Origin of the sequence: Staphylococcus sp. CWZ226 (genome assembly GCF_018986355.1) — a bacterium.
In the GTDB taxonomy this organism is placed as follows: domain Bacteria; phylum Bacillota; class Bacilli; order Staphylococcales; family Staphylococcaceae; genus Staphylococcus; species Staphylococcus simulans.
The window spans coordinates 115,344-173,014 of sequence record NZ_JAHMSB010000002.1; the positions used below are offsets into that span (position 1 = coordinate 115,344).

Annotated in this window: 53 protein-coding genes, 1 pseudogene and 1 riboswitch (1 of these 55 only partly in view); of the genes and pseudogenes, 36 read left to right on the forward strand and 18 right to left on the reverse strand. The window is 35.8% G+C overall.

Translation table 11 applies throughout. The features are described 5' to 3' along the window. A protein-coding gene (locus tag KRR19_RS02210; RefSeq protein ID WP_207021207.1) for an acrylyl-CoA reductase family protein crosses the window boundary here: on the reverse strand, positions 1-141 show its 5' end (the start). The gene continues 852 nt to the left of window position 1, outside the view; the window shows 141 of its 993 coding nt (coding positions 1-141); the start codon lies at positions 139-141; the stop codon falls past the left edge of the window. A 218-nt stretch (positions 142-359) separates the two neighbouring features. Between KRR19_RS02210 and KRR19_RS02215 the strand changes: the two genes are divergently transcribed. After that, complete coding sequence (locus KRR19_RS02215; protein WP_023015057.1) at positions 360-1,118, forward strand: hypothetical protein; 759 nt, start codon at positions 360-362, stop codon at positions 1,116-1,118. A gap of 94 nt (positions 1,119-1,212) precedes the next feature. Here the strand turns inward: KRR19_RS02215 and KRR19_RS02220 are convergent, their stop codons facing one another. After that, positions 1,213-2,931, reverse strand: coding sequence for a CDP-glycerol glycerophosphotransferase family protein (locus tag KRR19_RS02220; RefSeq protein ID WP_156666777.1), 1,719 nt, complete (start codon positions 2,929-2,931; stop codon positions 1,213-1,215). 327 nt (positions 2,932-3,258) lie between these two features. Here KRR19_RS02220 and KRR19_RS02225 point away from each other — a divergent pair, with 327 nt between their 5' ends. Next, a complete protein-coding gene (locus KRR19_RS02225) occupies positions 3,259-4,860 on the forward strand; it encodes an L-lactate permease (protein ID WP_156666778.1) in 1,602 nt (533 codons plus the stop codon). A gap of 75 nt (positions 4,861-4,935) precedes the next feature. Here the strand turns inward: KRR19_RS02225 and KRR19_RS02230 are convergent, their stop codons facing one another. Beyond that, a complete protein-coding gene (locus KRR19_RS02230) occupies positions 4,936-6,093 on the reverse strand; it encodes a glycosyltransferase (protein WP_002479703.1) in 1,158 nt (385 codons plus the stop codon). A gap of 337 nt (positions 6,094-6,430) precedes the next feature. Here KRR19_RS02230 and mqo point away from each other — a divergent pair. Next, a pseudogene (gene mqo, locus KRR19_RS02235) lies at positions 6,431-7,917 on the forward strand (malate dehydrogenase (quinone)). Between the two features lie 58 nt (positions 7,918-7,975). On the opposite strand, the gene KRR19_RS02240 reads toward mqo, so the two are convergent. Next, on the reverse strand, positions 7,976-9,385 hold the full coding sequence (locus KRR19_RS02240; RefSeq protein WP_060803618.1) for a sensor histidine kinase: 1,410 nt from the start codon (positions 9,383-9,385) through the stop codon (positions 7,976-7,978). Continuing rightward, positions 9,378-10,052, reverse strand: a complete 675-nt coding sequence (locus tag KRR19_RS02245; RefSeq protein ID WP_002479700.1) for a response regulator transcription factor — start codon at positions 10,050-10,052, stop codon at positions 9,378-9,380. Before KRR19_RS02245 ends, KRR19_RS02240 begins: the two co-directional genes overlap by 8 nt. A 155-nt stretch (positions 10,053-10,207) precedes the next feature. Here KRR19_RS02245 and KRR19_RS02250 point away from each other — a divergent pair, with 155 nt between their 5' ends. Next, entirely contained in the window at positions 10,208-11,266 is a 1,059-nt protein-coding gene (locus tag KRR19_RS02250; RefSeq protein ID WP_023015052.1) for an ABC transporter permease, read from the forward strand. Further along, positions 11,266-11,955, forward strand: a complete 690-nt coding sequence (locus KRR19_RS02255; protein ID WP_002479698.1) for an ABC transporter ATP-binding protein — start codon at positions 11,266-11,268, stop codon at positions 11,953-11,955. Before KRR19_RS02250 ends, KRR19_RS02255 begins: the two co-directional genes overlap by 1 nt. 159 nt (positions 11,956-12,114) lie before the next feature. On the opposite strand, the gene KRR19_RS02260 is transcribed toward KRR19_RS02255, so the two are convergent. Continuing rightward, complete coding sequence (locus KRR19_RS02260; RefSeq protein WP_107540146.1) at positions 12,115-13,104, reverse strand: YdcF family protein; 990 nt, start codon at positions 13,102-13,104, stop codon at positions 12,115-12,117. A 164-nt stretch (positions 13,105-13,268) separates the two neighbouring features. On the opposite strand from KRR19_RS02260, the gene tcaR reads away from it, so the two are divergent. From tcaR to tcaB, 3 genes are all read left to right on the forward strand, one after another. Continuing rightward, entirely contained in the window at positions 13,269-13,730 is a 462-nt protein-coding gene (tcaR, locus tag KRR19_RS02265) for a MarR family transcriptional regulator TcaR (RefSeq protein ID WP_031262454.1), read from the forward strand. Positions 13,731-14,046: 316 nt separating this feature from the next. Next, positions 14,047-15,390 (forward strand): TcaA second domain-containing protein, encoded by a 1,344-nt coding sequence (locus tag KRR19_RS02270; RefSeq protein WP_156666780.1) that lies wholly within the window; start codon positions 14,047-14,049, stop codon positions 15,388-15,390. A 166-nt stretch (positions 15,391-15,556) separates the two neighbouring features. Then, entirely contained in the window at positions 15,557-16,777 is a 1,221-nt protein-coding gene (gene tcaB / locus KRR19_RS02275) for a putative multidrug effflux MFS transporter TcaB (protein ID WP_023015048.1), read from the forward strand. Between the two features lie 90 nt (positions 16,778-16,867). Here tcaB and KRR19_RS02280 read toward each other — a convergent pair whose 3' ends face one another. Further along, the gene (locus KRR19_RS02280) at positions 16,868-17,422 is read right to left on the reverse strand and encodes a TetR/AcrR family transcriptional regulator C-terminal domain-containing protein (RefSeq protein ID WP_156666781.1); all 555 of its coding nucleotides are present in this window, start codon (positions 17,420-17,422) and stop codon (positions 16,868-16,870) included. A gap of 127 nt (positions 17,423-17,549) precedes the next feature. Here KRR19_RS02280 and KRR19_RS02285 point away from each other — a divergent pair, with 127 nt between their 5' ends. Continuing rightward, positions 17,550-18,194 carry an HlyD family secretion protein gene (locus KRR19_RS02285; RefSeq protein WP_002479692.1) on the forward strand — a complete coding sequence of 215 codons (645 nt, stop codon included), beginning with the start codon at positions 17,550-17,552 and terminating at the stop codon, positions 18,192-18,194. 12 nt (positions 18,195-18,206) lie between these two features. After that, the gene (locus tag KRR19_RS02290) at positions 18,207-20,039 is read left to right on the forward strand and encodes a DHA2 family efflux MFS transporter permease subunit (RefSeq protein WP_057509949.1); all 1,833 of its coding nucleotides are present in this window, start codon (positions 18,207-18,209) and stop codon (positions 20,037-20,039) included. Between the two features lie 111 nt (positions 20,040-20,150). Here the strand turns inward: KRR19_RS02290 and KRR19_RS02295 are convergent, their stop codons facing one another. The 4 genes from KRR19_RS02295 to KRR19_RS02310 form a co-directional block, all read right to left on the reverse strand. Beyond that, a complete protein-coding gene (locus KRR19_RS02295) occupies positions 20,151-22,676 on the reverse strand; it encodes an MMPL family transporter (protein ID WP_156666782.1) in 2,526 nt (841 codons plus the stop codon). Between the two features lie 165 nt (positions 22,677-22,841). Then, the gene (locus KRR19_RS02300) at positions 22,842-23,480 is read right to left on the reverse strand and encodes a hypothetical protein (protein WP_002479689.1); all 639 of its coding nucleotides are present in this window, start codon (positions 23,478-23,480) and stop codon (positions 22,842-22,844) included. 54 nt (positions 23,481-23,534) lie between these two features. Next, positions 23,535-23,966: a hypothetical protein gene (locus tag KRR19_RS02305; RefSeq protein ID WP_156666783.1), complete on the reverse strand. Its 432-nt coding sequence runs from the start codon at positions 23,964-23,966 to the stop codon at positions 23,535-23,537. Continuing rightward, positions 23,963-24,445 carry a thioesterase family protein gene (locus tag KRR19_RS02310; RefSeq protein ID WP_057509944.1) on the reverse strand — a complete coding sequence of 161 codons (483 nt, stop codon included), beginning with the start codon at positions 24,443-24,445 and terminating at the stop codon, positions 23,963-23,965. The genes KRR19_RS02305 and KRR19_RS02310 overlap by 4 nt, the downstream gene beginning before the upstream one ends. A gap of 155 nt (positions 24,446-24,600) precedes the next feature. Here KRR19_RS02310 and corA point away from each other — a divergent pair, with 155 nt between their 5' ends. The 5 genes from corA (at position 24,601) to nrdG (ending at position 30,392) form a co-directional block, all read left to right on the forward strand. Next, positions 24,601-25,548 (forward strand): magnesium/cobalt transporter CorA, encoded by a 948-nt coding sequence (gene corA, locus KRR19_RS02315; protein ID WP_002479686.1) that lies wholly within the window; start codon positions 24,601-24,603, stop codon positions 25,546-25,548. Between the two features lie 95 nt (positions 25,549-25,643). Further along, the gene (gene fni, locus KRR19_RS02320; RefSeq protein WP_107587357.1) at positions 25,644-26,681 is read left to right on the forward strand and encodes a type 2 isopentenyl-diphosphate Delta-isomerase; all 1,038 of its coding nucleotides are present in this window, start codon (positions 25,644-25,646) and stop codon (positions 26,679-26,681) included. Positions 26,682-27,073: 392 nt separating this feature from the next. Beyond that, positions 27,074-27,553 carry a hypothetical protein gene (locus tag KRR19_RS02325; RefSeq protein WP_002479684.1) on the forward strand — a complete coding sequence of 160 codons (480 nt, stop codon included), beginning with the start codon at positions 27,074-27,076 and terminating at the stop codon, positions 27,551-27,553. 461 nt (positions 27,554-28,014) lie between these two features. After that, positions 28,015-29,862, forward strand: a complete 1,848-nt coding sequence (gene nrdD, locus KRR19_RS02330; RefSeq protein WP_207021124.1) for an anaerobic ribonucleoside-triphosphate reductase — start codon at positions 28,015-28,017, stop codon at positions 29,860-29,862. A gap of 2 nt (positions 29,863-29,864) precedes the next feature. Further along, positions 29,865-30,392: an anaerobic ribonucleoside-triphosphate reductase activating protein gene (gene nrdG, locus KRR19_RS02335; RefSeq protein WP_002479682.1), complete on the forward strand. Its 528-nt coding sequence runs from the start codon at positions 29,865-29,867 to the stop codon at positions 30,390-30,392. A 75-nt stretch (positions 30,393-30,467) separates the two neighbouring features. Here the strand turns inward: nrdG and KRR19_RS02340 are convergent, their stop codons facing one another. Then, positions 30,468-31,082 carry a DNA-3-methyladenine glycosylase gene (locus KRR19_RS02340; protein ID WP_057509939.1) on the reverse strand — a complete coding sequence of 205 codons (615 nt, stop codon included), beginning with the start codon at positions 31,080-31,082 and terminating at the stop codon, positions 30,468-30,470. 251 nt (positions 31,083-31,333) lie between these two features. Here KRR19_RS02340 and KRR19_RS02345 point away from each other — a divergent pair, with 251 nt between their 5' ends. From KRR19_RS02345 to KRR19_RS02385, 9 genes are all read left to right on the forward strand, one after another. Beyond that, on the forward strand, positions 31,334-31,972 hold the full coding sequence (locus tag KRR19_RS02345; RefSeq protein ID WP_070468814.1) for a DUF805 domain-containing protein: 639 nt from the start codon (positions 31,334-31,336) through the stop codon (positions 31,970-31,972). Between the two features lie 77 nt (positions 31,973-32,049). After that, complete coding sequence (locus KRR19_RS02350; protein ID WP_060803629.1) at positions 32,050-32,553, forward strand: DUF805 domain-containing protein; 504 nt, start codon at positions 32,050-32,052, stop codon at positions 32,551-32,553. Positions 32,554-32,696: 143 nt separating this feature from the next. Then, positions 32,697-32,903 carry a helix-turn-helix transcriptional regulator gene (locus KRR19_RS02355; RefSeq protein WP_002479678.1) on the forward strand — a complete coding sequence of 69 codons (207 nt, stop codon included), beginning with the start codon at positions 32,697-32,699 and terminating at the stop codon, positions 32,901-32,903. After that, positions 32,896-33,618 carry a DUF3169 family protein gene (locus KRR19_RS02360; protein WP_156666510.1) on the forward strand — a complete coding sequence of 241 codons (723 nt, stop codon included), beginning with the start codon at positions 32,896-32,898 and terminating at the stop codon, positions 33,616-33,618. Before KRR19_RS02355 ends, KRR19_RS02360 begins: the two co-directional genes overlap by 8 nt. Before the next feature lie 120 nt (positions 33,619-33,738). Beyond that, a complete protein-coding gene (locus KRR19_RS02365; protein ID WP_023015039.1) occupies positions 33,739-34,638 on the forward strand; it encodes an ABC transporter ATP-binding protein in 900 nt (299 codons plus the stop codon). After that, positions 34,631-35,860, forward strand: a complete 1,230-nt coding sequence (locus KRR19_RS02370) for an ABC transporter permease (protein ID WP_156666511.1) — start codon at positions 34,631-34,633, stop codon at positions 35,858-35,860. The genes KRR19_RS02365 and KRR19_RS02370 overlap by 8 nt, the downstream gene beginning before the upstream one ends. A gap of 129 nt (positions 35,861-35,989) precedes the next feature. Further along, positions 35,990-36,316 carry a YnfA family protein gene (locus KRR19_RS02375; RefSeq protein WP_002479674.1) on the forward strand — a complete coding sequence of 109 codons (327 nt, stop codon included), beginning with the start codon at positions 35,990-35,992 and terminating at the stop codon, positions 36,314-36,316. Positions 36,317-36,353: 37 nt separating this feature from the next. Continuing rightward, positions 36,354-37,370 carry an aldose epimerase family protein gene (locus KRR19_RS02380; RefSeq protein WP_060803685.1) on the forward strand — a complete coding sequence of 339 codons (1,017 nt, stop codon included), beginning with the start codon at positions 36,354-36,356 and terminating at the stop codon, positions 37,368-37,370. A 21-nt stretch (positions 37,371-37,391) separates the two neighbouring features. Beyond that, entirely contained in the window at positions 37,392-38,078 is a 687-nt protein-coding gene (locus tag KRR19_RS02385) for a ribose 5-phosphate isomerase A (protein WP_031262441.1), read from the forward strand. Between the two features lie 94 nt (positions 38,079-38,172). Here KRR19_RS02385 and sdpC read toward each other — a convergent pair whose 3' ends face one another. Beyond that, positions 38,173-39,162: a peptidoglycan release complex CPBP-like subunit SdpC gene (gene sdpC, locus KRR19_RS02390; RefSeq protein ID WP_216733416.1), complete on the reverse strand. Its 990-nt coding sequence runs from the start codon at positions 39,160-39,162 to the stop codon at positions 38,173-38,175. 352 nt (positions 39,163-39,514) lie between these two features. Here sdpC and hutG point away from each other — a divergent pair, with 352 nt between their 5' ends. Then, positions 39,515-40,444 carry a formimidoylglutamase gene (gene hutG / locus KRR19_RS02395; protein WP_002479670.1) on the forward strand — a complete coding sequence of 310 codons (930 nt, stop codon included), beginning with the start codon at positions 39,515-39,517 and terminating at the stop codon, positions 40,442-40,444. A gap of 50 nt (positions 40,445-40,494) precedes the next feature. Here hutG and KRR19_RS02400 read toward each other — a convergent pair whose 3' ends face one another. Continuing rightward, complete coding sequence (locus KRR19_RS02400; RefSeq protein WP_002479669.1) at positions 40,495-41,376, reverse strand: LysR family transcriptional regulator; 882 nt, start codon at positions 41,374-41,376, stop codon at positions 40,495-40,497. 498 nt (positions 41,377-41,874) lie between these two features. Between KRR19_RS02400 and KRR19_RS02405 the strand changes: the two genes are divergently transcribed. The 9 genes from KRR19_RS02405 (at position 41,875) to KRR19_RS02445 (ending at position 52,554) form a co-directional block, all read left to right on the forward strand. After that, entirely contained in the window at positions 41,875-43,200 is a 1,326-nt protein-coding gene (locus KRR19_RS02405; RefSeq protein WP_216733437.1) for a YjiH family protein, read from the forward strand. 56 nt (positions 43,201-43,256) lie between these two features. Then, positions 43,257-44,945 carry a urocanate hydratase gene (gene hutU, locus KRR19_RS02410; RefSeq protein ID WP_057509931.1) on the forward strand — a complete coding sequence of 563 codons (1,689 nt, stop codon included), beginning with the start codon at positions 43,257-43,259 and terminating at the stop codon, positions 44,943-44,945. Next, a complete protein-coding gene (hutI, locus tag KRR19_RS02415) occupies positions 44,938-46,179 on the forward strand; it encodes an imidazolonepropionase (RefSeq protein ID WP_156666512.1) in 1,242 nt (413 codons plus the stop codon). Before hutU ends, hutI begins: the two co-directional genes overlap by 8 nt. 127 nt (positions 46,180-46,306) lie before the next feature. Further along, a complete protein-coding gene (locus KRR19_RS02420) occupies positions 46,307-47,491 on the forward strand; it encodes a SulP family inorganic anion transporter (RefSeq protein ID WP_308886668.1) in 1,185 nt (394 codons plus the stop codon). Beyond that, a complete protein-coding gene (locus tag KRR19_RS02425; RefSeq protein WP_156666513.1) occupies positions 47,488-48,603 on the forward strand; it encodes an amidohydrolase in 1,116 nt (371 codons plus the stop codon). Before KRR19_RS02420 ends, KRR19_RS02425 begins: the two co-directional genes overlap by 4 nt. Before the next feature lie 71 nt (positions 48,604-48,674). Continuing rightward, a complete protein-coding gene (locus tag KRR19_RS02430) occupies positions 48,675-49,556 on the forward strand; it encodes an SDR family oxidoreductase (RefSeq protein WP_023015032.1) in 882 nt (293 codons plus the stop codon). A gap of 132 nt (positions 49,557-49,688) precedes the next feature. Next, positions 49,689-50,300: a flavin reductase family protein gene (locus tag KRR19_RS02435; RefSeq protein WP_023015031.1), complete on the forward strand. Its 612-nt coding sequence runs from the start codon at positions 49,689-49,691 to the stop codon at positions 50,298-50,300. Between the two features lie 89 nt (positions 50,301-50,389). Then, positions 50,390-50,500, forward strand: a riboswitch (SAM riboswitch). Positions 50,501-50,568: 68 nt separating this feature from the next. After that, the gene (locus tag KRR19_RS02440) at positions 50,569-51,876 is read left to right on the forward strand and encodes a Na+/H+ antiporter NhaC family protein (RefSeq protein WP_002479661.1); all 1,308 of its coding nucleotides are present in this window, start codon (positions 50,569-50,571) and stop codon (positions 51,874-51,876) included. Between the two features lie 156 nt (positions 51,877-52,032). After that, entirely contained in the window at positions 52,033-52,554 is a 522-nt protein-coding gene (locus KRR19_RS02445; RefSeq protein WP_002479660.1) for an SRPBCC family protein, read from the forward strand. A 75-nt stretch (positions 52,555-52,629) separates the two neighbouring features. Here KRR19_RS02445 and glpT read toward each other — a convergent pair whose 3' ends face one another. Together glpT and KRR19_RS02455 are read right to left on the reverse strand one after the other, a co-directional pair. Further along, positions 52,630-53,985, reverse strand: a complete 1,356-nt coding sequence (gene glpT / locus KRR19_RS02450) for a glycerol-3-phosphate transporter (protein WP_060803637.1) — start codon at positions 53,983-53,985, stop codon at positions 52,630-52,632. A gap of 133 nt (positions 53,986-54,118) precedes the next feature. Continuing rightward, positions 54,119-54,655 carry a hypothetical protein gene (locus tag KRR19_RS02455; protein WP_002479658.1) on the reverse strand — a complete coding sequence of 179 codons (537 nt, stop codon included), beginning with the start codon at positions 54,653-54,655 and terminating at the stop codon, positions 54,119-54,121. A gap of 203 nt (positions 54,656-54,858) precedes the next feature. Here KRR19_RS02455 and KRR19_RS02460 point away from each other — a divergent pair, with 203 nt between their 5' ends. After that, entirely contained in the window at positions 54,859-55,491 is a 633-nt protein-coding gene (locus KRR19_RS02460) for an HAD-IA family hydrolase (protein ID WP_156666514.1), read from the forward strand. Positions 55,492-55,507: 16 nt separating this feature from the next. Further along, positions 55,508-55,690: a hypothetical protein gene (locus KRR19_RS12170; protein WP_070468812.1), complete on the forward strand. Its 183-nt coding sequence runs from the start codon at positions 55,508-55,510 to the stop codon at positions 55,688-55,690. A 288-nt stretch (positions 55,691-55,978) separates the two neighbouring features. Here KRR19_RS12170 and KRR19_RS02470 read toward each other — a convergent pair whose 3' ends face one another. Beyond that, positions 55,979-56,332, reverse strand: coding sequence for a hypothetical protein (locus KRR19_RS02470; RefSeq protein WP_023015028.1), 354 nt, complete (start codon positions 56,330-56,332; stop codon positions 55,979-55,981). A 68-nt stretch (positions 56,333-56,400) separates the two neighbouring features. Then, on the reverse strand, positions 56,401-57,243 hold the full coding sequence (locus KRR19_RS02475; protein ID WP_002479653.1) for a formate/nitrite transporter family protein: 843 nt from the start codon (positions 57,241-57,243) through the stop codon (positions 56,401-56,403). Positions 57,244-57,671 lie beyond the last annotated feature (428 nt).

The following is a 57,671-nucleotide window of genomic DNA, read 5'->3' on the forward strand; positions in this document are numbered from 1 at the left end:
ATCTTTATAGTTGATGCTGGAGTAAGCAACTTTGATTAATACATTTCCTTCATCTATTGTATCCATGGGTAAATCTTTAAGTTCAGTATGGATTTCTTTGCCTTCTTTTTCTGCATAATATGCTTTAAATGTCTCAGGCATCTTTATCAACCCTTTCAAATAAATAAACTAAAGCGATAGTATCACGAAGTAGCCAGAACAACAAACAGGTTGCTGTAGCTAAATGATAAATATCTGTCATAATAATATTTTCTTAAAAGAATTTTTACAATTTTGATGTTTATAGAATATAATGGAAGTGTATAAGTTAAGAGATAATACATTTAAAAGATTGAAAGCCACTCAAGGAGGAGAACAGAATGAAAAAGTTATTTGCCAGCGTTTTAACGCTATCTTTAGTGCTAGCAGCTTGTGGAAATGATGACAGCAAGAAAGAGGAAGACAACAAAGACAAAGATCAAACAACACAAGAAAGCAAATCTAATCAAGACAAAGAAAAGAACAAAGACAACGAAAGCAGCAAAGATAAAGACAGCAATAAAGAAAAAGAAAACAATGAACAAGCAAATGATGAACAAAACAATGACAAAGCGCAACAAGACGAGTCACAATCAACAGATGCGCAAAACAATGACAGCAATCAAAATGCGACTTCTGAACAATCAAATAACAATCAACAAGCTTCTCAAACATCAGGTGCCAATGATGATCAAAATAGCAACAATAACCAACAAGCAACACAGCAAACATCAAATCAAACAAATGCTAACCAAGCATCAAACCAAGGTACAAATCAAACAGGTTATGTAGCACCTTATCAAGGTCAAAATACAGCACCTGCAGCACGTACAATTGGTAAAGCACCAGTAGATCAATCTACTTTAAAAGTATTGCCGAACTTCCCGCAATCACTACAAACTGCACAAAATGAAATCAACAACTTAAATGGTCAATCTAACCCTTACAATGACTTTGGCGTACAAGATAATGGTGACGGCAGCTATTCTTATGTGTTCAGTTTCGCAAATCAAGCACAACCTGGCACATATGCATTAGTTAGAGTCGACCAACAAGGTAAAGCAGCAATTTTAGATCCAGCGTATCAAGCAGGTCAATAATATAGTATTTAGTTTTAAGTTCAAATAATTAGAACATAAGATAATCATGCAAAAGGCTCAGCACAAAATATGCTGAGCCTTTTTAATATTATTTTTAGTTTTTACGTCTTTTTTGACGTTTAGGTAAATGTTGCACAATCAAGCTTGCGATAGTTTCAAATGAATGATTATCTCGATTAATGTATGCACTTGCAATATAAGGAATTTCTTGGTTTGTGAGTGCTTTGGTTAATGATTCAGCATCTTGATATGTGACTTTATCAAAGTCTTGCCAAACTTCTAGGTATAAACCGCGTTCTGCTTGATAGTGTTCAAGGTTTGGAGTATAAAGCGCAACGGTTTTATCAATAGTTAATGCATCAAAGACAACTGACGAATAGTCACTGACTAATACATCACAAGCAAGTAATAAATCTTGTGTCTCAATTTGAGCAGCAGGTTGAATGACTGCTTGCGGTAATTGTGTTTCAGCTTCTTTACTTTCGATATGCCCACGATAAATCACATTATAATGATCAAGCAATGACTCAGAAAGTGGTAACATATCGTTTGGTTGTGGATCTGTTTTCCATGTCGGCAAGTAAAGTAACGTCGGTTTGTTAGGGTCTAATTTAAGTTGTTGTTTCATATATTGAACATAAGTTTGTTCTTTATATTTATCTAATAAATATCGGACACGTGGGTAACCGCATGCGACAACTTCTGTATATTGCATAGGGAAGGCTGTTTTAAACAAATCAGCTGCATGAGAACTATCGCATATAAAGTAATTTTGATGTAGCCACTTGTTGTATTTTCGTGCACGATAATTATAAATTTCTTTATTTTGATAAGGTTCTGAGCTGTCTAAGAATAACTGTTTTAAAGGCGTGCCATGCCACAATTGAATGATTGTACCGTTCGGTTTGATGTGATCGGGTATATAACTTTCAGCGACGACAACTTCCGCGTTTTCAATTAGTTCTTGTGCTTCTTCATGTTCTGGTGATACAAAGTGTGGGCCTGTGGCATCATTTGTGATAAAGAAAGCAGGATATTTAGAGTAATGCTTAGCAAAATAATTAAATAAATAGCGAGAGTTGCCTCTAAAGCCATAATCAAATCCTAAGAAAACGACAGCACCGTTTAATTCCACTGCTTGTTTTTCATAAATATTGCTCATGCTTTGATGCTTTTCAATACTGCGACTGAGTACTGAACGTGTTATAAAGTGCGGCAACATAAAATGTGTCTTCCAAAGTAGTGAATCGACAAATCGTTCAGGCTCAGGTAAAGCTAAATTGCGGAACTTAAACGGTGGTTTTTGATGATGTAAGTAAGCTAATTTATTTAAATTAAATTGTGTAATTGCGTTATATTCATGTTGTTTAATACTTTGATAGAATGTTTGGGAAGTACGGATTGTATGTTTAAAATCAAAGATTACGTGACCATTTGTTTCTACGTTTTGATTTAATAACAGGCCAATTGCTAAATCAAAAGCCGTTTCACAGTGTACTTCATCTATAACGTCTAATACTTGCTGAATACTGAAAATAAGATTAGGAAAGTGATTAATATTATTCATCCAAGTATTAAAGTTGATTGTCTGATCTCCAAAATAGCGACAATCATTTTGATAGTACTGATCGATGGTGTAGTCAACAACGATTGAGTTTTGTGTTTCATGGTGTTTCAATGCTTCTAATTGATCAGGATAAATATCTATATTTAAATCAGAAGGAATAAAATGCGTGTAACCTTTAGCTAAGGCTTCTTGAAGGTTAATGCGCATTTTTTCATTTGATTGATATTCTGTTGTTAATATTTTCATATTATGACCTCAGTTTGATTATATTAAACTATATTTTAACATTTTGACTGCAAACTGTGAATGACAAGACGTATACGTTATTAATTAAACTGTACTATTATAATTTAAATTTTGACTAATACAGATGATTCATAACATTTTGTGATGTAAGCGAATACATTGGTATGTAAGGGTTTCCAAGTAGAAAACAGTTTGAAAAAATTATGAAAAACTAATTGAACAGCTCCATAAATCGTGTTATATTATATGTGAAATAAATCACAAGACTAAATTTGATTTTGCAAATAAATATAAACACAAAATAAACTACAGAAAGAAGCGACAGAAATGTTAGTATCTTCATTTGATCCATTCCACAATTTACTTATTTCAAGTCTCGTAGCAGGTGTGCCAATTATCTTATTCTTGCTATGTTTGACAATCTTCAAAATGAAAGGAATTTATGCTGCATTAACAACATTAATCATCACAATGGTTGTTGCAGTATTTATCTTTAAACTTCCTGGAACGATGGCCACTGGGGCGGTTATCGAGGGATTCTTCCAAGGTTGGTTCCCAATTGGTTATATCGTTATTATGGCAGTTTGGCTTTATAAACTCTCAACAAAAACTGGTCAGTTCAGTATGATTCAAGATAGTATCGCTACAATCTCTCAAGACCAACGTGTGCAATTATTGTTAATCGGTTTTTGTTTTAACGCGTTCTTAGAAGGGGTTGCAGGTTTCGGTGTACCGATTGCAATCTGTGCGATTTTATTAATTTATCTTGGTTTTAAACCATTACAAGCAGCGATGTTATGTTTGGTCGCTAACTCAGCAGCAGGAGCATTCGGGGCTATTGGTTTACCTGTTGCCGTTATTGATACTTTGAATTTACATGGCGGTATTACTGCACATGAAGTTTCAACTTATTCAACATTAACTTTAGTATTCATCAACTTCTTTGTTCCGTTTTTAATTGTCTTTATCATTGATGGTTTCAAAGGTATTAAAGAAACACTACCATTTATCTTAACGGTTTCAGTGGTATATGCTGGTTTCCAAGGTGTGTTAACATTCTTCCAAGGTCCAGAGTTAGCAGACGTGTTACCACCTTTAGCAGCAATGGGTGCTTTAGCTATTATGAGTCGTAAAATGCAGCCGAAACATATCTTCCGTATTGATGAAAATGTGAAACCACCGGTTACACAAAAATTAAACTTTAAACAAATTATGTATGCATGGAGTCCATTCTACATTTTGACAATCTTAATTATGTTTTGGAGTATGCCATTCTTTAAAGGCTTATTCTTACCGGGCAAACCATTAAGTTTTTTAGCAGCTAAATTTACAGTGCCAGGTACTTATAGTGAAGTGACTAAAAAAGCTATTGTGTTGAACTTGAATATCTTAGGTTATACAGGTACAGCAATTTTATTAACAATTATTATTACTGTATTGTTATCTAAAACAACTGGTTTTAAAGATGCATTTAGTTTATTAGGTGAAACATTTAAAGAATTATGGATTTCAGTTGTCACAATCTGTTTTATCTTAGCTGTTTCAAAATTAACAACTTATGGCGGTTTAAGTGCTGCAATGGGACAAGGTATTTCTAAAGCAGGCGGTATCTTCCCATTATTCTCACCAGTATTAGGTTGGATCGGTGTATTCATGACAGGTTCAGTAGTTAACAACAACTCATTGTTCACACCAATTCAAGCTTCAGTTGCTAGTCAAATTGGCGTTAGCGGCGGCTTATTAGTTGCAGCAAATACAGTAGGTGGGGTAGCAGCAAAAATTATTTCTCCACAATCTATTGCGATTGCGACAGCAGCCGTTAAACAAGTAGGTAAAGAGTCTGAACTCTTAAAAATGTCATTACGTTACAGTGTAGGCATGTTAATCTTCATCTGTATCTGGACATTAATCTTATCTTTAATTTTGTAATAGGTAACAAGGAAAATAAAAGAAGCGGAGTCGAAATTATTTCGGCTCCGCTTCTATATTTATCACAATAACTAATTATTCAGATGTTTCTAATGCTTTCGCAAAATCTTGATAGACACTATCTGCTGAATAAGTTTCAACAGTCGCAAAAGCATTTTCGATAATCTTTCCTTGTTCAGAAGGTGGTGCAGACATTACATTTAAAATGTGTTCTGAAAGGGAAGATATATTTTGATATTCAGCCAGGAATCCATTTTGGTTAGATTGAATTAAAGTTTCAGGTCCTGTATTCCCTTTAAAGCTGATTACGATGCTGCCTTGATTCATGGCTTCTAAAATGACTAAACCAAACCCTTCATTACGAGATGGTACTACTGTAATCATACTTTCTGCCAAACGTAATGGCAGATGCAATGTAGCAGGATGCAACTGTACAATATCTTTTAATTGATGTTGTGAAATGAATTCTTCGAGGTCATGTTTTTGTTGACCATCACCATAGATATGTACAGTGAAATTCATTTCACGTAAACTGTCTTGAATCATTTCTACACTGCGTAATAAAAGATCGAAACCTTTTTCATATTCTAATCTCCCAGCCGCAATAATTTGCGGTTTCTTTGGAATTTCAATACGAGGTTCATTCATCATATTTGGAACGACATAGACAGGGGTGTCAATGATTGATTTGAATGCTTTGCGATCAGCATCCGTTAAGACTGTAATACGATTTAAGCGTTCATAAGCAGATTTAATTTCTTGTTGATAACTCTTAGTGTAAGCTTCCCAGTTCATATGTTCCATGCCGACAGTTAGGACGTGGTCAGGTGCATAATCTGCAAGCAGCAAATTATAGCTGGCACGTGTACCGACTAACACATCTGTTTCTACATGTTGAATCGCATGAACGATTTTCTTTTCAACATGACTTGAAAATTGCGATAAGCCAGGTTCATTTTGAGTGATCAGTTGCGGCTTGAGGAATGGTGTCCATTTACGTAGACGATTCATCAAGATATCTACTAAGTTATGAGGTTTTAAATTATAATCGACCAATGCTTTGACTTCTATATCTTGATGCAGTTTGAAATAAGGTGCTTTACTTCCTTTGAAAACTGATATAATTTCCACTTTATGACCTTTCACTGCCAACACATTTGCGAGTTGTGTTACGGCCTTGACAGTACCGCCCATTGAATAAATGTTGTGCATTAAAAAAGTGATAGATTTCACGTGGTGTCACCCCTCCTGTATATTTCTGTTTAATTATAGCATAATTCAAACTATGCAATACAAAGGTACATGCTTTGCAATATATTTTTAACCTGCACTTAAAACAAAATGAATCGTATTTTCGTGTTTAAGCACCTTCCCCCTTTTGTCTTAATCTGTTTATGTATATAATAAAGGAATAGAACGAAATCATTTAGCAACAATATCCAGGCATGACTTAGGTGTGTTATTTTTTTAAGTGTTTAATTAAGCGCTTTCTCAAGAGAGGGTTGAGAGAAGAGAACGACATACTTAAGAAGGTGTCATCTTCATTATGAAAAAGGGGGCTGTATTTGTTATGAGTTCACAACATAGCAAAACAGATGTCATCTTAATTGGTGGCGGAATCATGAGTGCGACATTGGGTACATTACTAAAGAAAGTTGCACCAGAAAAAGAAATTAAAGTATTTGAGAAGTTGGACGCATCTGCACAAGAAAGTTCAAATGCATGGAATAATGCAGGAACAGGGCATTCTGCACTATGCGAAATGAACTATACGAAAGAAATGCCTGACGGTTCTTTGGATATTTCTAAAGCCTTAAAAATTAATGAACAGTTCCAAGTTTCTAAAGAATTCTGGTCTTATTTAGTAAAACACGGTAATTTGACACAGCCAGAAGCATTCATTCATACGGTACCGCATATGAGTTTCTGTATCGGTGTGCGTAATGTAGATTTCTTAAGACGTCGTGTCAAAGCATTGAAAGAAAATGCATTATTTAATGAAATGACAATGACAGAAGATAAAAACCAAATTGAAAAATGGTTGCCTTTAATGATGGAAGGCAGAAATAACAATATTCCAGTTGCAGTCAGCCGTGATGAGACAGGTACAGATGTTAACTTTGGTGCTTTAACACAAAAACTATTTGACTTCTTACAACAAAACCAAGTCGATGTAGAGTATGAGCATCAAGTTACAGACTTAAAACAACGTAAAGATGGTACTTGGAAAGTTAAAGTGAAAGACTTAAAAACAGAAGAAACAACAACTTATATTACTGACTTTGTATTTATCGGAGCTGGAGGCGCTAGCTTGCCACTGCTTCAAAAAACACATCTGCCAGAATCGAAACATATCGGTGGATTCCCAGTCAGCGGTTTATTCTTAGTCTGCCAAGATCCTGAAATTGTAAGTCAACATAATGCGAAAGTGTACGGTAAAGCTAAAGTAGGCGCACCGCCGATGTCAGTACCGCATTTAGATACACGTTATATTGACGGTAAACAATCATTATTATTCGGTCCATTTGCAGGATTCTCACCTAAGTTCTTAAAAACAGGTTCAAACATGGACTTATTCAAGTCAGTTAAACCAAACAACTTATTGACGATGTTATCTGCAGGTGCGAAAGAAATGAAATTAACACAATATCTGATTTCACAATTAATGTTGTCAGATGATGAACGTATTGAAGAGTTACGTGAATTTATCCCGAATGCGAAGAAAGAAGATTGGGATATTGTCGTAGCAGGCCAACGTGTTCAAGTCATCAAAGATACAGATAAAGGTAAAGGTACATTACAATTCGGTACAGAAGTTATTTGTTCTGAAGACGGTTCGCTTGCCGCATTACTTGGCGCATCACAGGTGCTTCTACAGCGGTGGATGTAATGTTAGATATTTTACAACGCAGCTATAAACATGAATTCCCAGAGTGGGAAACAAAAATTAAAGAAATGATTCCATCATTCGGTCAAAAACTTGCGGAAAACCCAGAGTTATATAAAGAAGTTAAAGCGGATGTTGAACATTATTTGAAATTAAATAATCAAAAATAAGCCATAAAAATAGCGCTTCAGTCAGATTTAATTCTGATACTGAAGCGCTTTTTGTTTTTTATTGATTTAATGGTTCCAAAGTTGGTGTGTTATCTGCTTGTGATAACGGCATACTTAAAATAAAGGTACTGCCTTCACCTAGAGTACTTTCCACTTTAATATCTCCACCATGTAAACGCATAATCATTTGTGCGATGGCTAGACCTAAGCCATTGCTTGTCGCAGAAGAATTTCCTTTATAGAAACGTTCGAAAAGATGAGCTTGTACATCCTCTGACATACCTGGACCATCATCTGTAATACGACAAATCATAGTTGTATTATTTTCAGAGAATACATCTATATCAATACTGCCTTCTTGTTTAGTATATTTAATTGCGTTGGTCAATATATTATGAAATGCCTGATAAAGCAGACGATAGTTACCTTTGACTGTAATTGGTTCAAGATCAGTCATAATTAATAAGTCTTTGGCGTCAATCGCATACTGTTCGTGACGCACCATTAAACGCAGCATCTGAGTAATTTCAACGTCATCGTCATAATCTAAGTGGTCGTTGTTATCTAACTCTGCAAGCAATAACAATGCTCGCGTTAAATTACTAAGACGACTCGTTGTCGCATGGATTTCATCTATATAATACTGTCTCGTTTCGTCGTCTTTCGCTTGACTGAGACGATCTAATAGCTGATGGATATGCGTTAAAGGTGTTTTGATTTCATGCGAAACATTTTGAACAAAGTGCTGACGCATGTCATCAAGTTGTTTAAGTGACACACGCATTTGTTCGAAACGATATTGGAGCGTACCTAGCTCATCATGACGTGTCGTTTCTATCGGTGTGCTAAAGTCACCCTCCATCAAACGATTAGTTGCATTTTTAAGTTGTGTAATTGGTTTGATTAACGTGTAAGTTGAACTGATAATCAGTACCATCGCAATAATGAGTAATAACACAATTAATACTGCTAAGAACACACGGAACTCACTGAATGATTTACCGATATCAGGACGCATAAACACCGCTACATTACCTTCTGGTGTCTTAAAGCGTGTGCCGACAGTATTGTTGGTTTCATTATCAAAGAAACCTGTCACAAAGAGTTGGTAGGGATGGTTTTTAATTCCGTGATAATTATGTCCTTTCAATACACTATCAATGGTCTCTTGAGTCAGTGTATCGCGTCTGAAACTTGCGCCATAAAAAGTTTTATGACCTTTTTGATCGACAGTGACAAGCTGGAAGTTCAGTTCGCTTAAATGTTTGAAGTAGGCTTTCATATTAGTTGTATGGGATTCTTTTTGGTACTTTTTAGCTTCTTGTAAGGTGGTCATAATCTTATGGTCATTTGAGGGTTTCAAAGCAACGTGATACAAAACATTGGTCAAAATAAAACTTGCGACAGCGCTGAGTAATAAAATGACAATCGTGTAGACTGCAATCCGTGTATAAAGTGATTTAAACATGAACTTCCACCTTATAACCTAAGCCTCTGACCGTTTCAATCGTGACATTACTGCCGATTTTCTTTAAACGGTTACGTAAGCGTCTGATATGCACATCAACCGTACGGTCATCCCCTTCATAATCAAATCCCCATACACGTTCAATACATTCTTCTCGTGAAAAAACTTGTTTCTCATGACTTGCTAATAAGAAGAGTAAGTTAAATTCCTTATTCGGTAAGGTCATTGTTTTTGTATCGCAAGCAATTTCTAAATAAGATTGGTTCAGTTTTAAGTTACCGATGGTTAATTCATTTTCCGCATTAATTTGATAGCGTCTTAAAACAGCTTTGATCCGGAAGATGAGTTCTTGTACTTCAAAAGGTTTGGTTACATAGTCATCAGTACCCGTTAAATAAGCTTCTTCTTTATCACTTAAAGCATCACGTGCGGTCAACATAATGACCGGCATTTCATAAGAAGCTTTTATTTCATTACATAATTCAAAGCCATCCATGCCATCCATCATAATGTCGACAATCGCAATATCAGCTTGATGTGTTTCTAAATAGTTTAAGGCATCACGCGCATTGGAATGCGTGGATGTTTTAAAACCTTCACGTTCTAAATAGGAAGATACATAATGAAGGATTTGATAATCATCATCGACAATGAGACATGTTGTCATCCTTATCACTCCTAGTAATCATTTAGATTAATTATACCTTTCAGTAACTGAGTGACACAAATATATCAAATGAACAAAAGTTTCGGTTTGTTCATATTGAGTTCATAAAGTCTGCTTACAATATAAGTATCATAAAAGAAAAAGGAGTCAATAATATGAAGTTAGCATGGAAAGAGATCGTATTCTATAAGTTCAAATATATTTTAATAATGCTGATTATCTTGTTACTGGCTAGCATGGTATTATTCATTAGCGGACTCGCACAAGGGCTTGGACGCGAAAACATTTCTATGTTAGATAATATGAATGCTGAAAAATACGTCGTACAAGATATGAAAGAGCCGGTGATTGAAAAATCAGCGCTTAAACCAGACGAGAAAAAAGACATCGAGAATGTAGTCAACGCAGAGCCATTCCAAATCGGAATGCAATCAATGAAAAGCGAGAATTCAAATGACCTAGACATCATGTTGATTAATCCTGGTAAAGACTTCAAACCAGCTTTATCAGAAGGTCATTATCCAAAAGCTGATAATGAAGTTGTTATTAATAAAAAATTAACAGCTGATGGTGTGAAAAAAGGTGACACTGTAACATTCAAGAATGGTGACAAAGATTATAAAGTTGTAGGTCTATTAGAAGACACAATGTATTCACACACATCTGCAGTGATGACAACAGGCGATACGTTTGAAAAATTAGTGCCAAAAGCAGCAACATTCTATCCATTAAAAGATGTATCTAAAGCAGATGAGAAAAAAATTAATGACATTAACGGTGCAAAAGTAGTAACTGAAAAAGACTTAACTGACAATATTCCAAGTTACAACGCAGAGCAAGCACCATTAACAATGATGATTGTCAGCTTATACGTGATTTCAGCAATTGTCTTAAGTGCATTCTTCTACGTTATGACAATTCAAAAAATCTCTGAAATCGGTATTTTAAAAGCTATCGGTATCAAAACAAGACACTTGTTATCATCATTAGTATTCCAAATCTTACTTGTTACAATGATTAGTGTGGTTGTTTCATTACTGATTATTAGTGGCTTAGGTATGATAATGCCAGTAAGTATGCCGTTCCACTTAACTGCAGGCAACATGTTACTTGTAGTAGGCGTCTTCGTAGTCGTTGCAATTATCGGTGCAGCATTATCATTCATTAAACTCGTTAAAGTAAATCCAATTGAAGCAATCGGAGGTGAAGGATAATGGGTTTAGAAGTTAAAGATATTACAAAATCATTCGGTACTGGCCAAGCTAAAACAGATGTTTTAAAAGGTGTTAACTTTGAAGTTAAAACTGGAGAATTCGTTATCTTGAGCGGTGCTTCAGGTTCAGGTAAATCAACGTTATTAACAATTTTAGGTGGTCTACAAGATCCAGATACAGGTAAAATTATCTACAATGGTGCGCCATTGTTCTCAAAAGAAAAAACAAACTCAGATATGCGTTTAACTGAAATCGGCTTTATCTTCCAAGCTTCGCATTTAGTGCCTTACTTGTCAGTTAGAGACCAATTGACATTAGTAGGACAAGAAGCGGGCATGTCTAAAAAAGATGCGAAAGCACGTGCAGAGCAATTATTAGACCAAATCGGTTTGAAACATCGTTTAGATGCTTATCCGTTTATGTTATCTGGCGGTGAAAAACAACGTGTTGCGATTATGCGTGCATTCATGAATAATCCAAAAATCATCTTAGCTGACGAACCAACAGCAAGCTTAGATGCCCACCGTGCAACAGAAGTAACTGAAATGATCAGAGAACGTATCACAAATGAAGATATGGTCGGAATTCTTATCACACATGACACAAGACTCTTTGATTATGCAGACCGTGTCATTGACTTGTTCGATGGTAAAATTATTAATAAAAAAGATGACAGTGAAGAAGTATAAACACAGTCAAATATAATTAACGCTCATAATAGTAGCCAATGATTAATCGCGTTAATTGGGGAAACATTATTAAGGGAAAATAATGTAAAAAAAGTTGAGGTCAAACCTAAAATAGGTGAGACCTCAACTTTTTTATTTATATACATAGCATTATATGAGTTAGAACATAGATAAAAAGAATTCAAGTAATATAGGGTGCTTAACGAACATACTGCCAATGAACAAAGCACCGAAATAAATGGTTAATAACAGTTTATAACAATACATCAAAGCAAAAAAGTCTCTGATTAATGCTGTATCAAAAAATGGATAAGGTGTGCGACTGCCAGCACCGACTGCGTTCATCTTAAGAACTTGTGCAAAACGCAAGCCGCGTAATATGTGAAATTGACTCGTGACAATAGCGATGTGTTCAAAAGCTTGATTGCTGATAAGTGCTTTTGTATTATTCAGGTTTTCAAAAGTGCTATGTGATTGATCTTCTAAAATAATACGATCTTCTGGAATGTGTTGTTCAATTAAATACGCTTGCATGGCTTCAGCCTCTGACACTTTATCTCCTTCACCAGTCCCGCCGCTGACTACAATGTAAGGGTTGCCATGATGATTTTGATATAAAGCAACTGCACGATCTAAGCGCCAAGCCAGCATTTGTGTCACTTGATTGCGATATAAACCTGCACCTAGTACAATGATTACATCAATCGGTTCTGGCAGTACGACCATACTAAATGCTGAAGACCAACTTAAATAGTGGACTAAGGCAAAGAGTGTACTGATAGTAATCCAACCAATCCATAAGAAAAGTGCATTCAGCACGGGTACTGGAATATGACTTAATAAATTTAAAGCCAATGCTAAGAAAGTAACAGCTAAAGTCAGACCCAAAATTCTTGTGAAGAACATACGTGCACTTTTCCAAACTAAAATAGCCCGATGCTTGAATAATAAAAGTAAGGCACCTATTATAGATACGCTGGCTAAATCATAAGGCAATGTACGCGTGATTAAATGAATAAATAATATGATGAATCCTAAGACCAGAGTAATGAAAAAGGATTGTATATTTAAAAAGCGATAGTGATTAAAGTATAAATAGATATAACTACATAAAATCAATAGGCTTAATATGAGTGAAAGTAATAGCATAATTAACCTCTATATAATAAATTTCCTTCTTCTAATCTTACCCTATTTCGCCTTATGTTACTTTAGATATGATATGATTAGATATACGGATTGTTTAATATGTAGAATAAAAAGGTTCTCATACTGAGATGCAATAAGAAATTTTTATAGTTATGAAGGAGAAAATCATGGAAAACATTGAGCAACACACGCAGTTTATGGCAATGTTTATCGAAGATATTAATACCCTCATGGCAAGTTTGCTAGAAGGTTTACGTAAGGAATATCATATTTCGATTGAACAATCTCAAGCTTTATTTTTACTAGACAATAATAAATCTTTGACACTTTCAGAAATTACTGAAAAACAAGGTGTCAATAAAGCTGCCATCAGTCGTCGAATTAAAAAGTTAATTAATCTTGAATTAGTTGAACTTGTAAAACAAAATGAAAACGTAGACCAACGTTTGAAGTATGTGAGACTTACTGACAATGGTCGCGAATATATAGAACGTACTAAAGTGATTGTAAATGATGTTTCTACATACTTGCTTCAAGATATATCACAATCACAAATAGAAGAAACAGCTAAAAACTTAAGAATTATCGATCAACGTATTAAAGAATATATTTCTAAAATTCGATAAATCAAATAGCATTGATAAAAATCGGTACCTTATCAAAGTGTACCGATTTTTGTCATAATTACTGTTAAAAAAGGACATAAGGCTAAATACTGATATAATTTTATTGTGTAGTCTATTATAATAGAACTATCCAACAGTTTTACAGAAGAAATGTCGGTTTTAGTTTTACTTTTTTGTGCAATACCTGTAAAATTTGTGCGGGTTACATAAAATTTAAGAAAAACAAACATTCTTTACATAGAAAATCGAGTTATTTTCAACATTTCCTGGGAAATGTGAGTAAAATTTGAAAGTATTGAAACGAGGTGAACTGTCAATGGGGCAATCCGAAAAGCCGGATTCTAATGAAAGCCGCAAAACGCGTGAACAACGTATGCGCACAAATCAGAATCTACGTAAAATGGTGCCGTGGGGTATCGGTATTTTTATCGTTATCTTATTGATTATTCTGTTTTTCTTGTTGAGAAATTTCAATACACCAGAAGCACAAGCAAAAATCTTAGCGAATGCAGTGAAGAATAATGATACACAACGTATTGCGACGATTTTAAGTACACGTGAGAATAAAGTAAGTACGTATGAAGCGGAAACGTACATTAAATATATAAAAAGCGAAATCGGTCAGAATAAGTTTGATAAAGAACTGCAAGAGACGATACGCAACATAGACCGTAACGACAAAGATGCCAGCTTTATTAAAACACCTGATGGCAATAAAATACTGCGCATTACTAAAAATGGCCGCCGTTTTATTTTCTTTGATAACATCAGTTTCACTACGATTACTAAGAAACCGATTATTAAACCTAAAACGAAAACAACGTATATTTTCAGAGCGGATGATCGAAAACGTAAAGTTATTGCAGAAGCTAATGAAGCCACTATGTTAGGTAACTTTATTCCAGGTGATTATAAAATTCCAGCAACAAAAGAAACAGCTAATGGTAAATTCAGTGGTTATTTGACTTTCTCATTTAAAAATAGTAACAGCGAAACAGTCGATGTTCATGAAAAATTCCCTGAGGCGAATTTAAACATCAAGTTAGAAGGTGCCAATAAATTAGAAGGTAAGCATATGAAAGTAAAAATTAATGGTAAGTCTTACAATTACGATCACACACGTTTATATGGACCTTACCCTGTAACTGATGAAGTTGAAGTATCAGCAGAAGGTAAAGTCAAAGGCAGAACATTCGAATCTGACAGCATAAAAATTTATCCGAATGAATTAAAAGAGAATACCCCTGTGACGTTACACTTCGAAAAAGAAAAAATTGAGAAGTATGTTGAAGAGAAAGAAAAAGAGGAAAACAGTTTAAAAAATAAATTGTCTCGGTTCTTTGATAAATATACGTCAGCTTTAAATGAAGCGTCGACGAATAATAACTTCGCAAGTGTCTCTCCATTTTTAAAATCAGGAACGGATAATTATAAACAGACACAACATTTGATTCAAACAGGTCAAGGTGCAGCGTCTTTTTACCAATCGTCCCAAGTCGTTGATGTAACGACTGAAGGGGCGCACGTTTACGCTGAAGTCTTAACTTTAAATAACCAAGGTGTATGGGTTAAATCAACCTATAAACTTTTAGATGATAATCATAAATCGGGTCAGATACCAAGTACTGACGACTTGAAAATTATCAGCTATCAATCATAAATAAACTCCTTTTTATCCATTGGATAGAGAGGAGTTTATTTAATATACGTCACTTGTAGTTTTGTTTATTTGAAATACGTGTTTTATTTTCATTGTATTATTTTGACTATCGGTATAACATGAGGATATTAATTGAATTGTACAGAGAGAAAGAAGGGGATTGTTTGTGAGTCAGGGACATACATATCAAAAGCGACCGCCTATATTTTTGATTATTATCTTAGGGGCGCTGACAGCCATCGGTGCGTTATCCATCGATATGTTTTTACCAGGGCTGCCGCAAATCAGATCGGATTTTAATACGACTGCATCTGCGGCACAATTAACACTGACTTTATTTATGGTTGGATTAGCGTTTGGTAATTTGATTATGGGACCTTTATCAGATGCTTATGGAAGAAAGCAACCTTTAATTATAGTGATGGTCATCTATACTATCGCAAGTATAGGTATTGTTTTTTCAGTGAATATCACGATGATGATCAGTTTAAGATTGATTCAAGGTTTATGTGCAGGGGCAGCTGCGGTGATTTCACGAGCGATTGCCAGTGATATGTATCATGGAAAAGCTTTAACAAAATTCCTAGCTGTTTTAATGTTGGTGAATGGTGTCGCACCTGTGATTGCGCCAGCACTGGGCGGCATTATCCTATTATTTTCAACATGGCATATGGTCTTTATTATCTTAACGATTTTCGGGATTTTTATGGTATTCAGTACCTCTATACGTGTGCCAGAATCATTAAGTAAGCAAGCGAGAGAGCCAGCTGATATCAAATCAATTTTAATTCAATTCAAACGTTTGTTGAAGCGCCCGAGATTTGTTTTACCAATGTTGCTTCAAGGTATGACTTTTGTGATTTTATTCAGTTATATCTCAGCCTCTCCTTTTATTACACAACGTATTTATACACTTTCACCACAAGCGTTCAGTATTATGTTCGCAGTGAATGGTATCGGCTTGATTATTTCATCACAATTATCTGGTAAATTAGTTGATTACTTTTCACCTTTAGCAATAATGCGTGGTTATACTTGGGTTCAACTCGTCGGAGTTGTCTTGATTTCAATTGTGCTGATTTTCCACTTGCCCATTTTCTTTTTATTCATAGCTTTCTTTGTGTTAGTCAGCCCAGTAACAGGTATCGCAACACTTGGATTTTCAGTGGCGATGGATGAACGTACAGGAGGCGGGGGCAGTGCTTCTAGTTTACTCGGTTTAGTTCAAACATTAATCGGAGGCATCAGTACACCGTTAGTCGGTTTAATGGGTGAAAGCAGTTATATCCCTTATTTAATTATCATTTTTATCGCATCAATAGTATTAATAATACTTCATTTGATTACTGCCAGAGTCTTTGCGCAGCCTCTATCAGAGAATGAGTAGTGAAAATATATAAAGCAGTGTTTTATTTATTCATATAAAAAGAGGAAGTGTCTTCGTCAGACGCTTCCTCTTTGCTTATTATTGAGTATTTTAAGCTTGTTGTCTCATTTTTATAGTATTGACTAACATCGTTTGTGCCATTGCTTCAGGTGCTTCTGTACAATCACGTCTTAACCAAGTATGAATTACACCTAATTGGCCTCCGATTAAGTAATGTGCAAAGTAAATCTTATCTGAAATACGTGTATAATCATTCAACAATCGTTCGTAAGATTCATGTGTAAAAGTGACGAATTTAATAATCACATCTTTTTGTGGATGTGTGACAAAGATGGCACGAAAAAATCGTTGAAATCGATTAATGTATCTGAAGATAATACGGAAAAACTGAAGCAGCTTTTGATTATCCTTTTTAATGGTTTCAAAATCTTGATATATAATGTGCATTAACTTTTGATAACGCGACATGTGATAGTTTTGAATCTGTTCAAATAAATCGTATTTATCTTGGAAGTAGTCATAAAAAGTAGAACGGTTAATACCACTATATGCGCAAATCATTTTAATTGTGATTTCTTCTGGCGCATAGTTTTCCATCAGACCAATTGTATTTATAAATATTTTGATTCGAGCACGCTTTTTCATCTCTGCACCTCTTCGTTACACTTTAGAATCGCCCGACACATTTTTTAAAAGTGTTGGTGTTTTTTTAAGTTACATGTCTTTATACTATTAAAAGTGACTTTGAAAAGCAAATAGGAGGAAAGTATGTATGAAGAAGTTAATCATTATTAATATTGTGACAATCGTAGTGCTTGTGTTAATCGGCATCGGCGGATTTTACTATTATAACCAAGCAACAAGTTATATAAAAACAGATAACGCGAAAGTAGATGGCCAACAAATTAAAATTGCGAGCCCTGTTTCAGGTAAAGTAGAATCATTTGATGGCAAAGAAAACAAATACTATAAAAAAGATGAACAAATCGCAGAAGTAGCAGGTAAAGGAGAAGACGGTTCTCCACAAAAAATGGATATTAAAATGCCTCAAGCAGGAACTATTGTGAAAACAGATGCGCAAGAAGGTGGCATGGTTCAAGCAGGTTCTCCAATGGCATATGCTTATAATTTAGATGAATTATATATTACCGCAAATGTAGATGAGACAGACATTGGCGATGTTGAAAAGGGTAGAAAAGTAGATGTTAAAATTGACGGTCAAGATTCTAAAATGAAAGGTAAAGTAGAACAAGTCGGTAAAGCGACAGCTTCAAGTTTCTCTTTAATGCCTTCATCTAATAGCGACGGCAACTATACTAAAGTATCACAAGTCGTACCTGTGAAGATTTCACTTGAAAATGCACCGGCAAAATCAGTGGTTCCAGGTATGAATGCTGAAGTAAGTATTCATAAGTAAGGAGGTCAATCTATGACACTTGCTTTAATTATATATATTGTCGTTGCATTACTGATTGTATTGCTGATCAATGTTTTCTTAAGAAAACGTAAAACTTCTCAATCAGTACGTCAACCTAACCCCTCTCACATCAAACAAAATACTGATCCTTCAAGATTTAAAGCGAGCGATTTAGAAACATCAGATGAATCAACAGAGGAGACAGACTTAAAACAGACTCACTCAGATGAAACAGAAACTGAGTCCACATATGAACAAGAAACAACACAAAACTCAGAAACAGAAGAGACAAAACAACCTGCACAAGGCGATTCGGTCATGTATCGTTTTGGTAAAGGTGCAACACGTAATAAAGTCCTTGCGGCGATGTTGTTTGGGATGTTTATTGCGATTTTAAACCAAACATTATTAAATGTGGCATTGCCTAAAATCAACAGTGATTTCAATATTACCGCGTCAACAGGTCAATGGTTGATGACTGGTTTTATGTTGGTAAACGGTATTTTAATTCCGGTCAGTGCCTTTTTATTCGACCGTTTTTCTTACCGTAAATTATACTTGTTCTCACTTGTTATTTTCACACTCGGCTCATTAGTGTGCGGGATTGCGATGAACTTCCCGGTTATGATGACTGGCCGTGTGCTTCAAGCAGCGGGTGCAGGGATATTAATGCCGTTAGGTTCTAATGTGATTATGACGATTTTCCCACCGGCTAAACGTGGTATGGCTATGGGTGTGATGGGCGTTGCGATGATTTTAGCGCCAGCCATCGGCCCGACATTATCAGGTTATATCGTTCAAAACTATCACTGGAATCTTATGTTTTACGGTATGTTCTTTATCGGTATTGTGGCGATTGTTGTCGGCTATTTCGGTTTCAAAATTTATCAACATACGTCTCAACCTAAAGCAGATGTCCCAGGTATTATTTTCAGTACATTAGGTTTCGGCGCATTACTGTATGGCTTTAGTGAAGCAGGTAATGCAGGTTGGGGTTCAAATGAAATTATCGTTTCATTTACTATCGGAGTTATCTTTATTATCTTATTCATCTTAAGAGAGTTACGTATGAAGATGCCGATGTTGAACTTTGAAGTCTTGAAGTTTCCGACTTATGCATTAACAACACTTATTAACGTTATTGTCATGATGAGTTTATATGGCGGTATGTTATTATTACCGATTTATTTACAAGATTTACGTGGTTTTACCGCGATTGATTCAGGTTTATTACTATTACCAGGTGCTTTAGTTATGGGACTATTAGGTCCAATTGCTGGTAAATTGTATGACATGATAGGTATTAAACCACTTGCGATATTTGGTATCGCGGTTATGACATACGGAACATGGGAGTTAACGCATTTAACAATGGATACACCGTATTCGCATATTATGGGGATTTATATTTTACGTTCATTTGGTATGGCATTTATTATGATGCCGATTATGACAGCAGGTATGAATGCATTGCCAGCACGTTTAATTTCACATGGTAATGCCTTAGTGAACACATTGCGTCAATTAGCGGGTTCTATCGGTACAGCTATTCTCGTTACAGTGATGACGACACAAACAACTGAACACATGAATACGTTCGCACAAGATTTAGATAAAACGAATCCGGCGATTCAAGATCAAATGAAAGAAATGGCCATGCAATATGGCGGTCAAGAAGGCGCAATGAAAGTGATTATGACCTTCTTAAATAAACTTGCGACAGTTGAAGGTGTCAATGATGCTTTCTGGATTGCGACATTATTTAGCGCTATCGCATTATTCCTTAGTTTCTTTATTCAAAGTAAGAAAAAAGCAGATGCATTTGCGCAAGAACATGATCATTAAAAAATATTGAAGATATTAAAAAAGCGACAGGTGCTGTATCTGTCGCTTTTTCTAATAAAAACGCCTCTGCGTCCTTTACGCAGGGGCGTTTCTTCAATTATGATTCATTTTTTAATTTGTAGGGTCTGTATTTGACGTGTTAGTTTGAGAATTCTTCGTAGGTGCTTTAAATGGCCACCAGTTTCCTTGATTGAATGATTGTGCAACCGAAGGAATGAAGAGTGGTAATAAGAGTACGTTATAAATGATAAGTCCGATAATAATCACAGTCGCAATTTCCATAAGTGTTAAGGCACCAGAAGTATAAAGTGCTGCGACAGTACCGACTAAAATGACACATGCGGTCATGATAACTGTACCCATCTTACGCATTGAAGTGATGATGGCGTCAGTGACTGAATGACCTTGTTCGACTTCTTCGGTGAAGCGGTTGACTAAGAAGATTGCGTAGTCGATACCTAAAGCTATGAGTACAACAAAGCTGAAGAATGGAACAACTAATGAGAGGCCACCCATATCAAATAAGTTTGTAAAGATTAAGTTTGAAATACCGATAGATGCATAATATGTGATTAAAATAGATGCGATCATATAAATCGGCATAATAATTGAGCGTTCAAAGATTAACAGTACAATAAATAAGAACACTGTAATCAATGCGATGGCTTTACTCATATCACTATTGACTGTTTTTTCTAAGTCATTGTTTTGTGATGATGTGCCACCAAACTCAATATCACTGTTTTCGAATGATGTACCTTTGACTTGATGATCGACAGTTTCGTGTATCGTATCTACAGTCTGCATAGCTGATTTAGAGAAAGGATCTCCTTTTAATTCAACAGTCATTAAGAGTACCTTACCATTGCCTTCGCTATACTGTTTAACCGAATCTTTTAAATCTGTATTTTTCAACATATCATCTGTGATATGCATACCAGACTTGTCGATGTTTTTGTCATCGGCCATTTCTTTTAAGCGTTGTTGAATCTGAGTTTGTCCGTGTTGAACTTGTGAAATACCATTTTGTGATTGTTCTAACCCTTGTGCTAATTGACCAGACTGTCCAGTAACTTGTTGAACAGCTTGTTGTGGTGGAAGTTGAGAACTTTGTTGCAGCATTTGTTGTACACGTTGTTGTTCTGTTAGAGGTTCAACTTGTGACTGCATCTCACCTAAACCATTGTTGACTTGATCGAGTCCTTGATTCGCTTCATTTAACTTGCCTTGAATGACATCTAGTTGATGCGATGCTGAAAGAGATTTAATCGGTTCTCCGGTAGGGCGTGTAATCGTGCTGACACTATCGACACCTTTTATTTTTTCAATTGATTGTGCCAAGACTTCAGCATCATTCACACCTTTAGAAGTTGTCAGTTTATGATCATCTGCGATTGCAATATTTACTGGGAATGCTTGTCCCATAGTGAAGTCATCTTTAATGATATTGATGGCTTTGATGGAATCATATTGATCACTGATTTCATTAGTATTGTCGAATGAAATTTTATTAGGTGCGAAAATAATAATTGGTACCAAAATTACTAACACAATGACAAGGCCAAAGAAAGAACGTTTCGTTGTAAATTGACCCAACGTGCCCCATAATTTACTATCTTTGTGTGTACCAGCATTTCTGCTTGGCCAGAATATTTTTTCACCCGTTACCATTAATAGTGTAGGCAGCAAGGTGAATAAGATAATCATCAGACATAGCACACCGATTGCGATACCCATCGCTGAACGGAAGAGACTAAACTCTACAAAGAATAATGCTGCAAAGCCGACTAATACTGTAATGGCACAGATTAAAATCGTGCGTCCGCCATTTTTGAAAGTGTTAAATACAGCTTGATAATTGGATTGGTTTTTACTCAACTCTTCTTTATAACGGTTAAGTAATAAAATACAGTAATCCGTTCCAATACCAAACAGCAACGCGATTAAGAACGGTTGAATATAGATGGAAATTGGAAAATCGATATATTTAACAAGCAGTGCCAAAATACCTTGTGAGAATAAATAAGAAATACCAACTAAAAGTAATGGTACAAAAGGTGTAACTACAGAACGGAAGACTAAGAATAAAATACCAAGAATTAAAATGACTGTAATAATTTCAGTCTTCTGCAGGCCTTCGTTCACACTCTTATTGATGTCATCATTGATGATTTCATTACCAGTTAAATAAGAAGACTTAAAGTCTTGATGAATATGATTGATATCATCCGCAGCATTTAAAGTCTTAGTTTTATCATCTGTCGTTTCTATAGGAATGAGCACAGTTTTTTTATTATCTGCCACTAATTTGTCTTCAATGTCCTTACTTTCGACAGGATTAATGACATTTTCAACATGTTTCACTTTTTTGATGTCTTTAACATAGTCTTTAAGCTGTTGACGACTTGTTTTATCTAGAGGTCGATCTAACTTGACGACAGCGCTGATACTTTCGGAATCAGCACCGACTGCTTTTAATTTATTTGTATATTGTTGTGAGGTCATATTATCAGGAGGCTTTATATCACCTTTATCTTCAGCTAATTTTGTTAAATTAGGTGCGAAAATTAAAGTACAAGCCACCATTATCACAACAATAATTGAAATTAGCCATCTGAATTTCAATATTGTTTTCATTTTCTATATTGACTCCTTTTTTATAAAATTTTCTCATACTTTTTAGTTGAGAGGTGTTAACTATATCTATGATAAAGAGAATTGAGTTTATTGTAAAGTTAAATGTTTGAGAAAATTGAATATAAAAAAGCAACAACTCGGTGTGAGCTGTTGCGTAGTCATTAACTATTTAATTCGAATACGACGGTTTCTGAAGAATAAGCTGATAAAGAGTAAACCGAAACAACACGCGAGTAATACGGTCGCATTACTTATTGCTTCACCTGTGACTAAGATTTTATCAGGTGAGAGGTTAATAAAGTATTGTTGTAATGTTTCAGATACACGTTTCGCTGTTTCTTCAACGATATAAGCCAGGCCGAAAGGAATCGCAAACATAATGGCGATTAAGACCATATTGACAATTTTTATCGCAGTACGATTAAAAATCAATGTTAAAACCGTCAAAATCAAACTGAGAATACCTGCGAAGAAAAAGGCGTAAAAGGCCAGTTTCAATTTGCTGATATTATCTTGCAGTTGGCTGATTTGTGTTAAATCAACATTTTGACTCGAGATATTTTGCAGTGTCTCTTGGAAATTCAAGATTTGTGAAAAACGAATGGGTTCATTCACGAGTAAAATATTGAAAATAGGTTCTTTCAGCATACTGTAAATCGAGATAATTGTCAGAATCAATACGATGATTTGAATGATTAAGCTGACGTAAGAACGCTTCTTTTTAGGTGCGAAATACTGGCCGCGTTGAAGCGGTACTCGATCTAAAGGAGCTTTATCAGCCCGTCGTAAATTATTTTGAGCCATAATGGACCAAATACCTCCCTTTGAAGAAAGAAGAACAGAATGATTTATATATTCTTATAACTTATCTTCTGACTGTATTGTATATATTTTATCACTGATGACTTGAATCACATAGTACTTTCCTTGTGTTTCGTAGAGTTGTGCTACAGTCAGCCCTTCTTCATAATAAGCTTGATTGATCGTGTTGTTTGATGGGATTTCACTATGAAGTTGTGATAATTGTGTTGTTAAATCTTGTTTTGTATTTTGAATTAAAGTCGTGATGTCTTGATTGGTTTCTGTTCTTTGTAATTGATTTTGTAGCGTATCTATCATTTGACGTTTACCTTGTATAATCGCATGCATAATACCACGTTCAAATAATTTATAGTCAGGCCCCTTAGTTACACTGTCTTTGCGTTGATTGAGCTCGCTAAGTTCGACTTTGACATCGTCCGTTAAATCCAACAAAGTTACTTGAAGTTCTTCTTGAAGGGATAAACTCATTTAGAATCTCCTTTTTGAGGTATTTCAATACGATGCCCCAGTTGTTTTGGCCAATCAACCTTAGGTTGTGTGTGGTAGTAAAGTTCAACATTGCGCATAAATGTTTCTGGGAAAGGAGCTGATTTTTCACTATCACGATCGATACCCATCATCATTTGTTCATTCGTTGCGACAATGTTGCCTTGTTCGTTGCGCATAATTAAAAAGAAATGCAGACGCTTATAGTCATAGTTATAAAGATGAATATCAATTTGATAATTATCATCCAACTTAAGCTGGGATAAGAATGTTGTGTGTTCTTCAATTGTGAAAATCGTGTAGTTTAACTGCTTACGTTCGTCTAATGAAAGACCGTTATTATAGTTGAATTCATTCGTTGCTTGGCTGAACGCTTCGTTATATTGTGAATCATGCATATGCTGATTATGATCAATCATAGATTTTTCTACTGTACCTGTTAATGTAAATAGGTTGCTCATTAAAAAACTCCTTTACCGATTATTATTTTTTTATTTATCATGTATTGTTTTATACTTTATAACCCTCCATAATATACAAATCAATAGGGATAACTTCAAACATAATTAATACTAAAAATGATAAACTAATTTTATGACATAGGGGAGGGAAACGCATGAGTATGTCCATATATTATCAAACTCATTCACATGGCTTCAAAACAGTAGAAGACAAGCGTGATATTCCGTCAGATGCGACGGTGATTTGGTTTGATTTGAATGAACCGACTGAACAAGAAAATAAATTTTTATTAGATAACTTTGATTTTAACCCATTAGAAGTTGATGATACTATACATGCTAATCCAAGGGCGAAGTATAAGAATTATGGAGATTATCAAAATATCGTGTTTCATCGACTTTCAGAACAAAACTATCAAGTTGAAGTCTTGAATATTTTCATTAAAAACAATATCTTAATCACATATCATCATCAGCCGATTGATGAAATTGAAGCAGTGCACAAGCAAGTCACTGCTCATTTCGATAAAGATTTAGATTGTGATGATATCGTTCTATATATCCTTGACCATATTGTGGATGAATATTTCAATCACGTGGAAAAGATATCTGATAAAGTGTTTATGTTTGAAGATGAACATGGAGGAGAACGTACCAACAAGTATATGATGGATGATTTGTTTGATTTACGTTCTGATATTATCAAGATGAACCGAATCATCATGCCGATGAAAGAGTTGATTGATACGTTGCAATATTCGAGTGCTTTAGTGAGAGATGAAAGGCATAGAATGTATATTCAACATATTAAAGATCATATCGTTAAAGAAGAAAATATGTTGAGAACAGCGCAGGATATCACGAAAGAAATCAGAGACAATTTTGAATCATATACTACATATAGAATGAACCACGTCATGCAGATATTAACTATTGTTTCAATGATTTTCATGCCATTAACATTGCTTGCGGGGATATACGGAATGAACTTTGAATATATGCCAGAATTGAAATGGCATTATGGTTACTTTATATGCCTAGGATTGATGGTACTAATTACGTTATGGTGTCTTTGGTTCTTCAAACGTAAAAATATGCTTTAGCATGATTTGAAATGGGAGCATTAAAAACTGGAACGAATGTCAGTTGATTGATACACTATCACTAATACATGAAAGAAAAGAAAGTAGGAAAGACAATGAGCGACTCTAAAAGGGAACAACGAAAAGATGATCACGTAAAAATTGCGATGGCACAAACTGATCCGAAACTAACTGATTTTGATCGTGTCAGATTTGTACATCATTCTATTCCAAGCGTGGATGTAGAACAAGTAGATTTATCAGTCAAATTACCAGACTTTGACTTAAGTTCACCCCTATACATTAATGCCATGACAGGCGGCAGTGAATGGACAAAACAAATCAACGAAAAGCTTGCGGTAGTTGCGAGAGAGACAGGGCTTGCAATTGCGGTAGGTTCAACACATGCTGCATTACGTAATCCAAAAACTGCAGATTCATTCAATATTGTAAGAGAAAAGAATCCAGAAGGTATCTTGTTTAGTAATGTCGGTGCAGATGTGCCAGCAGACTTAGCTAAGAAATCTGTAGAGATGTTGGATGCAAATGCACTGCAAGTACATGTCAATGCACCACAAGAACTTGTAATGCCAGAAGGTAATCGTACATTTTCAAATTGGATGGAAAACTTGAGCTTGATTGTTCAAACAGTTGATGTACCTGTGATTGTGAAAGAGGTCGGTTTCGGTATGAGCAAAGAAACGATAGAAGCTCTATATGAAATCGGTGTACGTTATGTAGATGTCAGCGGCCGCGGCGGTACGAACTTTGTTAATATCGAAAATGAACGCCGTGATTTAAAAGATATGTCTTACCTTCAAAATTGGGGACAATCAACAGTCGAATCTTTATTAGAAAGCCAATCACTACAAAATAAAATGATTGTATTTGCGAGCGGCGGTGTACGTAACCCGCTGGATGCTGTGAAATGTATTGCGCTAGGTGCGGATGCAGTAGGTATGTCTCGACCTTTCTTAGAACAAGTTGAAAATAATGGGATTACACAAACTGTAGAATATGTAGAAGCGTTTCTTGAACAAATGAAACGAATTGCGACGATGTTGGATGCATCCAATATTCAAGATTTACAACAAACGTCAGTCATTTTTGATCAATATCTAAAAAATTGGATAGAACAACGTGGATTAAAATAGAAAATAGCACAAGAATCATTGTATGAAAATATACAAAAATAAGTGGAAATATAAGGAGAGCGGTTCAACTGGTAGAGGGTTGAACCGCTTTTTTAGTAACAAATTGGTTTTGGTATAGGCAATCACGAAGAGCTGGACCTTTGAGTCCATAGGCTCTGGCAACGCTTACACTTATTATAGAACATTAATTTGCACAAAGCAATTAGATTCATAAAAAATGATGGATTGTACAAAATAAAATGATTGGTAAATAACAAAATTACAGATGAGTATTATTTAGTACCTATAAGAAACATTTTGACATAAATGTGTATTGATTTATATCTATCTTTAGAAACTGAGCTGAATTTATAATAGGAGTATATTAATTCTCTGTCGAAGGGGGTCAGGGAGTGAGACCTAGTTATTCACAATTCAAAGAAACCGTGCTGATAGAACCGACATCACCAGTTGTTGAACCGTTTTTATACTATTATGATAAGAACCAACATCACATCTCAGGGCTACACATCAGTATAGAAGTTGAGTTAAATAATTGGAATGTTTCTCTCGAAAACAATATCAACACGAATATTATTACAGCCAGTCATACTTTTAAAGTTGATCGTGCTGAAAATAATGTGAAGTATCATTTGGTTGTCATAACACCCGAGACAAATACCGCTATGATAATAGACATCAATCAGGATTTGCGTATAGAGTTGAGTCGTTCATCGACAAAATATATATACGACATAACCAACTATTTGATTAGTGGCGAGAATTATATATATACTGCTTATTTAAGCTGTCAACTAACTCATCATAATTTACAAAATTTCAAAATTGAACGTATTTTTAATGAATGCTTTATCTTAAAAACTTCTACGTGATTTTGAGTGGTCGGACTGTTAAATAAACTATCATACAGTGCTTCAACTCTAAATTTTAAAATATGGACACTAACTTTTTTCAAAGAATGTTAACATATATACATGAATGATTACATCCAAAATAATAAAGGATGAGTCTTGACAGTTGTTTGTGTGTGACTCCAACATAAGCAATGTGACAGATTAAATAAGCAAAATGATTTAGAAACTTAGGGTAGACTATTTACAGATTGTAATAGTTTTTGTGAATTGATGAGATGTCCTTGTCTATGACATATAGATGAGGGCATTTTTGCGTAGTTAGAAAATGTTGGAAATAGAGTCGTCCTAAATACTCTATTCAAAATAAAGCCACAACATTTTGACATATCTGTTAAAAGTATGGGCATCCTCTTCTAAATTCTATATATTGTGGTAATTTAGTATTTAGAACACAAGATATAGTAGAAAAGGGGAATTCTATGTTGAAACTAGAAGAAAGCTTAAGTCGCTTAATTAATAAAGATCCGACAGTAGTTAATGAAAACGCGAATAAAGACAGTGAAACATTTACGACAATGCGTGACTTAACTGCAGGTGTCGTTTCAAAATCATATGCCTTAGAACACTTATTACCAAAACATGTGGCAGCAGCACATTTAAATGGAGATATTCATTTCCATGATTTAGATTATCACCCATTCCAACCTCTAACAAACTGTTGCTTGATTGATATTAAAGGGATGTTGGAAAAAGGGTTTGAAATTGGTAATGCACAAGTAGAATCACCAAAGTCCATTCAAACTGCGACAGCACAAATCGTTCAAATTATTGCGAACGTATCAAGCAGTCAATATGGTGGTTGTACAGTTGATCGTATTGATGAAGTATTAAGTCAATATGCAGAATGTAACGCCAGAAAACATCGCGAAATCGGAGAAAAGTTTGTATATCCTGAACAATTGGATGATTATGTCCGTACGCAAACTGAAAAAGATATTAAAGATGCGATGCAAAGTTTAGAATATGAAATTAATACACTTTATACGTCTAATGGACAAACACCTTTCGTGACACTAGGTTTCGGCTTAGGCACAGATACATACAGCCGAATGATTCAAAAGGCAATCTTGAAAACTCGTATTCAAGGTTTAGGACATCATCATGTGACTGCCATTTTCCCTAAATTGGTTTACTCCATTAAAAAAGGTGTCAATTTTGCGCCTGAAGATATCAACTATGATGTAAAACAGTTAGCTTTAGAATGTTCTACTAAACGTATGTATCCAGATATTTTGAACTATGATAAAACTGTTGAAATTTTAGGTGACTTCAAAGCGCCGATGGGTTGTCGTTCATTCTTACCAGCATGGCAAAACGAAAAAGGTGAAAATGAAAACAGCGGTCGTTGTAATTTAGGTGTTGTTACTTTGAACTTACCGCGTATTGCGATTGAAACAGAAGGCGATCCAGCTGCATTCTGGAGATTACTTGATGAACGTATGACATTGATTCATGATGCATTAGTTTATCGCATTAAACGTATTCAATCTGTGATTCCAAATAACGCACCAATCCTTTATAAAAGCGGTGCATTCCATAATCGCTTAAAAGAAGATGATAATGTGATGGAATTATTCAAACATAAACGCGCAACTATCTCAATGGGCTATATTGGTCTTTATGAAGCAGCAACTGTTTTTTATGGACCTAACTGGGAAACAAATCCAGAAGCGAAAACATTCACATTAGACATTTTAAGACGCATGAAAGATTTCCAATATCAATGGACAGATGATTACGATATTTTCTTCAGCTTATACAGTACACCAAGCGAATCATTAACAGATCGATTCTGTCGTTTAGATACAGAACGTTTTGGATTAATCCCAAATATTACAGATAAAGGCTATTACCAAAACTCTTTCCATTACGATGTACGTAAAGCAGTGTCACCGTTTGAAAAATTGGATTTTGAAAAAGATTATCCTTTCTTAGCGAGCGGCGGTTATATTCATTATTGTGAGTATCCTAAATTGACACATAATACAAAGGCGCTAGAAGCGGTATGGGACTATTCATATGATAAAGTCAGTTATTTAGGTACGAATGCGCCGATAGACAAATGCTATGAATGCGGATTTGAAGGGGACTTTAAAACAACAGCACATGGCTATGAATGTCCACATTGCGGTAATCATGATCCTGATACAGTAGATGTGGTTAAAAGAACTTGCGGTTATCTTGGTAATCCTGTTCAAAGACCAACGATTGAAGGGCGTCATAAAGAAATTGCTGCACGTGTGAAACATATGAAAGGAAACGAATAACGATGTTATATGCACAAGTTGAAACGGGACAAGGTTATCTCGCAAAGATTGAAGAAGAATCGTTTGTGGATGGAGAAGGGGTCAGATGCAGTGTGTATGTATCAGGTTGTCCTTTTGCATGTGCCGGCTGTTATAATGTCGCAGCACAAAAATTTAAATATGGCACACCTTTTACAGATGAAACGTTGACTCAAATCCTTGATGCTTGTGCACCAGATTATATTGCTGGGTTAAGCCTGTTAGGCGGCGAACCATTTTGTAATATAGACATTATCCAACCCTTGATTGAAGCATTCAGAGCACGTTTTGGTCATACTAAAACGATTTGGGTTTGGTCTGGTTTTATGTTTGAGAATTTAAAACATAATACAAAAGCACGTAAAGAACTTTTAAAACAAATTGATGTCTTAGTAGATGGACCTTTTGTCCAACAACTTTATCAACCAGGCTTAGCATTCAAAGGTTCGCTGAATCAACGTGTCATCAATGTACCTTTATCTCTACAAACAAATACCATTATAGAAATATGAAAAAAGTGGTCTCTCCTGAACATAAGGAGGACCACTTTTTTTCGTTTATCAATAACTATTAAATTTAGTATCCATTTAAGGTTTCCAAGTTTCTTGTGCGGGTTTCATCTCAGATTTCCGCATACGTGAAACGTAAGGGTTACCCTCTACAGTAAAGCGTAATGGTTTATGTGTCCATTCACCTTTATTAGGAATGCCGATACGTGGACTTTCAACAATGTCAACTGGATAACGACGTTGTTTTGTATCGATTTTTAGAGGGCCTTCATTTAATTTAAAACCATCTAAGGCCATTGTCATATTAAAGGCACGTGTCCATTTACCTGGACCGTTTGTTAAGTCTATACCATCTTTACCGTTACGATTTTCTTTCATTTGTTCAGTAATCGTTTCGGGTTCTAGTGCACGGATTAGTACCCCTTGGGCAGTACCTGCTGGTTGTGTCACAAAGTTGATTAATAGATGTGTGTGCATGACATGTGCATAGATTGTACCGCCATCTTTATACATGGATTGTACACGAGGTGTATTTCGTCCATTGTACGTATGAGCAGCTTGATCAACATCGCCTAAATAGGCTTCTGTTTCAACGATATAACCTGCATACGTTTGTTCACCATCGTCGAATTGGACTTTAACTCCTAATAGATCACGTGCGATTTCCTCGGTTGTGCGATGAATAAAATCCATGACTTTCCTCCTCATCTATTTAATACAGTACTTTCTATTTTACGCAAAGATGATAAGGAATAACAATATTTCGTTTGAAGAAGAAGTTTGTAGATATTGTAAAGTTCAGAAAAACTATGCTAATTTTACAATAAGTCTGTTAAAATAAAAAAGAATAGTTTTAAATAACTATTACCTTTTAAAAGACATAAAAGAGTAAGTTGTAATACATAGAAGTATCGTAAAACAAAAAGTTAGAGAGGAGGATGAGTATGATAAGACGTGTTGGGTTTTTAGAAGCGTTTAAACTTTTCTGGAAAAATTATGTTAATTTTACAGGCAGATCGACACGCTCAGAATATTGGTTTGCGGCGTTATGGATGTTGATTTTATATGCGCCATTAACTTTTGTGATGATTTTAGGAACCATATTTTTAGTCGGTGGAGCTGCAGTTGATTCCAGTGGAGTAGCAGTTATGGGTATGATTTTATTCCTCATCTGCATGTTGGTTTATGTATTGTTTGCCTTAGCTACATTTATCCCAACTTGGGCTGTTATGATCAGACGTTTTCATGATACAGGCAGAACTATGGTGACGCCGATTGTTATGTTCGTATTGAGCATTGTGATGAATGTGTTTAATTTTGTACTTAATATGGATGAATCAACTGAACTAACACCAGCGTTAATTATATTTTTAATCATCAGCTTGGTTTATTTAGGTTTGTGGATTTATGTTCTTGTAGTGCTTTGTCTACCGAGTCAAGATAAAGATAATAAGTATGGTCGCAGTCCTTATGTGCATCGTTTTGAACAAGGTAATACGCCAGCCTCTAATACATCTCATGCTAAATCAGTTCAATCGACAAAAGGCAGTACGACCAGTCATGATTCAGGTTCAGATTTTTAATTTTGCTAGCGTTTATTGAGATAAGCATCTATTAGAAAGTAGTTCATATAGAATCTAAAAAATGGAGGAGATATACGATGCATGAACAACACAAAAAGAGTGTCGGATTCGTAGAAGCTTTTGTTTTATTCTGGAAACGTTACATTGATTTCAACGGGAGATCACGACGTTCAGAGTTCTGGTTTATGGTACTATGGACAATGATTATTAACATTGTATTGAATAGTCTGGATGCTTTATTAGGTTTGAATCAAAGTTTTGATAATACTTCTTTTGGTTTAACAACACTTTTTGAAATCGCAAGCTTCATTCCAGGGGTCGCTTTGCTTACAAGACGTTTCCATGATACAGGCAATACAATGGTGGTCCCAATTATCTTTTCTGCGCTATTAGTAATAGAACGTATTCTTTTATTTGTGGATTTAGGAGATGGCATGTTTGCTACAATTGTAGATGCCATTATCTCTATTGCACAGCTAGTATTTGTAATTTGGGTGATTGTCGTAGGTGTACAAAAGTCACAAGAAGGTCACAATGCTTATGGCCCAGAGCCTGTTGGGCAACGTTACAAACACGCCTAAAATCGAATAACAAAATAACAACATGGACGATACTTTTATATAGAAGGTATCGTCTTTTTGTTTATTATATGTGTCAATTTGACTAATATACTTGTCAAATTGACTATTATCATATAGCATGTGTATTAACGGAGGTAAGACGCATGAAAACACGATTAAAAGAATTGCGGGCACGAGATGGCTATAATCAAACACAACTTGCGAAAAAAGCAGGGATTTCACGACAAACCGTCTCATTAATTGAACGAAATGAATTTATGCCTTCCGTACTGACTGCCGCAAAAATTGCGCGGATATTCGGAGAACGCATTGAAGATATTTTCATTTTCGAGGAGGACGACTATGAGTAGCACGAAAAAGAATTGGAAATATGCAGGGAAAATCGCATTAGGTGGACTAGCAGGCGGATGTGTAGGATTATACTTCAGTTTTCTAGGTAACCATTCATCGTTACAACTGTTCGATTTTCAAGCAACCATTATTACCACACTGTTTACTATACTTTTAATTATAGGTATTGGTATTGTAATGAAATTGCAGCTATCCCAAGCTAAAAATTACAAGCATCTTTCAGAAGAAGATGAAGTGTTAGGAGATCATTATGATACTTTGTTCAATCGTAAGTTTTTCAACGCTTCAGTATTGAGCCATCTCAGTACATTTGTTGCGTTAGCGAATATTATTTTAGTCACTACGTTTAAATTTGCCAATAATCATTGGGAGGTTTCAGTCATCCCTTTTTTAATTTCATCAATTTTTAGTGTGATGTATAAAATCTATTTGCCTAAATTAGATTCAAGATTACCAAATCCTAATGATGAACAATATGGAGATAAAATGATGAAAGCGATGGATGAAGGCGAGAGATATGTTACATTTTCAGCGATATTTAAGTTATTTCAATATAACTTACTTGCATTAACTATTTTGATTCTCGTATTGGCATTCTATTCAGCAATTACAGGTCATACACAATCATTAGCTTTAACACTGCTATTTATCTTGTTTGTCTTTAATGTTAGTTTTTATTACATAAAAATTTACAAGTATTATAAAAGCAAATAAGTGTAAATTCTTTGTGAACAGTTTGTAAAGTTAGATATTTAATAATATTATTATCATATACTTATGGTATATGATTAACAGAGTTGCTTTTCCAACACCAACGATAAGGAGTGATGTACGATGGCTTTAGTTTTAGAAGATGTGACAAAGCAATATGGCGATAAGACAGTGGTCAACGATATTTCATTAACACTTGAAAAAGGGAAGATGTTAGGGTTCTTAGGACGAAATGGTGCTGGGAAGACGACAACATTCCGTATGATTTTAGGACTGACACCATTAACAAAAGGAATCGTTACATATAATGGTGAAAAGATGGGTGAACATATGTTTAACCAAGTAGGTTATCTGCCTGAAGAACGTGGTTTGCATCCAAAAATGAAAGTCGCAGATGAGTTGCGTTATCTTGCGACTTTAAAAGGAATGTCAAAAAAAGATTTTAATCAAGCGTTAGACTATTGGTTAAATCGCTTTGAGATTAACGAGAACAGAGATAAGAAAATTGAATCATTATCTAAAGGTAACCAACAAAAAATTCAATTGTTAGCTAGTTTGATTCATAAACCTGAATTATTGATTTTAGATGAACCTTTCAGTGGTTTAGATCCAGTAAATGTAGAATTATTAAAATCAGCAGTTAAAGATCTGAACGAACAAGGGACTACTATTATTTTCAGTTCACATCGTATGGAGCATATAGAAGAACTGTGTGATGATATCTGTATTTTGAATCATGGTGATTTAGTTTTACAAGGCGACATACAATCGATTAAAGATCAATTTGATTTGAAGAAAATTGTGATTGAAACTGAAGATGCTTTAGAAAATTTAGAAGAAGTTGAAGGTGTTACACGTGTAGAACGTTCAAAACGTATGATTACTGTTTCTGTAGAAAATCAAGCAGCCGCAAAACGTGTTTTTGACGTAGTAGCTCAACATGGGTTTGTGAAACGATTCCAAGTGCTTGAACCTTCAATTCAAGATATTTTTATTCAACAGGTAGGTGATATTCATGAATAAATTTTTAGCTACGTTCAATTTGACGTATAAGAATAAAGTGAAATCACGCGCATTTATCATTATGACGGTCATTTTAGCAGTGATTATTATTGCGGCAGCTAACTTCAATAAGATTATCGATTTGTTTGATAACGGGCCGGATAAAATCGGCATTGCTTCTAATGAACCGAAAATTGCGCAAATGGTCAAAGCACAAAGCAAACATATTGAAGAAAAAGGTACAGAATTTAAAATCTTATCTAAAGAACAAGCGTTAAAAGAAATAAAGAAAGATAAAATTGATAAAGCTTATATCATTGATCAACAAGGACAAAAAATTAAAGGCGAAGTTGTTAGTAAAGACGCACCTTCTGATGAGAGTGTTCAAAAATTAGAAAGTATTTTAACACCGATTCAAACCCAAGCAGCAGCGCAACAAATTAATTTAAGTCCAAAAGAACTTTCTGATTTACAACAAAAAAGTGAAGTCACTTCAAAAGCAATCGGTAAAGGCGGCTCAGATACTTCTCAAAGCAATAAATTTTTAAATTGGATTATTTTATATGCGGGCATCATGTTGATGTTCCTTGTGATTATGAACTATGCCAACCAAGTAGCGATGGAAGTTGCGACAGAAAAAACATCACGCGTTATTGAAATGGTCATTACGAGTATTTCACCTGTGAAGCATATCTTAGCTAAAATTCTAGCGATGATTTGTGTCGCTTTTACACAAGTGTTGATTTTAGTTGTGATTGGTGCCGCAGCACTGTATTTTTCAGATGCAGGCGACTTAATGAAAAAGTTTGATATGACTATGACACCTACGACAACACGATTGATTATTGTCGGCGTACTTTCTATCATTATCGGCGTGGTTTCATATACTGTATTAGGAACAATTTTAGGCGCACTTGCGACACGTATTGAAGATTTAAATCAGTCGTTGATGCCGATGACAATTATTAGTTTCATTGCTTTTTATATCGCATTATTCAGTATGAACAATCCAGATATGATGTTAGCTAAAGTAGCAAGCTTTATTCCATTGTTATCACCATTCTTATTATTTGTTAGAGCTTCGACACCGAAATTGGAACTATGGGAAATCATAGTGAGCATGGGTTTATCTGTAATCGTACTTGTTTTACTCGTATGGATAGCAGTGAGAAGTTATCGTGATTCAGTTTTAACGTTCGATAAGAATATCTTTAAAGCGTTGAAACGTGCAATTAAAAAATAAAAATGACAATCCTATAAAAAGATTTCTAAATGGCGCATGGTTTACTGTATTTCATCTAGTAAACCATGCGCCTTATTGTTAAAATATAAAGTGAGGAAAGTATTATAAAAAATAGGTGGCAGTCAGTATATGATGTATCCAATTGCAATTTTTATTTTAGCAGGGCTGTGTGAAATCGGCGGCGGTTATTTAATTTGGTTGTGGTTGAGAGATGCACAATCACCGTTGTTAGGGATGCTTGGAGGTATCCTGTTAATTACATACGGTATCATCGCAACATTCCAAGTATTTCCAACATTCAGCAGAGTATATGCAGCATATGGCGGTGTGTTCATTGTCATGAGTATTATATGGGGATATGTTTTTGATAAACAGATGCCAGATAAATATGATGTCATCGGCGGCATTGTATGTATTATCGGTGTCTTGATTATGTTGCTGCCTGATAGAGGCTGATGATTTTCATCGGGCAAGGAAAGGGTGTATTGAAATGATGTTTACAGAAGTGGAGCACCAAAGAAACGGTTTGGATTTAATCAAGGTTGATAACGACCAAGCGAAAATTATCTTTTCAAATTTTGGGGCGCGTATTGTGTCTTGGAAGTATGAAGATAATAATATTGTGTTAGGAAATGTCGTTGAAGCGGATGAGTATTACCATGAAAATCCGTATTACTTCGGCGCAAGCGTCGGTCGTTTTGGGGGACGTATTGAAGACGGACGTTTTGAATTAGAAGGTAAAACTTACCAACTTGAACAAAATGATCCGCCTCATCATTTACACGGCGGTTTTCACGGAATTAATAAACACTATTTTGATTATGAAATTAAAGATGACAATGGCGGCTATATTCAAATTATCTTTACTACAACTGTTAAATCAGCAGATGATCATTACCCGGGCGATATTAAACTAAAGATTATACATACGTATGATATCGACAATCGATGGACGATTGAATATAGTGCAGAAGCAACAGAAACAACGTTATTTAATCCGACTAACCACGTTTATTTTAACTTGAACAGAGATAATAAAGAGGTGAACAACCATATCTTAACAAGTTCAACATTGAAAATGCATTTATTAAATGACAAGAATTTACCAACGCTTAATGATACTGTAGATTTAATTCAGGTATTAGGTAAACAATCAATGCGATTTGAAGATATCGGCAAAGCTGAAGATGAACGATTACATGCTCAAATTGAACGTTATCATGGCTTAGATCATCCATTTACAATCGGTGATGAACTGACTGTTGAAAATAGCCAATTCTTATTGAAAATGAAAACAGATATGCCACATGTGGTTATCTTTACTTTTAATGAAACCAGCAATTGGGAAAGTGATATGAACATTTATAAACCACACTCAGGTTTTACTTTAGAAGCACAATGCTTACCAAATGATATTAATTTACTAGGAGAAGAAGCACCTTCTATTTTACGTAAAGGTGACACATTCTTTTCTAAAACAACGTATCAAATTATAGAAAAATCTGAGTAATATAATGACAAGGAGTATTCAGTGATGGATGTTAGAGCGTTAAAATTACAAACTGTGAAAGACGCAGTCTCAGAAATTAAAGATGGTATGGTTGTCGGTATTGGTACAGGCAGCACGATTGAACTCTTATTACCGCATATCGCGAAATTATTAGATGATGGCGCTACAATTACAGGCGTTTGTACGTCTAATAAAACCGCATTGCTTGCGAAAGAATTAGGGATTACGATTGTTAACGTCAATGATGTCGATCATATTGATGTGGCGATTGATGGTGCAGATGAATTTGATCCGCAATTAAATTTAATCAAAGGCGGCGGTGGTGCACTGTTTCGTGAAAAAGTTATTGATGAAATGGCTGAACGCTTTGTGGTCATCGCAGATGAAACGAAACAAGTAGACTACTTAGGCCAAACTTTTAAATTGCCAGTAGAAGTTGATCGCTTCAACTGGATGCTAGTAGCGAAAAAAATAGAGAAAGATACTAAAGCAAAAGTATCACGTCGTAACGTGGAAGACATTACCTTTATCACAGATAATGATAATTATATTTTAGATGTTGAATTACCACCAAACACTGATCCATATGACATGCATGAATATTTAATTCATTTAACAGGTGTATTAGAAACTGGATACTTCTTAGATCTTGCTGACCGTGTAATTGTCGGTAAACAAGAAGGTGTCGAAATTATTGATAAGGTCTAAAGAGACTTATTTTATTTAAATGAATCGGTTAAAAAGAAGCGCTGACAGATAACTGAATGATATCTGCCAGCGCTTTTATAATATAGCGATTCACTTATTTAGGTTCGTCTGTGTCTTTAGTTTGTGCGGGTTCATCGTCTTTGATAGATTCAGAATCGTCTGTTGAATGTTCAGGCTCTGTATCTTCAGTGACTGGTGTAGTTTCTTCTGTTTGTGCAGTTTCTGATACTGCAATATCTTCGTCTTCTTCATCTTTTGGATAGTCTAAAGGATTGTTCGGTTCAACTTCCTCTAAAGAATCTTTTGTGAAGAAATAGAAAGCTGCTCTGATAAGCAGACTGAGTAAGATGAAAACAGCGCCTACAAGTGCTGTGCTTAATGCGATTACTTTCATAGAGAAGACGTCTCCTAGTTCTTCACTGAAGAAGAAGACTAATCCAAATGACATTAAAGCATGGAATGCCACAGCAATGTAAATTGTACGTCCTTTAGTACCTCTGATCAATTCGCCGATAATCATTGAGAATGCGAAGTGATACAACAAGTTATATAATGTGAATTCTAATGTATAAGTCGTATTCACATTCCATAAGGCATATAGGATACCGATCAGGATAGATGCGAATAACGTATTCGTTTTTGTTTCTACGACATTCTGCAAGTATGAACGGAAACCGAATTCTACAAAGAATGCCATTAAAAGATGTCCGATTAAAATAGATGTGACAGACACAGATAAGTTTTTAGATTGTAAAATAATAAAACTGTCTGCGTAAGTATTAAAGGCAAACATACAAATAATACAAATCACAAGCGGTAAGATTAAAGCTAAAATAATGCGTTCAATCACTTTAAAACTGATTGTGAATTTTAAACTTGCGAGCTGAGCGCGTTTATTTCGAAATACAATTAAGCAGATAATAGCTGCGATAAATGGCGCAAGTGTACTCAAATCAAAGACAAAGCGTTTGAATGGAACTTGGCCTTGAAAATCTTTCAGTACCAATGGGAGTGCGTATGCAAGTACATAGAAGACAAAGATCGTCATAGCCCATTGGAAACCTGATATGCGTTTCGTGTCCATTATGAAACCTCCAATAATTACGGCGATATCCATACATTTGTATATTAACTTCTATCATATAATACATTACAAACAGAGTGAACCCTTAAGTATGTATTGAGAGTTTTAACCGTATTTTTAAGCGTATGGATATACATAATAACCTAATAGTATTATACATCTCAATAAAACATAAATAAATCACTTCCCCTGAAATGACTTCTAAATGAAATCTCGTTGTAAAGGTTGAATACAATAGTCTTAAGTGTAAGCGTTTTAAATTTTTTCAGAAAAGGGTATGCAAAAAGTAGAATAGACTGTTAAGAAATGTATATAATGATTCACAAGGTATGACTTAAGGAGGATGTGGAACATGTATAAGCAAGCCAACAAAGATTTATGGACAGGTAGAGTGGATAGTGAAACAGATTCATCGCAATTCAGACACTTCCAAACAATTGAACTAAAAGATATCAATGAAACAAATTTTGATCGAAAACAAGGAACTGGCATTTTAGGCTACGCTGTAGATAAAGGGGTAGAACTGAACAATGGCCGCGTAGGTGCACAAGAGGGACCAGATGCGATACGTAAAGCATTTGCGAACTTATCAGTGTTAACACCTTGCTCAGTTTATGATTATGGCAATGTCTATCATGATCATGACGCATTGATTGAAACACAAGAAGAATATGCAGACTTAGCTTCAAAAATGTTTGACAATCATAATTATTCATTATTAATCGGAGGCGGACATGATATTGCTTATGCACAGTATTTAGCCATGCGTAAATCGCATCCAGATGCATCTATTGGCGTTATTAATATTGATGCACATTTTGATACTAGAGAAGCAGAATCATCCACTTCAGGAACAAGTTTCAGACAAATTTTAGAAGAAGATGACAATGCGCATTACTTTGTTTTAGGTATTCAACCTGCGAGCAACACAAAACATTTATTTGATTACGCGGAAAAACGTGGCATTGAATATGTCACAGTAGATGAAATCTTACATGAGATTTCTCCAACGATTAAAGATAAAGTAGACCACTTCATTAATAAGCATGACGTGATTATGCTGACGATATGTATGGACGTGGTAGATAGCGCATTTGCGCCAGGTGTCAGTGCACCGGCAGTGAATGGCTTAACACCGCATATTATTTTAGAGTTAACAAGACGTGTCATCGGACATGAGAAGTTAATTTCTGTAAGTGTTGCGGAAACTAATCCATTGCATGACGTCGATAATCGCACCGCAAAACTTGTCGCATTATTACTGCATAATTTCATTCATTAATAGAGATAAATAAGGCGGATACTTCAATTTGTGGAAGTATCCGTCTTATTTTAGTTCATTTTCCAATAATTGATACAGGCATCAATCAATTGATTGGCAGGTTCTGAAAGCTTACGTTTCTCTAGATAGTTTAAATAAATCGTTCGTTCAATATTTGGTTCTAATTTGACCGCATTTAAATGATTTGCTGAAGAAGATTGGTAGTAGAATCTTGGGATGATTGTATGTCCTAAACCTCTATGAACAAGTGTTGTCGCAGTTTCAAAACGATCGACCTCAAGTACAATATTCGGATGAATATTCATATGTTTAAAATATTCATCAACGTGCTTACGGACTTGGTATTGTCGATTAGGCAAGATTAAAGGCAATTGTTGTAATGCTTCAGCGCTGATGCTCTTTTGATTATTAAACGTATTCTTCGGTGTAATCAATACATAAGGCTCTTGGTATAAAGGAACAGAGACAATCCCTTCACGTTGAATGGCTTCATTGAAAATTGCGAATGATATATCAAAATTCAACAAGCTGGAAATAATATGTTCAAGACTATGTTGTTCGACAATTTGATAGCGCTGTTTATGAAATTGATAATGATGTTGTTGGATGACCATTGCCATCCATGCGCTTGTAGACTCTAATATTGAGAGTTTAATGCGTGGTTCATCACTGATATTTAAATCATACATCTGATCTAGCGTACGATGATACATCTCTACTAAGTCTGTCGCATGTTTATAGAATTGAATGCCTTTCTCTGTAATCTTTAAAGCTTTTGTTGTACGGATAAATAGAAGATACCCCAAATCATCCTCTATTTTCTTTATCGCAGTTGTTAAAGATGGCTGACTGATATGTAGAAACTGTGCTGCTTTTGTAAAAGAATTGTATTTAACAACTGCTAAAAAGTACTCTAATTGTATAATTTTCATGAAATTATCCCCCTGATTAGACATGCCGAAATCTTTGTAACACGTGCGTTTTCCCCTTGTTATAGTTTGAAGCTATAAATGATTAGTTTATTGATATTTGAAGCTTATAATCATCTACGCGTATACTTAAGTTGTATTACAAGTTATACAAAAATATTCTAACGCAACAGTTTTAACGTTAAAATTTCGGAATATTCAATAAACTACCACAGTTAATAATCTAAAAATTATAACTATTCATTCATTATAACATGGAATAGTCAGTGTAACTTGTAAGAATGGTAATGTGAGGTCGGTCCGTAAACAAGGGGACGTACATAAAATGAAGGGGATCATTTTTACGTAAGTTGATCGACCTTTCACTATCATTCACAAATTCATAACATGATGCGAAGCTTAAGTCATCGAGAGCCAGTCAGTTGAAACAGCTTTGTCGTACTTGTAAAACAAAGGGGTGTGTCAAGTATGAAAACAGAAGCAGATTTGGTTTCTGGCGATATGGAAATCCAGCCTGAGAGTAAACCCGCTGATAAGCAGACGGGGGTCGGCATGTGGCGGTTTTACGTATTCAGCATTATCGGAATTTTATGTTTCTTCGTACCAGTGACAATTAACGGAACGAACACGATTATTGTAGATCATGTTCATTTATGGATTCGCGCAGCATTCGGAGTAGCAATGCCTTACGTTGCATTGCTGATGATTTTAGTAGGTGCAGCATTACCGATTATTCGTAAAGACTTTATGAAATCAGCGACAGACTTTGTGGTGACTTTATTTAAAATATTCGGTGCTGTCATTGGTATTATGTATGTCTTTAAAATAGGTCCGGCATTGTTATTTAATCCGAATTACGGACCGTTCTTATTCGATAAGTTGATGTTGCCGCTAAGTATCTTGATTCCAGTCGGTGCCGTGGCACTATCATTACTTGTTGGTTACGGGCTGCTTGAATTTATCGGGGTATTAATGCAGCCGATTATGCGTCCAGTCTTTAAGACGCCAGGTAAATCTGCAGTAGATGCCGTAGCATCTTTCGTCGGAAGTTATTCATTAGGTCTCTTGATTACAAACCGTGTCTATAAAGATGGAATGTATAACAAGAAAGAAGCGGTCATTATCGCGACAGGTTTCTCAACAGTATCCGCAACATTCATGGTAATTGTCGCAAATACATTAGATTTAATGCCGCATTGGAACTTATTCTTCTGGAGTACGTTGATCATTACATTTGTAGTGACAGCTATTTCAGCACATTTACCACCGATTCGTAATGAATCAGAAGAATATTACGAAGGCCAAGAAGGTCAGAAAGAAGTAGAAGTTAACGGCAATCGTGTTGTCGCAGCTTATGATGAAGCAAAACGTCAATCACATGGTTCTTTACCATTACTCAAAAATATTTGGGTGAACGTTAAAGATGGATTTGAAATGACGATGGCGATTTTACCATCTATCTTATCAATCGGATTCTTCGGATTGTTGCTAGCGAATTTCACACCAGTGATTGATTGGTTAAGTTATATTTTCTATCCGTTTATCTACATTTTCCCGATTGCGGATAAACCATTGCTAGCGAAAGCTTCAGCGATTTCACTGATTGAGATGTTCTTACCATCATTATTAGTTGTGAAGTCAACGATGGCAGTTAAGTTAGTGACAGCTATTACAAGTATTTCAGCGATTATCTTCTTCTCAGCGCTGGTACCTTGTATTTTAGCAACGGATATCAAAATTCCAATTTGGAAATTAACTCTGATTTGGTTCATCCGTGTGGCATTAACTTTACTAATCGCAATTCCATTTGCGTTATTAATTTTCTAAATTGAAATCTAAAACTGTGTATTTAATATCATAACTAAACAAAGGAGAGATTGATTATGACTAAAGAAGTAGCAGCGAAAGGCAGACAAATTAAAGCGAAAAAAGGATTGGAAATTGAATGTAAAGGATGGGAACAAGAAGCAGTCCTTCGTATGTTATACAATAACTTAGATCCAGAAGTAGCAGAGCATCCTGAAAAGTTAGTCGTTTACGGGGGTATTGGTAAAGCGGCACGTAACTGGGAAGCTTTTGATGCTATTGTAGATACATTACGTCGCTTAGAAAGTGATGAAACGATGTTAGTTCAATCTGGTAAACCTGTTGCTGTCTTTAAAACACATGAAGAAGCACCACGAGTATTATTATCGAACTCTGTACTTGTACCGAAATGGGCAAACTGGGAACACTTCCATGAATTAGATAAAAAAGGCTTAATGATGTATGGTCAAATGACAGCAGGAAGCTGGATTTATATCGGTTCTCAAGGGATTGTTCAAGGAACATATGAAACGTTTGCTGAACTCGCAAACCAACATTATAACGGTTCATTAAAAGGTACAATCACATTAACAGCTGGTTTAGGCGGCATGGGTGGTGCGCAGCCATTAGCTGTAACGATGAATGAAGGGGTAGTTATCGGTGTAGATGTGGATCCATCTCGTATCGAAAAACGTATTGAGACACGTTATTGTGATATTATCACAGATTCTTTAGATGAGGCGTTAGAAAAAGCACAAGAAGCGAAAGAAGCAGGTAAACCATTATCTGTTGGTTTAGTCGGCAATGCACCTGAAGTTTATAATGAGATTTTAAAACGTGACTTCAAGATTGATATCATTACAGACCAAACGTCTGCACATGATCCGTTAAACGGCTATGTACCTGAAGGTTATTCTTTAGAAGAAGCGTCAGCGTTACGCGATGCAAATCCTGAAGAATATGTAAAATTATCTTCACAATCAATGAAAAATCATGTAGCAGCAATGTTAGAATTCCAAAAACGTGGTGCAGTAGCATTTGACTATGGTAATAATATCCGTCAAGTAGCGTATGACCAAGGTTTAGAAAACGCTTTTGATTTCCCTGGATTCGTACCAGCATATATCAGACCGTTATTCTGTGAAGGTAAAGGACCTTTCCGTTTTGCGGCATTAAGTGGTGATCCAAAAGACATCGAACGTGCGGACCAAGCAATGCGTGAACTTTTCCCTGAAGATGAGAAGTTAATGCGCTGGTTAGATATGGCAACAGAAAAAATTGCATTCCAAGGTTTACCTTCAAGAATTGCATGGTTAGGTTATGGCGAACGTGCCAAAATGGGCTTGAAATTAAACGAATTAGTACGTAATGGTGAAATCTCAGCACCAGTTGTGATTGGACGTGACCACTTAGACTCGGGTTCAGTAGCTTCACCAAACCGTGAAACTGAATCAATGAAAGACGGTTCAGATGCTGTAGGTGACTGGGCAATCTTAAACGCATTAGTCAATACTGCAGCAGGTGGTTCTTGGATTTCAGTCCACCACGGCGGCGGTGTAGGTATGGGTTATTCATTACATGCCGGTATGGTTGTTGTTGCAGACGGTTCAGATCGTGCAGAAGCACGCTTGAAACGAGTATTAACAACAGATCCGGGTATGGGTGTAGTAAGACATGCTGATGCTGGCTATGATATTGCTATTGATACAGCAAATGAAAAAGGTGTCGATATTCCAATGTTAAAGGAGCAAGATTCTAATGAGTAATGATGTTGTTATCCAAAATATTGCACAATTAATTTTACCGAAGAAAACTGATAAACCTTTAAAAGGCAATCAGTTAAATGAGTTGAAAATCATTGAAAATGCAACATTAGTTGCGAAAGACGGTAAAGTAGTTTATGCAGGACCTCATACAGAAGAGTATGATGCACAAGAAGTGGTAGATGCGACTGGCAAAGTCGTATCTCCTGCTTTGGTTGATGCACATACACACTTAGTATTCGGCGGTTCAAGAGAGCATGAAATGGCATTAAAACAACAAGGTGCGTCTTATCTAGAAATTCTAGAACAAGGCGGCGGTATTCTATCTACAGTTAAAGCAACACGTGAGGCAACTGAAGATGAGTTGTTAAAGAAAACAGACAAGTCTTTACGTGAAATGATGTCTTATGGTGTCTTAACAGTAGAAAGTAAGAGTGGATATGGATTAGATAAAGAGAATGAATTGAAACAATTAAAAGTGTCACATGCTTTAGAGAAAAAGTATGGCATTACAATGAAACACACATTCCTAGGGCCACACGCTGTGCCGAAAGAAGCGGAATCTAATCAAGCATTCTTACAAGAGATGATTGACTTATTACCAGAAGTAAAAGAATATGCAGACTTTGCGGATATCTTCTGCGAAACGGGTGTCTTCACAGTTGATGAATCACGTGAATATATGAAAGCAGCTAAAGAACAAGGCTTTGATGTGAAAATTCACGCAGATGAGATTGATCCTTTAGGTGGTTTAGGTGTTGCGATTGAACAAGGTGCGATTTCAGCTGATCACTTAGTCGCTTCAAGTGAAGAAGATAAACAAGCATTAAAAGATAGCGACACAGTTGCGGTTGTTTTACCAGGAACAACATTCTATTTAGGTAAAAATCAATACGCAGATGCACGCGGTATGTTGGATAATAATGGTGCAGTAGCCATTGCCTCTGACTTCAACCCAGGCAGTAACGTAACGAATAATTTACAAATGGTTATGGCAATTGCAGCACTGAAATTAAAATTAACTCCAAATGAAATTTGGAACGCAGTCACAGTCAATGCGGCAAAAGCAATTGATGCAGATGCAGGTACGTTAGAACAAGACGACCGCGCAAACTTCGTGATTTGGAATGTACCGAATTATGAATATGTACCATACCATTATGGTATCAACCATGCGGAATATGTTTATAAAGACGGTAAGTTATTTATTGACAACCGTATTGAAGTACAACAATAAGCTTTAACTATCAGTTAAACAGAACTTTTTACAGCCATGCTTATGATTTCTCATAAGTGTGGCTGTTTTTTTGCTTCTTAATAGTCTGACAATTTATGTTAAGATAAGTGCATAGAGAAGTGGGCGGGTGAAAAAATTGGAACGTCAAATGTATGTGAATCAATGGAAAGGTGATATCAAAGACAATGTGTTGGCAGGTATTTTAATTGCGTTATCTGCATTGCCTGGTGCAATTGCTTATTCATTTATTGTCGGCATGAACCCTTCATTCGGCTTATTGAGTATGGGGATTATGATGATTGTACTCAGTCTGACTGCAGGCAGGACTTTAATGATTACAGGGCCAAGCAGTGGTATAGCCTTAGTCGCAGCACCTCTAGTCATGCATCATGGTGTCGGATACTTAATCTGTGCAACGATTGTTATGGGGTTACTCCAATTAGGCATGGGTGCGTTAAATGTCGGACGATTGATTGAACGCATTCCTCAAGCAGTTGTAATCGGCTTTATGAATGCCTTAGCTTTATTATTAATGTCTTCGCAAATCGATAATATTTTCAACATTTCAATCGCAACGTATGTTTTTGCGATAGTCTCTTTTTTAATTATTTGGTTCGCGCCCCGATTCATTTCGTTTATTCCAGCACCTTTGATCTCAATTATTGTCTTAACCATCATTGCACATCTTATTCACCCGAAACTACATTATGTAAAAGATTTAGCGGATATCTATGTGGTATTACCTAAACTCCAATGGTCTCAGTTTCATCTGTTTACAGAAAGTCATGCCTTAATGGTTATTGTGGGTTACGGTATCACGATGGCAATTGTAGGTACACTGCAATCTTTATTGACTGCACAAGCATTAGATGTGCTAACAAATGAAAAGAGTTGTTTAAATCAAGAATCAGCTGCACAAGGACTTGCGAATTTAGCAACAGGATTATTTGGTGGTTTTGGAGGCAGTGCATTAGTCGGTCAATCAAAATTTAATGTGAAAGTCGGTGCAACTGCACGTTATGCGACCTTAGTGACTGCTTTGTTTTTATTATTGACGATTTACGTTTTAGGGCCTGTTATCGCTCTGATTCCAATGGTCGTACTCGCGACTGTATTAGTTTCGATTGCGTTGAATACCTTTGATAGACGTACTATACAAGCGATTAAAGCGAAGCCTCTATTAAATACCGCAACAATTATCGGTACGATGATTGTTACGTTAATAACGAATAATTTAGCCTTTGGTGTTGCGGCAGGTTCAGCAATATATTTAGTGATCTACGTTGTAAGTAAAGGAAGGGAAAGTTTATGAGTCATTTTGAACAATTAGTCGAATGGAGACGTATGTTTCATCAGCATCCAGAAGTTTCTTATCAAGAATATGACACTACTGCGCATTTAAAAGAAATTTTAGAAGAACATGAGATCAAAATTATAGATTATCCACTAGACACAGGATTGGTGGCAGAAATCGGTGAAGGCGAAACGATTGTTGCGTTACGTACAGACATTGATGCTTTACCGATAGAAGAACAAGTAGATAGTGAAATCACGTCACAAAATAAAGGTGTAATGCATGCTTGCGGACATGATATACATATGGCAAGTATTTTAGGCGCTGCATTGTTGCTGAAAGAGAAAGAAGCAGAATTGCCTGGACGTGTGCGTATTTTATTCCAAGCTGCCGAAGAAGTGGGCAGCGGTGCACAACAAATGGTAGAAGCGGGTGTATTAGAAGGTGTTAAAGCTGTGACAGGTTTTCACAATGATCCGACATTAAAAGTGGGCACGTTAGCGATTAAACCAGGTGCGATGACTTCAGCAGTAGATCGCTTCTTTATTCGAATTAAAGCAAAAGGGGGTCACGCTGCAAAACCTGAAGAAAGCAATGACCCGATGATTATTTTAGGTCAATTATTAACGAGTGTGCAGTCTATCGTCAGTCGTAATGTTTCAGCCTTTGATTCTGCAGTTGTGACAATTGGGGAAGTATCAGCTGGCAACACGTGGAATGTGATTCCAGATTCAGCACGCATTCAAGGAACAGTTCGAACATTTAATAATGAAACACGTGCACTTACAGAACAACGTCTACAAAGTATTTGTGATGGTTTAGCATCTGCCTTTAATGTGGAGATTGAATTAGAATATATTCATTTACCGAATGCAGTCATGAATCATGAAACATTAACACATATTGCACGAGAAGCGGCAGAAGAGACAGGTTATAAAGTTGAACAATTGAGCCAACCTAAAACAATTGGTGAAGATTTCTCAGCTATGAGTGATACTGTCCCTGGTGTTTTCAGTTTCATCGGTTCACAATCTGATTATGATTTACATCATCCGAAATATAACCCGAATGAAGACATTTTGAAAAAAGCGCCTGAGTTTCTTGCGAATTTAGTTCAAAAATTATTTTAATTTGCCGATGAATGAAATATGGATTTTGTGGTATATCAATAGAGAGACAAATAATTGAGGAGTGATAGATAATGGCACCACAAGATCCACGTACAAAATTCTCTGATCAAGATTATCCAAAACAAGAACAAGAATGGCCAGGTTTCCAAACAGATATGGATCCAAAACCAGACTGTGGCGAAACATCATATAAAGGACATGGACGCCTTGAAGGCTTGAAAGCATTAGTTACAGGCGGTGACTCTGCGATTGGTCGTGCAGTCGCAATTGCGTATGCACGTGAAGGTGCGTCAGTTGTGATTAACTATCATCCAAAAGAAGAAGAAGACGCACAAGAAGTTAAGAAAGTTATTGAAGATACAGGCGGAACTGTTTATTTAAAACCAGGTGATTTATCAGATGAACAATTCAACTACGATTTAGTTGAATATGCACACGAAACGCTTGGCGGTTTAGACAATGTGACATTGGTTGCTGGACATCAGCAATACCATGAAGGATTCGAAAACTTCAAAACAGAAGATTTCACACAAACCTTCACAACGAATGTGTATTCATTATTCTGGACAGTTCAAAAAGCACTTGAGTATCTAAAACCAGGTGCGACGATTACAACGACAACATCTATTCAAGGTTATGACCCTAATCCAATCTTGCATGACTATGCGGCTACAAAAGCTGCGATTATTTCACTAACAAAAAGCTTAGCAAAAGAATTAATCGATAAAGGTATCCGCGTGAACTCAGTAGCACCCGGACCATTCTGGTCACCGCTTCAAATCTCAGGTGGTCAACCGCAAAGTAAAATTCCTGAATTCGGTCAAAGTTCAATGATGGGCCGTGCAGGTCAGCCAGTAGAATTAGCAGGCACTTATGTCTTACTTGCTTCAGACGAATCAAGTTATACAACAGGACAAGTGTATGGCGTAACAGGCGGTAAACAAATTAACTAAGCTATGATTAAGACAGCGTTCCAACAATGAATGGAACGCTGTTTTTATACATACAAACACATTATTCGCAAAGTAAGATTTAGTTTATTATGCTATAGGTATAATTAGTATAGTAACTAAGGAGGCAGAATGATGAAACATTTTAACCCTAAAGATTTAACGCAAAGAGAAAATTATAAATTATTAAGCGGCAGCGTCTTACCAAGACCGATTGCTTTTGTGACTTCTCAAGATAAAGAAGGTCATTTAAATGCGGCACCATTCAGTTTCTTTAATGTGGTCAGCAGTCATCCGCCGATGATTATGATTTCAACTGGACGCACAGAAGGTGTCCGTAAAGATACAGCACAAAACATTATTGATACTGGAGAATTTGTGGTACACATTTCTGAATTGTCTATGATTGAAGGTATTAATAATACTGCTGCACCGATTGAACGTGAAGCAAATGAGTTAGAACGTACAGATTTTAAAACAATTCCTTCAGATGTCGTTAATGTACCAGCAGTCGAAGGGGCGCGAATCCGATTTGAGTGTAAACTGGATCGTGTGATTGAACTCGGTGATGACAAAGCGGGCAGCGATTTAATCTTAGGTGAAGTTGTACGTTATCACATCGCTGATGATGTTTATATCGAACCGCATAAAATTGATGTGCAAGCGTTACATCCTGTTGGTCGTTTAGCGGGTAATGACTATGTAAAATTAGGTCAAGAATTTGTATTAGAAAGACCAACAGAATAATTGCTTAATGAAAAGTTCATACTTTGATGATTGACTAACTATTACAATCATGATAGGTTTAAAAAGATTCAAAAAATAAAAATAAATATAGCTTATCAAGAGAGGTGGAGTGATGGGCACTTTGAAACCTCGGCAACATGGTTCGCTGATAGCGACGCGTGTGCCAATTCCCATAGCAACTATTTGCTAAGAGATAAGAAACATAATGTATCCTTTTTTCTTAGCTGAAAAAAGGATTTTTTAATATCATGAGTGAGGTGTTTGAATCATGTCTGAACAGAAACAAAAGGGCAATGCAGTCGCACTGATTCCTTTAATTCTATTTGTCGGTTTATTTTTAGGAGTTGGGATTATTACTGGCGACTTTACGAAGATGCCGTTAAATATTGCGATTACGATTGCGGTTATTGTCGCATTAATAATGAATCGCAAAGAAAAATTCACAGAGAAAGTTGAAGTCTTCACCAAAGGTGCAGGCCATTCTAATATTATTTTGATGGTCTTGATTTTCGTATTAGCCGGCGCATTTTCAAAAGTGACTGAAGATATGGGCGGCGTGAAATCTACCGTTAATTTAGGATTAAGTTTAATTCCAGGAAACTTATTGATTATCGGTTTGTTTATTATTTGTATGTTCGTTTCTATTTCTATGGGGACATCAGTTGGTACAGTCGCAGCCATTGCACCAGTCGGCTTTGGGATTAGTGAGGCGACTGATATTTCAGCAGCACTAGCCATGGCAACAGTTGTCGGCGGTGCGATGTTCGGAGATAACTTATCTATGATTTCAGATACGACAATTTCTGCAGTACGTACACAACATACAAAAATGAGTGATAAGTTCAAAGTAAACTTTAAAATTGTATTGCCAGGTGCCATTTTAACGATGGTTATTTTAGGTATTTTGACACATAGCGCAACAATCAGCAGTACAAAAGATTACAGCTTTGAGTTTATTAAAGTGATTCCATATTTATTAGTTTTAATCTTAGCTTTGATCGGTGTGAATGTAATTATTGTTTTGATAGGTGGAACAGTACTCTCAGGCATTATCGGTTTAATCGACGGATCATTTAACTGGATTGGATTCTTGAAAGCCGCTTCAGAAGGTATGATCGGCATGGAAGATATTGCGATTATCGCATTAATGATCGGTGGTTTAATCGGCATCATTCAACATAATGGCGGTATCACATGGCTACTTAACTTTGTGCGCAGCAAGGTCAAATCAAGACGCGGTGCAGAGTTCGGTATCGCAAGTTTAGTCAGTGCCGCAGATATTTCAACTGCGAATAATACGATTTCTATTTTAATGGCAGGTCCACTAGCTAAAAATATCGCAGATGAATATGATATTGACCCAAGAAAATCAGCAAGTATTTTAGATATTTTCGGCAGCTGTTTCCAAGGCCTTTTACCTTATAGTCCGCAAGTCATTGCGGCTGCGGGCGTCGCAGGTATTTCGCCATTTATGCTAGTGCCTTATTCGATTTATCCGATTATTTTAGGAATCAGCGGATTAGCCGCAATCATCTTTAATTTTCCAAAACTGAATAAACGTAAACAAAAAGCGTAAATAATTTTTACTTTCTCACTTGAAAAATGTTAAAGTAATCTTGTTGTGAAATAACCACAGAGGCATAGTGACAAATGCTTTGCTAGTAGGATTACTTTGGCTTATGCTTCTAAATGCGTTAGAATAATAAAGAGTGCGAAAGTAGGTGACGACAGAGTGGCAAGATATAATATTGAAAATGACGTCGTAGTCATATCATTGGAACGTTTTATGCGCATCCCGCCCGAATTGATTTATCAAGCTTGGACAGATGCGGATATCATGAGACGTTGGTTCATGACTTCTAACCGTTCAAATCAATCGATTGACTTGATTCCAGAAGAAGGCAGACGTTATGAAATTGTTGATGAACGTAACGGTAAAAAGAACAGAGTAACAGGGGTCTTCCAAGAACTAGAAGCACCTAACCGAATTGTGATGACCATCGGTATGCCTGAACTGAGCGACAAAGAAGATACGATTGAAGTAGAAATTTTTGAACGTGAACCAGGTTCAGACATGACACAAATGAATTTCCGTTATACTGCTGTTGTTCCGAAAGAAAGACGTTGGACAACTTTGGAATACAAACAGCAGAAGAAAGAATATCATGATGCGACGGCACACGGCTTTGAAAATATGTTCATTAAGCTTCAAGACATTTTAAGAGAAATGCAAGAAGACAAAGAAGAATTTTAATCAAAACAAGCGACACACAATGCTAGAAAGCAGCGTATGTCGCTTGTTTTATTTTATATATTCAATTTTCAACAATTAGACAGTCTCTTGACCACGTTTATTCCAAGTCAGAATAAAGCTTAACATAGCTAGAATACTAATCACTGTTAATAAGATGAAACCTGCATCCCAACCAAATTGATCAACCACGAAACCAAGTACGATGTTAGCCATGACTGCACCAAATAGGTAACCGAATAAACCTGTTAACCCGGCAGCTGTTCCTGCTGCTTTCTTAGGTACATAATCTAATGCTTGCAAGCCTATTAACATCACTGGTCCATAGATTAAGAAACCAATCGCTACGAGTGCTAAGTTATCTACTAATGGATTACCTGGAGGGTTTAACCAGTAGATTAATACGAAAATAGTTACACCTAACATAAAGAAGAAACCTGCTGGACCACGACGTCCTTTGAAGAGTTTATCTGAGATCCAACCACACAGTAATGTCCCAGGAATCCCAGCCCACTCGTAAAGGAAGTAAGCCCATCCAGAGGATTTCATATCGAAATGTTTCTCTTCACTTAAATAGACTGGTGCCCAGTCAAGTACACCATAACGAACGAAGTAGACGAAGATATTTGCGAAAGCGATTGCCCATACCCATTTGTTATTCAACACATATTTGAACAAGATTTCTTTGGTAGTTAATTCTGTTTCAAGTGTTGTTCTTGAAGCGGTCGGATAATCATTACGATAGGCTTCAATCGGTGGTAAACCTTGTGATTGTGGTGTATCTCTAATTAAGATATAAGAGATGATCGCAATGATAATCGCAAGTAATGCTGGGTAAATGAAGACCCCTTCAAATCCTTTTAAATAACCGAAGTTATACAAGGCAGTCATAGAAATACCCCAAGTCGCAATCGGTGCCATTAAGCCGCCGCCGACATTATGTGCGACGTTCCAAATGGCTGTTTTACTGCCTCGTTCACTCACACTGAACCAATGGACGAGAACACGTCCTGAAGGCGGCCACCCCATGCCTTGGAACCAGCCGTTTAAGAACAGCATAATAAACATGATTAAAATGCTTGAAGTAAAGAATGGAACAAAACCAAGCAACAGATTGACAATCGCAGTCAAAATCAATCCTAGTGTTAAGAACATGCGTGCGTTGCTTCGATCACTGACAGTTCCCATCACAAATTTACTAAAACCGTATGCGATTGAAACGGCGGACAGGGCAATACCTAATTGACCTTTACTGAACCCCTGTTCAATCAAATCAGGCATCGCAAGAGAAAAGTTTTTGCGTAATAAATAATAACCCGCATAACCGATGAAGATACCTAAGAATACTTTCATTCGTAGTTGTTTATATGTATCATCAACTTGCTCTTTTGGTAGAGGAGCAATCGGCTTTGGCGGTTTTAAGAAGTTAAACAAGAAAGCGCCTCCTTTACAAATAATTAACTTAATCTTAATACTAAATTTACAAAAGAGCAATGAACATTTTTATTTTTTAGTTTTAATATAAAAAAGACACTCCAATCATGGAATGTCAGAACGGTACAATCTATTATGAGATTGTAGAATATTTATGCTGAGCGATGCGTGGTCTGTAGTTCGCACCTAATACATCGATATTTTGTGTCGCAAGCGCATGAATCAATTTAGATAATACGTGCGGTGTACATGAAATATCAATGTGATACGTTGTGAGTACATATTTAATGTCTTCTTGATGTTTAAGAAACTGCATAATATCAATGATTTTATCTTTGACAAACATATCTTGTAAACCGTCAATTTTAAGTTTGAAATGCATAGAAGCTTGAATATTCGGCGCAAATTGATAGACGAAGTCTTTGTCTGCAAAAGGTAAAATCTGGTAGATAGGGTAGTTGTGATAACTTAAGAAACTGATGAAGTAAGGCAGGTTGCATTTTGGAATACGGACTTTTAAAACAGGCTGTTGTTTAATTCGAGTGAATTCTGCTTGAACAGCGTGACTGCTTTGAAGTTGTCTGCATAATTTTAATAATTGTCTTCGCTTAAGCCATGTTGATAGATGCCCTATATTAATAATAAAAGTGTCATATTTATCTATAAACATAGACAATTCCTCCAGAAGTATAGTTTATATTTGAGTGGCATAAGATGGATGGATTGCGTGTTGTTCAAATTCATTGTAAATTGTATCACGCTTTAAAAACTTTTTCACTAGGACTTTTGGACGAAATGAAGATAATTGATAATTTTGTCATTTTTTCAATATAATGAGTGTAATACATAGGAAAGAAAGAGAGTGAATACATCATGCGATATAGAGCAGTCGTATTTGATTTTGATGGTACGATTATTGATACGGAACAACATTTGTTTGATGTGATCAATCAACATTTAACTGCACATCAAAAAAATCCAATTTCAGTAGATTTTTATCGTCAATCCATCGGCGGTGCAGCCAAAGGATTGCATCAATATATAGAAACACAAATAGGAGAAGAAGCAACTAAGGCATTGTATGATGATCATCATCAACAAAGTCGACATCTATCGATGATTGAAAATATCAGTCGTTTGATGGAACATTTAGAGGCTAAACATATTCCTTTTGCGATTGCGACGAGCAGTAGTCGTGAAGCGATTCAACCTGCACTTCAAGCATTAGGATTAACAAATCGGGTTGCAGTGATTGTCGGAAGAGAAGATGTAGAAGCGGTCAAACCTGAACCAGACTTATACTTAACTGCGGTTCAACAATTGAATATGAATCCAGTGAGTTGTTTAGCTATTGAAGATTCAGTCAATGGTGCAACTGCTGCAGAACGTGCGGGACTTGGAGTAATTGTAAATACTAATCAGATGACTGAACAGATGGATTTCAGCAATTTAAATTTAGAAGGAATGAATTTAGATGCTGAAACAATTATGAAACAATATTTTTAAGTGAGCAGGTGAGCGCATGTTGCTATTATTCTTTTTAGCAGGACCGTTAATTATTGGCGTTGGAAACTTAATACTTGCACCTATCTTTAATAGAAGGGTGCCGATGAATGTCAGGTTTCGCGCGTTCATGATAGGTTCTATGATTTACTTGATATCTGCCTACTTAGTTTATCAGTTTGTGTTGAAAGGGCAGTTATAACCTTAATGAGCAACTGATGGAAAAAGAGGATACAAACCATTAATGAAATTAAAATTATAAACAAAACAGAGGGTTCAAAAGTTAACGGCTTTTGAATCCTCTGTTTTGTTTATTTCAACATATAAACTAGACCGACGATGACTAAGACTAATAAAATCGCGTCTACTCCAATCATTAATGCACGACGGTTTGCTTGTTCACCTTGTGCTTTCAAACGTTTGTACATGAGATAGTTTGGTACAAGGTTGATGATAAGGAGCACTATGATAATAATAATTAAGGTAAGCTTCACTCTGATTCTCCTTTATGATCCTTTGATAAATAATCCCAGAGAAAGGCAATGACAATACCAAGTACTAGGCCAAGGCCTACTCCAAGTTTCATATGATTTGTAAAGTGTCCGATAACAATACCGAGTATAACGGTAATCGGTAATACAATCCCGACTTTCATTTTTTTAGCTGGAGAAGTCAATGCGCTAAACAAAGCGACATAGCATACACCGAATACCACAGCAGCAATTACCGACATAATTAAAGTATGTGTCAGCGATTCTTGACTGGCTGAGCGGTTTAAGAAAAAGAATAACGCACCAAATATAAATGTATATAATAGTCCGCGTGAAACTAATTGTTTAGACAATGTTGACGTCTCCTTTCAATTCAGTTCACTCAAATTATAACATAGTATATTGGTGCGTCGTATGCATATTAAAGCTCGTTCTTAAATTGTTTATGGTCATTCAAGTAAGCATAGAATAGACCGATGATTAATCCGCCGCCGATATAGTTACCGATGAATGCAGCTATGATATTGATGACTGCAGGCCAGAAGTGTAAAACATCTGATTGGTAAATAGCACCGCCGATAAATAGACATGCGTTATAAACAACGTGTTCGTAACCCATGAATGCGAAGATAGCAACCCCAAACATCATCACAAACATTTTTGCTAGAATGTCTTCAATTTGCATCGCAATAACTAATGAGATATTGATAAAGAAGTTGGCAAAAATTGCTTTAGCTAATATTTGAGTAAAGTCAGCTGTCATTGTTTTGTGATGTAGCAAGACTTCTAATTGTTTCATCATTTCTGGTGTAACGACATCACTGAAACGTAAGATAATAAAGAAGGCTAGGGCACCTAACATATTACCGATGAAACATAACATAAAGATTTGGAAAGCGCGCCATGGCGAAATAACTTTATAATATAAACCCACTGTGAAATACATAAAGTTACTTGTCAGGAGTTCTGAATTGGTAAAAAGAATCAGTACTAAGGCAAAGCTGAAGGCAACTGATCCGACGATGTTGATAATTCCTGTGTTGATTTCTCCTGTGTGTACTTCTTGTACAAAACCAGCTTTAATGGCTAATACAAAGACTGCAATAATACTGATAATAAAACCTGCCATCATGGCACGTAATAAATAGCGCTTAAAATAAGTCGCTTGTAAGACGTCTTTAGTTTGGATAGTTTTAACAACTTCTTTAACCCATTTACGTCCATAAAATACATTATCCCAACGGATATATTTTTCACTGTTCATTCCTAAAAAAACTCCTCGCTCTAGCAAAATGTTTAATATTAATTCAGGCTGAGAGGGTTATCTCATTTTCTGTAATGCATATAGTATAATCGCATTTCTTATTTTTGTGAATACTTTCACATAAACTTTTTTCATAAATATGACTGTCTCGTGAAAATTATTGAAATACTGCATTTGTATATAAAACAGTGATTGTGTCAAAAAGACAATTGTCTCTATGCACATGACAAAGAATCAGAAAATTATCAAAAGTACATTGCGCTTTTATAAAACTCCGTGCTATAATGTTCAAATAAAATGTATTTACTAAATGGACACTGTTCATTGTGTGTGTTTTAGGAATACAATATTTTATTTGAGTGCGAAATGCATTAAAATGCGCGATGACTGCTTTTGTTGTATTTTAGGAAAAAATAAATGAAAGCGCA

Bases quoted from the DNA above. Each gene is read 5' to 3' on its own strand.
- hutI (WP_156666512.1), top strand. From the start codon at position 44,938: ATGAGTAATGATGTTGTTATCCAAAATATTGCACAATTAATTTTACCG.
- KRR19_RS02340 (WP_057509939.1), bottom strand. From the start codon at position 31,082: ATGGATTTTATTCATCGCACAACCGAGGAAATCGCACGTGATCTATTA.
- KRR19_RS02260 (WP_107540146.1), bottom strand. From the start codon at position 13,104: ATGCTATTACTTTCACTCATATTAAGCCTATTGATTTTATGTAGTTAT.
- KRR19_RS02435 (WP_023015031.1), top strand. From the start codon at position 49,689: ATGAAACATTTTAACCCTAAAGATTTAACGCAAAGAGAAAATTATAAA.
- KRR19_RS02365 (WP_023015039.1), top strand. From the start codon at position 33,739: ATGGCTTTAGTTTTAGAAGATGTGACAAAGCAATATGGCGATAAGACA.
- KRR19_RS02360 (WP_156666510.1), top strand. From the start codon at position 32,896: ATGAGTAGCACGAAAAAGAATTGGAAATATGCAGGGAAAATCGCATTA.
- KRR19_RS02380 (WP_060803685.1), top strand. From the start codon at position 36,354: ATGTTTACAGAAGTGGAGCACCAAAGAAACGGTTTGGATTTAATCAAG.
- KRR19_RS02290 (WP_057509949.1), top strand. From the start codon at position 18,207: ATGACACTTGCTTTAATTATATATATTGTCGTTGCATTACTGATTGTA.
- KRR19_RS02215 (WP_023015057.1), top strand. From the start codon at position 360: ATGAAAAAGTTATTTGCCAGCGTTTTAACGCTATCTTTAGTGCTAGCA.
- KRR19_RS02250 (WP_023015052.1), top strand. From the start codon at position 10,208: ATGAAGTTAGCATGGAAAGAGATCGTATTCTATAAGTTCAAATATATT.
- sdpC (WP_216733416.1), bottom strand. From the start codon at position 39,162: ATGGACACGAAACGCATATCAGGTTTCCAATGGGCTATGACGATCTTT.
- KRR19_RS02460 (WP_156666514.1), top strand. From the start codon at position 54,859: ATGCGATATAGAGCAGTCGTATTTGATTTTGATGGTACGATTATTGAT.
- corA (WP_002479686.1), top strand. From the start codon at position 24,601: ATGAGTATGTCCATATATTATCAAACTCATTCACATGGCTTCAAAACA.
- hutU (WP_057509931.1), top strand. From the start codon at position 43,257: ATGACTAAAGAAGTAGCAGCGAAAGGCAGACAAATTAAAGCGAAAAAA.
- KRR19_RS02255 (WP_002479698.1), top strand. From the start codon at position 11,266: ATGGGTTTAGAAGTTAAAGATATTACAAAATCATTCGGTACTGGCCAA.
- KRR19_RS02375 (WP_002479674.1), top strand. From the start codon at position 35,990: ATGATGTATCCAATTGCAATTTTTATTTTAGCAGGGCTGTGTGAAATC.
- KRR19_RS02270 (WP_156666780.1), top strand. From the start codon at position 14,047: ATGGGGCAATCCGAAAAGCCGGATTCTAATGAAAGCCGCAAAACGCGT.
- KRR19_RS02240 (WP_060803618.1), bottom strand. From the start codon at position 9,385: ATGTTTAAATCACTTTATACACGGATTGCAGTCTACACGATTGTCATT.
- KRR19_RS02245 (WP_002479700.1), bottom strand. From the start codon at position 10,052: ATGACAACATGTCTCATTGTCGATGATGATTATCAAATCCTTCATTAT.
- KRR19_RS02355 (WP_002479678.1), top strand. From the start codon at position 32,697: ATGAAAACACGATTAAAAGAATTGCGGGCACGAGATGGCTATAATCAA.
- KRR19_RS02440 (WP_002479661.1), top strand. From the start codon at position 50,569: ATGTCTGAACAGAAACAAAAGGGCAATGCAGTCGCACTGATTCCTTTA.
- KRR19_RS02430 (WP_023015032.1), top strand. From the start codon at position 48,675: ATGGCACCACAAGATCCACGTACAAAATTCTCTGATCAAGATTATCCA.
- KRR19_RS02310 (WP_057509944.1), bottom strand. From the start codon at position 24,445: ATGAGCAACCTATTTACATTAACAGGTACAGTAGAAAAATCTATGATT.
- KRR19_RS02295 (WP_156666782.1), bottom strand. From the start codon at position 22,676: ATGAAAACAATATTGAAATTCAGATGGCTAATTTCAATTATTGTTGTG.
- KRR19_RS12170 (WP_070468812.1), top strand. From the start codon at position 55,508: ATGTTGCTATTATTCTTTTTAGCAGGACCGTTAATTATTGGCGTTGGA.
- nrdD (WP_207021124.1), top strand. From the start codon at position 28,015: ATGTTGAAACTAGAAGAAAGCTTAAGTCGCTTAATTAATAAAGATCCG.
- KRR19_RS02400 (WP_002479669.1), bottom strand. From the start codon at position 41,376: ATGAAAATTATACAATTAGAGTACTTTTTAGCAGTTGTTAAATACAAT.
- KRR19_RS02350 (WP_060803629.1), top strand. From the start codon at position 32,050: ATGCATGAACAACACAAAAAGAGTGTCGGATTCGTAGAAGCTTTTGTT.
- fni (WP_107587357.1), top strand. From the start codon at position 25,644: ATGAGCGACTCTAAAAGGGAACAACGAAAAGATGATCACGTAAAAATT.
- KRR19_RS02370 (WP_156666511.1), top strand. From the start codon at position 34,631: ATGAATAAATTTTTAGCTACGTTCAATTTGACGTATAAGAATAAAGTG.
- KRR19_RS02345 (WP_070468814.1), top strand. From the start codon at position 31,334: ATGATAAGACGTGTTGGGTTTTTAGAAGCGTTTAAACTTTTCTGGAAA.
- KRR19_RS02425 (WP_156666513.1), top strand. From the start codon at position 47,488: ATGAGTCATTTTGAACAATTAGTCGAATGGAGACGTATGTTTCATCAG.
- KRR19_RS02280 (WP_156666781.1), bottom strand. From the start codon at position 17,422: ATGAAAAAGCGTGCTCGAATCAAAATATTTATAAATACAATTGGTCTG.
- hutG (WP_002479670.1), top strand. From the start codon at position 39,515: ATGTATAAGCAAGCCAACAAAGATTTATGGACAGGTAGAGTGGATAGT.
- KRR19_RS02305 (WP_156666783.1), bottom strand. From the start codon at position 23,966: ATGAGTTTATCCCTTCAAGAAGAACTTCAAGTAACTTTGTTGGATTTA.
- KRR19_RS02225 (WP_156666778.1), top strand. From the start codon at position 3,259: ATGTTAGTATCTTCATTTGATCCATTCCACAATTTACTTATTTCAAGT.
- KRR19_RS02455 (WP_002479658.1), bottom strand. From the start codon at position 54,655: ATGTTTATAGATAAATATGACACTTTTATTATTAATATAGGGCATCTA.
- KRR19_RS02285 (WP_002479692.1), top strand. From the start codon at position 17,550: ATGAAGAAGTTAATCATTATTAATATTGTGACAATCGTAGTGCTTGTG.
- KRR19_RS02220 (WP_156666777.1), bottom strand. From the start codon at position 2,931: ATGAAAATATTAACAACAGAATATCAATCAAATGAAAAAATGCGCATT.
- KRR19_RS02475 (WP_002479653.1), bottom strand. From the start codon at position 57,243: ATGAACAGTGAAAAATATATCCGTTGGGATAATGTATTTTATGGACGT.
- nrdG (WP_002479682.1), top strand. From the start codon at position 29,865: ATGTTATATGCACAAGTTGAAACGGGACAAGGTTATCTCGCAAAGATT.
- KRR19_RS02405 (WP_216733437.1), top strand. From the start codon at position 41,875: ATGGAAATCCAGCCTGAGAGTAAACCCGCTGATAAGCAGACGGGGGTC.
- KRR19_RS02300 (WP_002479689.1), bottom strand. From the start codon at position 23,480: ATGGCTCAAAATAATTTACGACGGGCTGATAAAGCTCCTTTAGATCGA.